Origin of the sequence: Microseira sp. BLCC-F43, from assembly GCF_041929235.1 — a bacterium.
Lineage (GTDB): Bacteria > Cyanobacteriota > Cyanobacteriia > Cyanobacteriales > Aerosakkonemataceae > Microseira.
Genome location: NZ_JBHFNP010000073.1, coordinates 1 through 57,671 on the forward strand (window position 1 = coordinate 1; position 57,671 = coordinate 57,671).

Genomic DNA, 57,671 nt, shown 5'->3' on the forward strand with positions numbered 1-57,671 from the left:
ATCGAACTCATGCCGATTTTAATGCTGCTTTAAACATTCGCGACGACTATATTCTCTCTTCTACCCAACAAGGGACTCAAGAGCAGGCATCGGTCAATGTGCCTTATGTTTGGGCCGATTCTATCGGTTAGTTACAAGCCCCATCCCCTTGTGGGTGGGGCGGTTGACCTCTCAGTTTTCTCTCAGCTACCACCATAAACACACTTTTTGGGGCTAGTCAAGAGCGTGGCAGTAACCCGTTGCGACCTCCACAACTTAACCCTTAATGGTAAAACTTTCTATTATAAACCCAGAAATTAAGTTATGGGTATAGGCTATTGCGGGACATCTGTCGTGAGGCGCTGTTGTTGTTTCCAGGGGAGACCCTGCGATCGCTACAACGAAAAAAAACCCTTGGCAGCTACTGCTCAAGGGGAAGTAAGCGGAAAGAATAGAATTAATACAATTCTTCCTAGAGGGAGGGAGAAGGTAGCTCGCAGAGGGCATCAAGAACTTGGTAGAACTTACATCGTCTTCCCGGGTTGTCAAATATAACCGTTCGACACCCTTATTCGCCTACCTTCTTGGGCATAAATCACGATAAGTTTTGCGACTAGAGGGTGAGCAAGCAATATAAATATGGCTATAAAATTCATCGGATAGAAAGACGCCCCCCCCTTATTAATGCGCTAACTATGGAGATAGATGGAATGCAGGTGCTGTGGTGGGCAAGGACAACAAAAACAAGGTAATCAAGTTTCTCGTCAGCGATGCCGAACACTATGCGTTAACAAGTAAAGCACGCATCGCAGGGCTAAGCATATCCGAGTATATGCGCCTCTGTGGGTTGGGCCAATCTCTCTCATCAGTCGGGTGCGAACAGATACGACAATTCCAACGAACATTAGGGCAATTGGCAGAAGAACTGGGTGGCTTATGCGCGATACTTGCTGACGCTAAGGCTTGTGCCAACGCCAGCGCGTCAATTCCTTTGGGCGACCTCGCTAATCAAGAAAATAATATTTTAATGGTGAGTGCGATTTATCAAGAACGAGCTTTTCCCATTTTTTGGATTTTATTTTCGAAAAAAGGATCCAGTGATTTCAGGGAGCAACTTGCCTGTCTTGCCACCAGCCATTAGACTATTTAAAACTCACCACATAGTGATTGATTGAGACAGAGAATTCCACAGTGTAGATCTGGCGCAGTGGATAGACCGTTAAGGAGTGGAGTTCGTGTTGAGGCAAAAAAAGGACACGAATTTTTGCCAAAAAAGACGAAAGTTTAATTCTTTATCAAGCGTTAAGATAGCGCCTGGTAAACGAAAATTTTACTCACAAATTAACATGACTCATAAAAAAGGATTTGGTCGGTTTAATTTAGCTGTCTCTTGGCGAATAAAATATAAAAATCAACAAGAAAAAGATCCTTGGTATCTGCTCACTAAGCAAGGGGGATTTAGCGCATCGTGAAAGTTTATAAACAGCGATGGGGAATTGAAGCCATGTTTAAGGATTGTAAAACTGGTGGTTATAATGCGAGAAGGATCTCAAGCAACACATGATAAATTAGTACGTTTAGTTTTGTTTATTGCCATCGCGATGACCAGTGCTTGGTTACAAGGCGAAAAACTTCTATTTTGGGTCAATCACCTTATATTTGTCGGTCAAGAGAAACAGGGAGAACCTCGCGTTGACATAGCAAATTTTTGGTTTGTTTGTCTGGTCAGAAGTAAGAAATTACACATCTTGAATCCAACTTACAGCCACGGGGATGGAAGATTCCGTACTTCATAGGGCAGCGTCACAAGAGGAAGGTAAGATGTAATCCAAGAATTGCACTGTTCATTAAGCAGCAATTGTCCTCCTAATCTCTGAAACAATATAACCTCACCATTGGAAAGAAACACAGCATCGCCTGTAATCTGACGCAGCAACTCCATCACTGCTTGTAGCATGGTGCGAAATCCTTTCTCACCATACTGATTCTTAGCAACCCGAAACCACACATATATCGTTGGTCTAAATCCAAACGCCTCTTCCATAATGGATGGCTCATCATCCGACAGCGATCCTATCACTATTTCTTCCCTAAACAGCCAGGGATTTGGCAACTCTGAACTCCACTCAAAGTCAAAACTTTTAGACAGAATATTTAAGGATTGAAGCGGCTCCAGAGCGGTTGATAGGTATAACTGATAGTCTATTGACATTTTGTCTCCTCTTGTTTAATGGGGTAAAGAAAACGCTGAGAGATCAATGACTCGTTAATTGCGCCATATCTTCATCCACAAGAGGGGGCTTTATTTAAACCCTAAAGCAACGGGGATGGAATATTTTTTAAATCATATGGCAGCGTCACAAGAGGAAGGAAAGATGTAATCCAAGGGTTAAACTCTTGATTAAGCAGCAGTTGTCCTCCCAGTCTCTGAAGCACTATCCTCTCACCATTGAACAGTAACACAGCCTCCCCTGAAACCTGACGCAGCAACTCCATTAGGAAGGATTTCAATCATAGCTCGATTTTTGGGGGCTTCCGTTATCGTTCTAATAACGACGCCCGCCAAGTATCTCTAGTTCACTCATACTCAACATCTTCCCACTCACCCCATTCATCCTTAAACCACCCCAGTGTACGCCAACATCCATGACCATCGGATTGTTTTTCAAAAACAAACTCAAGCATACTCTCGCCAGTTTTTAGGCACAAACGCTTTTTGCTAGTCACATCGAAGAGAAACAGCGTCAGACTAACATGAAAAACATCTTTCCCACTTTCAGTACCTACCATCTGACCACCAATCATAGCCGACCACGCTGTTTACAGCGGAGATTTTTTTCTCTCACCAGTCTACATCCATCGACTAAATGATGGGGAATGTGGGTATTTAATCTCTAAGTCAACGTTGAAAATCCTGCCCAACAAACTTATGAAAATCATCTAGGAGGGCATCAATAATTTTAGCCCAAATTTCGGTATATGCTGCTTCGCCTTGACCTGCGTTCCAAAGCTTTTGTTCAAGAGCGGGATTCATCTATATGCGTTCTTTCCCTTAACCTTGGTAATCGACAGCTTGACGCTGATATCTTAATGTCCTTACTGCGATTTATAAAAATTATGCGAAATACTTTGTAGTTCTACATGACGATAGCCACAAAATCTCATTTCTATTACTGAAGTAATCAGTAAAAATGCAAAAATGTACTTAATGATTTTGTTTGTCCGGCTTTTACGCCATCCCCAAAATGAAATCAAAGTAGATAAAGCTCCACAGATAAAACCGATTATAGATAAGAGGATTCTCCCAATTAATGCATCTTCATCTAAAATAACTCGATGCGTATAAATCCCTGCATCATCAGCAAAGCGATATAAATTACTATTATTTTGACTCAAAAATAATATGCAAAAATAGGTAATAAATTTTATAAAAATAACAAGCAAAATGCTGAGAAATAGTACATTTTATGGCTGTAAATTCGTAATTTTTTAGTCAATTTTAAACCACCTCTTGACTCAACTGCCTGTATCAGCGGCACTTGTATTAAATTGGCGCTGACTGAGTGAGCAAAATGCCCACCCGGCAAAAGCCTTACCTCATGCGAGTCTGCTACTTAGATAACTTTCATCTGACCTGTTCCAGAATTTTTCAAGTGAGAATTAAATTTTTCACGGTTTCGGTTAAAAGCATCCAGACTGATTGAGGCCGTTAAATGCACTTCGACCATACCCTCCGGCATAGTTATCTCCCTTTGTATTATATGGCGTCCAGAAGTCTTCAAGCGTCGCGTATACAGGCTCTGCGAAGAAAGCTCCAGCTAGTGCTAATAGCTCTCTTTCTGTTATTGCCCCAGCACTTTTGCCTGGAAGGTAACGAGATCTGAGATATGATAAATGTTTGGCAACGATAAATATGTTCTGTCGAGGCTCTCGGAGTGACTTGATGATTTGAAACACTTGCCCATCACTCAACTGAGTAGGGTTATATCCCAATGCCTCAGCAGCTCTCCTTACCTGTATAGTTACGTTACCAAAGGAAGTTTTCTTGGCTGCTTCCAGGTTTCCAGATAAAATACGGAAATAGAAACCCCAGTCGTCTAAGAAGTGAGGGTCTCCCCCGACTTCTCTCCAGGCCACTGCTGCCAGCAATCTTGGAGGAATATTAAATTCAGTCGCTGCTGCGTTGATAACGTTTTTGTAGCCACATACCCACTGATTTTTGAATTGATTGATATTAAGTAAACCAGCCTTCCACTGGTTAAAATCTCCCAAATCCCACTCGTTAGTACCTTGGGCAGCTTGCGTTTGTATGGCTGTTTGTATGATGCTTGCATGTAATGAGGTAAGTGGAGTTTTTGAAAGGCGTTCCTGCGTTTCTCGTATCAGCTGTCGATCATACATAGAAGGAAAACCAAGAGGAAAAAGGGGGCGATCAAAACCCGTAGGAGAATAGTCATCGAGCGACTTATCGCCAGAGCCACCCTCGTTAGAGTCATCGCCCCCACTGCCAGAGTCAAAGTAATCATCTTCGTTAAAGTAAAAAACATCATTAAACTCAACCTCGCCACTGTCAGACAAAGTTTGAGTAACGGGGTTGCTACTCCAATACTGACCGTCTCGGTAGCCGGATTGAGAAGAGGTGCTAGTAAGCTGCCAAGACCAACGGTAGCCAAGAGCCCAGTAATGTAAACTATACGAGTAGTACCAACTGGTTTGAGTCGTTGTAGACGTATAGCGGTAACCGCTGTTGTTATCCCAAGAAGAAGTCCATTGCGTCACCGAGTCAGAAGAATTAGAGCTAATACTGGTATACCCAGAGCCATCCGAGTAGCTGCTCTCGGTAGAAGTACTACTCTCATAAGAACTCCGGTAGTTGCCTTCACCGTGGGAGCGTCCCTCAGATGAAACCCGACTGTATTCGCCCTCCCACTGGGAGTCTCCCGACGAAGAGCTAGAACTAGAGCTGCTGCTGGTATACGAATACCCATTTGAGCTGCACTGAGAGTTACTTGACGAGGTATTAGAATAATCGCTGCTCGAGTTATATCGGCTCCAACTGGGGGTCCAATCAGAGTGACTCTCGGAAGTGCTTAAAGAGTTGCTGCGACTGTTGTAGGAGTATCCATCAGAGCTACTGCTGGAATTCGAGCTGCTTTCCGAGCGACTGGAATAGTCAGAGGTTCCCGCATTCCAATCCCCGGTGTAGTTGCTGGTATACGAGTAAGAAGAGGAATACCCGTCCCCGCTGTTGCTATACGAGTAAGAGTAACTATTAGCAGGACGTTCGCCAGGAAGGACACCCGGTTCATCGGACGCGGGAATTAAAGCGAGATTGGGACTTTCTGAAGCTTTTGGCAACTCTTGTGCAACCGCTTTAGCCAACTCCACCGCCGCCGCCAAGGAGAGCAACCCAAAGCCTGTCTGGTCGTCCCACCCCGGCGCGGAAAGGTCGGTCGCAGTTTGCAAGAGAATGTTTTTCACCTGCTGATAGCTCAACTGCGGGTTGGCAGCCCATACCTGGGACACCGCCCCCGTTACTTCTGCTGCTGCCCTGGAAGTACCCGTGAAGCTGCCCGTGCTGCCTGATGCCAGCAAGTCCAGACCCGCGCCAAAGCTAGAATAGGCAGCGCGGTTCGTGCCATCAGCCGCCCCAACGGCGATCATATTGTCAAACTCCTTTGATGCCTGACCCCTCGCCGACATCGTTCCCCCCTGGTTGCCAGCCCCTGCGACGACCAAGACTTGGTTGTCTTTGGCATATTGAAGCAGGTGCGACGCTGTTGCAGGTTGTGGATTTGAGTCAGCTGACGGTTTCGGTGCAGATTCGCCCGGTTGTCGCGCCTCATGTCAAGCCTGGTGTAAAAGTGACGTTCCGTCCCCAGGGGACTGGTTTGCTAGAGTTTACTGGCACGGTGCCAGCGGTTGATATTGCCCCGGTGGTGCAGTCGGATACGGCGCAGCAACCTTCTGTGACGGTAAGGGTAGCTTTGAATCAAAGGGATAATCTGCTGCGACCGGGGTTGCAAGGGTATGCCCATATTGAGGCGGAACAAATGCGGCTGTATCAGAAGTGGCAACAGGAGTTTGTCAAGCTAGTGCCGATTGGCAAGTTTTTCTAGGATTCATGGTTTAGACAAGACCCTCAAAGAATGGCACTTGAAATTAAGGAAATCATTAAATTATGGCACTGAGAGAACTAGCTGGGAATCTCAAAATTGGGGCAGCCGTCAATAACTTCGCACTGATTAAACAGAGCCAATATCAAAACGTTTTAGCTGCTCAATTTAACCTACTCGTTCCCGAAAACGGGATGAAGTGTCATGTTGTTTGCCAAAACCCTAACACTTACAGCGGTTCCCGCTGTTATGAGGTACAGTAACAACAATGAGCCAACCAATTTCTTAAATGTTGAGAATTTATTAAGTTGAGGGCAACTGCAATTATTGTATCAATCATGGACGTGGTAGTTGGAGCGAACCGACGTAAAAAAGATTTTAGCTGTGACCACCACAGTTCAATGGGGTTAAAATCTGGAAAGTATGGATAACAACAAATAACACTAGCACCTATAGCTTCAATCATTGGCACAATTGATGCTAATTTATCAGCGGGTAAATTATCCATCACTACTACCGATACCGCCCATAATTGAGGACATAAAAATTCTTCAATAAATCCGGCTGCCTGTCCATCCATTGAATCATTCATTGTCATCAATGCCAGCACTTTGTTAATACTAATTGCGCCAATTGCTGTGACTTTTGCAGAGCGATAAAATGGTTTTAGTGAGGATACTCTTGTGCCAGTTTGTACCGTGATGAGTTCTGGTTACCCCCAGTAAAATCCCAGTTTCATCCAAAAATACTAGGTTTTTTGGATCTATATGTTTGATCTTTTCCCAATACTCCACTCTTAATTTTTGGACTCTTTCTGTCGCGGCTTGGCTGCTGTACCATGTTTTTTTTTGCGATTGAGTCCTAATTTCTGCTTGCCAGGGACACATTGCCGTCCTACTCACCCAATTTCCGGTATGAAAGTGCAAATAATTCACACAACTCAACCAAAGTTGCATCTGGATTATCTGCCACCAGTAATCTAATTTCTTCTGACGCATTTTTCAGATTACCCAATTGCGGTTTAACCCTCTGTTTGGGCTGTAAACTACCCTCGATTTGTTGTTGATCGTGCCTGGTTTTGTACTAAAATTTTACTAACAGCAAACATGGTGGCTACTTTCCTAATTGACATCTTTTAACTCCTTACCAAATTGATGAAAATGAAGATATTACTGAATTTATTATAGTTATTATAACCAGGGAGCAGCATCTTCCCTTACAAGAAGAACCATGTTTAGAAAACCATTACGAATATCTATTTTATGGCTCAGTCGGCTGTGTAGGAATCCTCAAAAATTGGTTGACTCGCTCATGGGGATTTGCTTATGAGGAAGATGCAGCAACCTTAACTATTAAACATTTGCAACAGGGAGCTTTCAGCCAAGCACGAATTAACCAGATTTTTCCAGAATCTGAACAGGGGCAATTACGGCTCAAGCAAGAATCCAGTTATTCTTTTAGAGCAAATTTAACTACTTCTGTTTCCTCTTCTTTAGTAGATAGATCTTATCTTAACGGGACTTAAACAAATTTTAAGCCCAAATAAATCCTAAACTGGCTTTGTCAGCGGCAAATACGTCCCTATGAAAGCTCAAGCCACGCAACAAAACGGAAAGACATGGCTGTACTAATTATTATACCCTTATTCGCTCTTGATTATTGTTTAATTTAATTTAAAATAAAAATAAAAACCAGTAAATATAACTGGGTTTCAAACTCAGGTAAATTCAAACAGTTACGCGCCTACCAATTGTTCAATATTCTGGCTGTGAAACCTGACTTGAACCTTTAATCAAATCGGCTGCTTTTTCCCCTATCATAATTGTGGGTGCATTCGTGTTTCCCGAAGTCAGGGTTGGCATAATTGATGCATCGACGACGCGCAAACCCTCAACACCATGTACTCGCAATTCGGGGTCTACAACCGCCATTGAATCAGTTCCCATTTTGCAAGTGCCGACAGGATGATAAAGACTATCACTATTTTGTCTAATGTAAGCTTTAATGTCTTCATCGCTTGTGACGTTGGCACTAGGAGCAACTTCTTCGCCCAAGTACTCATCAAATGCTCCTGAATTAGCAAGATTTCGCGAAATTTTTATCCCTTCTACTAGAACTTGTAAATCTGCCTCACTTTGAAGATAGTTCATCCGAATTATTGGTGAGTCGTTAGGGGAAGAAGAACGCAAACTAACGCTACCGCGACTCTGGGGATGGAGTAGACATGGCACAATGGAAAATCCCGAACCAGGGCGGGCAAACTCAGGTTGCACCCACAGGAGTACACCAAAGTGAAATTGTAAATTTGGCGCAGCGTCGGACCCATTTTCAGTATGAAGGAACAACCCAGCTTCTCCGAGGTTGCTGGTTGGTGCAGGTAGCACATCAACAGTAGCAAGGTAGGCGGCACCAACAGCTAGGTGGTCTTGGAGATTTTGACCCACACCGGGCAAATCAACGACGGGAGAAATTCCTAATGCACGCAAATCTTGGGCATTGCCAATTCCCGAAAGCATGAGCAGTTTCGGTGAATCAAACGCCCCAGCAGAAAGAATTACTTCCTGGTTTACAAAAGCTTGGTGCAGCGTCCCATTGTGCAGATATTCCACCCCAATTGTGCGTGTCCCCTCAAACAATAAACGAGTGACTAATGCGCTGGTAGTAGTCGTTAAATTGCGGCGCCCTAAAATTGGATGCAGGAATGCAACCGCCGTACTTTGCCGCTTTCCATCTTTGATGGTTAGCTGAAACATTCCCGCACCTTCCTGAATCGCGCCATTAAAATCAGGATTGCGCCCATATCCCAGTGCGTCAGCTGCGTCAATAAAGCGTTGTGATACCACGTTAGGTTCAAGTGCATCAGTGACGTTAAGCAGTCCATCAACACCATGAAATTCGGATGCACCGCGCTGCTGGTTTTCAGATTTCTTGAAGTAGGGCAACACATCTTGGTAACTCCAACCCGGATTGCCTAATGCTTGCCAATGGTCGAAATCGTGACGGTTGCCTCTGATATAAATCATGGCATTAATTGAACTGCTGCCACCTAAAACTTTACCGCGCGGACAATAGATTTTGCGATTATTTAGCTGCGGTTCTGCTTCGGTAAAATATGCCCAGTCCACTTCCGTACCCCATAGTTTGGGCCAGGTTATAGGCAGGTGGATTTCTGGTTTCGTATCCGGATTACCAGCTTCGAGCAACAACACCGTCGTTTTTCCATCTTCGGTGAGGCGGTTGGCTAATACACAGCCTGCCGAACCTGCACCAATGACAACATAATCGTATTGAGTCATGACATCCTCGCTTGTGTATTCAACTACTCTAATAACTGCAAAACTTTGAAGTTGGTTTTCTGACAAAAATTACCCAATCATAAATCGTGGTTATTGTCAATAACATCAGTCAGGAATTTAACGCGCAACTTTGGGATGCTTCAGGGTGGGATATTCTGTTTTTTGCCGCACACAGCCAAACAGAATGGAAAACAGGGCGGATTTATATTAACGAGAAAATGAGTCTAATCTTTTTCAGTTTGATCTCGATTCACGCTCAGCAACCGCTCAATCAAGTCGATACCGAATCAATTTGCGAATGTCGTTTGGTGAGAGTCCGAGTTCTTGAGCGATCGCCTTTTCTACACCAGTAAACTCAGTGGTTGGAAATTTGAATTCCATTTCTTCTAACGCAGAACCCATCGTTCGCACATTTACCTCAGAAATGTTGTCCGTGCGATCGATTGCAGCATCGATCGACAAGACAGTCAGCTTCAAAGAAAGTTGGACCTGGTACTGTCCTTGGGCTTCGAGTTTATCCAGGGTGGTAGAAGGTTGACTAAGAACGCGATCGCTCACCCATCGGGTCCCTAGCCCAAATAAAACTCCGACCACTACCAGAAGTAACCCCAACTTGAAGCCAAGACGTGATAAGTAGACAGACCAACGAGAATAAAGCATAGCGAGTGTAGTAGTATTCTTAGACCTGAGTTGATTGTACGTTGGGATGAAGATTTTATTGGTTGAAGACCATCCTATCCAACTGGAACCGATGAAAACAGCGCTCGCTAAAGCAGGGCATGGAGTGGACGCCGTGCAAGACGGCGCAACAGCCCAGCGATTGATAACCGAACGAAATTATGACCTCCTGATTCTCGATTGGATGTTACCAAATGTGAGTGGTATTGAGTTATGTCAGCAATATCGACAGCTGGGCAAAATGGCTCCCGTGTTATTCTTGACGGCAAAGGATAGTATCTATGACAAAGTGACTGGGCTGGATGTGGGAGCCGATGATTACCTGGTCAAACCTGTCAATTTGATCGAACTGTTAGCGCGGGTGCGGGCATTGGGGCTGCGATCGCCTCAGTGGCAGGGAGATCTACTAACATTTCACGATCTGGAACTGGATTTGACAACACTTACAATCAAGCGCCAAGGACAACAGATTCAACTTTCAGGGCGAGAATTCCAGTTGATGGAATACTTCATGCGTCATCCTCGCCAAGTCCTAACCCGCGATCAGATTGAACATGCCTTATGGGAATGGGATATGGTGCCCGAAAGTAAGGCGATGACTATTTTGATTCATCGTCTACGCCGACGATTGCAGGTAGTTGGGGCAGATGATTGGCTACAAACTGTGTACGGTATGGGATATTGCTTGAGCGTTCCTAGCTGATTCTATGTTCAATCGCAGCCGTAGCAATTTAGCCATCTGGTTTACGCTCTCAATGGGGAGCATTCTAGTCGTTTTTGCAGGTATCCTGTACGTGCGAGAGGCACGCGATCGCCTGCAAGCCTTTGACCAGACTCTCTACGACACCAGCCGGATCTTGGCAGCGGGAGTCGAAAATTTAGTCTATGAGGGACAGAAACGAATTGATCTGGAAAATGTGCCGATTCTTGGTCGTGATTCTTTACCCCTGAGTAGCAATCTGGTTTTTGCTCGCTGGTACACTCCAGAAAAACAACTGCTTCAGTTTATTGGTCCAATTCCACCCTCCCAGTTGACAACTCCCTCGGGTTTTCAAACCCTGACTGCTGATAGTGCTGGCGAGTTTCCACCGCACCGTCTGCGACAGCTTACCTTACCTGTCTATCAAGACGAGCAACTGATTGGATACTTGCAAGTGGCTGCCCCCCTGATTTCGGTTGAAGAACCGTTACGACAACTGCGGTTGTTTTTAATCGTAGGTGTTCCTCTAGCTTTGGGGGCGATCGCATTGACGGGGTGGTTTCTCGGTGGTAAAGCAATGCAACCAATCCGCCAGTCTTATGAGCTACTTCAGCAATTTACTGCTGATGCCTCCCATGAACTGCGTACACCACTGGCGGGCATTCTCAGTCATGCTCAAGTGGCATTAATGGAACCGATCGATCCCCAGGAGCAACATACGCGATTGAAAATCATTGCAGAGGTTACAGAATCGATGAGTCTGCTGGTCAGTCAGCTGCTTTTTCTGGCGCGCCATGAAGGAAGATTAGCCCCAGAAATGTTAAAAACTGTCGATCTTGTGGCGCTGATTCAATCGTTAATAGTGGAATATTCAGCTAGAGTTCAGCAGAAGCATCAGATTTTGACGAGCGAGTTGCCCAACCAGTCGGTGACGCTACAAGCTGAACCAGATTTATTGCGACAGGCAATCGTTAACCTTTTAAGTAACGCTCATCGCTACACACCAGAAGGCGGTAAAATTCATCTTTGTTTACTGCTTTCCTCCCGATGGGCAGTAATTCAGGTGAATGACACTGGAATGGGAATTTCCTCTGAGGATTTACCGCGCATTTTCGATCGCTTTTATCGAGCAGATCGAGTCCGATCTCGCCAAACAGGGGGATTTGGGCTAGGATTGGCGATCGCGCGTCAAATTGTGGCTGCACACCAAGGGCAGATTGCCGTTCAAAGCACTCTTGGCAAAGGTTCTACGTTTGAGATCAAATTGCCCCTGTCATCTTCCTCTGATTCAGGACTTACGCAACGTCTCCATATGTAGGGTGCAATCTGACGAGTGTACGGCACCATCTCCACCATCTCCACTGCGATTGTCCTGTGATTGAAACCTTCATGTTACTTTTCTCCTTCAATATAGAAACCAAGCAGATAAAGCAGCCTAAATTGGAGGTCACGATGAAACTAAAGCTGGCAAGCACACTTGCACTCACAACTTTTCTGGCAGTTCCGGCAACTGCTTACGCCCAAACAACCATTCGTAATTTGCAGCAGGCAAATAGTGTCACCCTGGTGGGACGAGTTGTGCAGGTTTACCGCGAGGATTTTGTATTAGATGATGGTACAGGTCAAATTCTAGTTGAGGCCGAGTCCCAACCCTTACGACAAGCAAAACTTAAACCAGGCGATCGGATTACGGTTTTCGGCACATACGATGATGACAACAAGTTTGAAGCTATCCGTCTTCAATCCTCTGACGGGAAGGTCATCCCCGTTTTTGATGATTAAGTACAGTCTTGTTGGCTCTCCCGTACTTAGGGCGATCAATTTATCCAATCCTTCATAGGTTGGGTTTCGTTCCAAGGATCCAACCTACAACTACAACTAATGCCAAGCATAAGCATCTGGCTATCTATGCAATTCTGGTGCCAGAAGGCGACGTTTGTAAATCATATCGTGTCCGTTGAATTGCCCATAATAAAAAAACCTCACCTCGTCGTTGCGTAGGGACACGGCATCATAGATATCTCGGACACAGATAACGTTAATAATGCCGTGTCCCGGCTCCCGATCGCGGGTAATCGACCGGACATGATATCAGTTTCTAAACAGTGAGTGCTAAATGTTATCTGTCGGCGTATTGATCGATCTTTGGTGGCGGAAAGAATCCGGAGGACATGTAAAGTGCTGGGAACGACTTGCTGAAGCCGCAGCCACGTCAAAATGTTCGCTTGATTTGACACTGTATTTCTTAGGTGACCAATACAATCTTGTTCAACTTTGCGATCGCGTTCGGTACGTTATTTGTCCTCCAGTTTTTGGCACACAGCAGTTACCGTTTCTAGGTGACATGACCGAACATACGGATCTGGCTCCCATCAATCCCATGCTGTTTTCACATCTGAAGCAACATGATGTTTTACATGCAACTCATCCATTATTTCCCTTATTTCCCTTTGGAAAAACGGCACAGTTGTTTGCCAGATATTTCCAAAAACCATTAGTTGCTTCCTTGCATACAGATGTGCCAAAATACACCCAAATTCATACAGCAGAAGTAATCCGAAGATTATTTAAAAGTGGCTGGGGAAGCCACCTCTTACTCGAGCGATGGCAGATTCACCAGCAAGCGAGACAAGGTATTGAACGTAAACTGAAACGCTATTTGACCCACTGCGCTCATGTATTCGTTTCCCAGCCGGATGATTATCAGAAGGTTACCCAATTTCTTCCCAGCGACCGTGTTTCCTACTTGCGTCGCGGTATTGATCGGTCGCGGTTCCATCCCAGACAGCGAGATCAAGAAAAATTACATCGCTTCTACAACATTTCACCAGAAAAGTTCTTGCTTCTGTATGTCGGTCGCTTAGATGCCTGCAAGAATGTGCAAACCTTTGCTCAAACAGTACATATTTTGCTTAAGCAAGATCGCCCAGTACACGCTTTGATGGCAGGGCAAGGCAATTATGCCCAAGAAATTCAAACTTTGCTGGGAAATGCCGTTACATTAACGGGAGTAGTGCCCCAGTCAACGCTGGCATGGCTGTACACAAGCGCAGATCTGTTTGTGTTTCCCTCAACTACAGAAATCTGTAGCAATGCGGTGATTGAAGCAAAAGCATCAGGTATCCCCGTTCTGGTGTCCTCGCAAGGAGGGAGCGCTCAACTTGTTCGTCAATCAAGTTGGGATGGACTTCTAATTAATAGTAACGATCCAGAGTATTGGGCAACCGCGATCGCTACTCTCATGGACAACCCATCCACACTATCCGCCATGGGGCTCGCGACTTATCAACAAAGTCAAATAGACTATCCGACTTGGGAAACCTTCTTGACAAAGGATCTTCTTTCTATCTGGCAGTCAACTATCACTGATAAGGCTTTTTTAAGAGTATGATCTATTTGTTTTTGTCCAGATCAATTTAGTTAATCGTTGCTCAACTTTATTTTTACTCAATTTGAGCATCATTCTTTAGATCGATGTTTGTATATTACCCATAATTGCTTGCTTACTCATTCGATCTATTTCATCTACAATTGACAAAGCATCTGCGTAGCACCCTGGTAAAATGCTATTTCTTAAATCTGTTATTTGCCGAGCAATCTAATATAAAATCAAACAAATGATGAGACATTTCTAATTTAGAACAAGGTTGAATTTCTAACTGGCGTCCTTGGGTGTCTAAAAAGATAGCTTGGTTATTGTCGCTGCCAAAACCACTATCGGATTTATCAATCGGATTGGCAACTATTGCATCGACTTTTTTTCGCCGCATTTTTTCCCAGGCTGGCGTCACAATATCTCCGGTTTGGGCGGCAAATCCAATTAAGCGTTGATGGGGTTGTTTTAAATGTCCTAATTCTGCTAAAATATCCGGTACTTGTTCTAAAGGTAAGGCAGTCGGAAGGGATTTTTTTGGTAATTTTTCATGACTATAATTGGCTGGTTTAACATCAGCTACCGCCGCCGACATGATAGTTAAATCGGCTTGGGAAAAATGTTCTAGCATTGCTTGATGCATTTCGGCAGCACTGGCGATCGCGATCGCTCTAATATCCCCCACCGATTCCACTAATTTCGCGTCCATCGGGCCGTGTACCAAGGTTACATGCGCTCCTCGGTGAACGGCTGCCTGTGCTAGAGCAATTCCCATTTTACCCGTGGAGGGGTTGCCAATAAAGCGCACCGGGTCTAGATGTTCCCGCGTTCCTCCCGCACTGATTAATACTTGCTTTCCAGATAAGTCTCGCTGGCCTTTTGTGTGCAATAAAGATTGAATGTGGGTTAATATTTCTGGGGGTTCTGCCATGCGTCCTTTCCCGATGCGATCGCAAGCCAATATCCCCGCTCCTGGCCCTACACTATGATACCGGGTATCCTGTTGAATTTGCTGCCAATTCCGCTGCACCGCCGCCTGTTCCCACATATCAGTATTCATTGCCGGTGCTAGTAAAATTGGACAGGTAGAAGCGAGTACTGTATTAGTTAGTAAATTATCAGCAAAACCGTGGGCGAGTTTTGCTAAAGTATTCGCTGTTAAGGGAGCGATCGCCAAAACTTCTGCCCATTCTCCCAATTCAATATGTAATGGACGCCCGTGTTTAGGTTGCCAAAAATCTTTATCTCTGTATGCGGGATGGCGGCAAAGAGTGGTTACCGTTAAGGGCGTGATAAATTCACAAGCAGCATCGGTTAAAATGGCTCGCACTTCGATGCCAGATTTTGCCAGTGCTGAAACCACTTCACAGACTTTATAGGCGGCAATACCACCGCCTATACCAATTAAAACCCGCCTGGATTTTGGGATTGTCATCGGTAATTGGTAATTGCTAATTGCTAATTGCTAATTACTAATTGGTTTTTTCTATAAACAATTAGCCATTAGCCATTAGTCATTCTAAAATCGGTTACGCTTCATCGTAGGGTTCGAGATCGAGTAGGTGGATATATGGCTCGACTAACTCTGGACGCTGAAAAGCGATCGCTCGCAGCAAATGCCAATCTTCCAACCCTTCAAACGCACTCTTATATTCATCTCGCTCTAGCCTTGCAGCCAACTCGGCTACATCTGCTACGCTCATCGCCGCAATATCGCGGTTAGAAATGCTTGCTTTTTTCATCCCCGGCACCTCTTGCGAGCGGGATTTGTCTCCCGCATTCATTCTTACTATACTACCCACTTCATCCCGTGAATTAAAAAATACCTTCGTTCCATCATCCCCGTGGCTTTAAGCTGGCGATTCTCAAGACATCACTTGCAATACAAAACTTCGCATTAAATTTAAAACCTCTAAGGTAACTTCATGCCCCATGTCAAATTCTTGATATTCCACAGCTACCCCCAAATTGGTTAAAGTCGTTCTTGCGTTTTGAGCCGCATTCACCGGGACTACCATATCTTGTTCGCCATGCACGATTAATACAGGAGGAAACGAATCCATCTTTGTTTCACCAGCACCACTATGCAAATAACCGCTCAGACTCACCAAACCTGCTAAAGGAAATTTCAACCCCACATCAAGAGTCATTGCACCCCCCTGGGAAAATCCACTTAGAATTGTGCGCGACAAAGGCACTCCAGTATTTTTTTCTAAAGAAGAAATCCAGTCAGTCAGAATTTGCTGACTTTCGGTTAAACCATCATTATTCTCAAAGCTGTACCATGCCTTTCCCCCTGGCACTTGCGGGTGAGGAAAGGGGGCATCGGGAAAAATGAACTGGTAATCGTATAACTTTAAATAGGGTGCTAAGGAGGCCAAATCTTGGGCGTTGGCTCCATAGCCGTGCAAACAGACAATGGTTCCCGTTGGTGGTTGTCCGGTTGTGGGGGGAATGGTAATTGTGCTGAGAGACTCCAAAGTTGCTCCTTGATCGGATAAATGCATACCCATTCGATTTTAAACTTGTATGAGCGATATGCCTGCGGCTGGCATAGCGCATCCGCGCCAGCGTTGCTGCCGCGATCTGCCAAGGGCTAGCTGCGCCAACGCACACCGACGTTAAACTGGTTCAACCCCTATCTGCGGCTGATCTAGTGCTACTGAATGCTATACATCAGTCAAAGCCTCACCCTCAGTCATTCAGATCGGTTCATATTCTTTCCCTAATAGTTATTGTTTGGAACAGGAATCACAAACAGAGGTGTCAGGGGGTGAGGGGGAAGACACCCATGTCCGGTGGGCGTTTTGATGATGATTATCTCAACTGAAGCGCCATGTCCGGTGGGCGTTGGAGAGACTGGGACGACTCAAATCGTCTCTATTCTACAACTGATGGGTAACACGATGTTAGTCAAATCAATGTTTTGGGTCAAATTGGAGAGAAAAGTAATACCAGTTTCCCTTAGCGCTCCTATATATACTGGGGGAGAGGAAAACAAAAAAAGCAAAAAGAGAAATTTAGAGGTAGCGTCAACAAAGGAAAATGGTATAAGTTTCTATGGCAACAGAAACCCGGTTTCGCTTGACTTAACCTGTTCTTGACAAACCAGATCTAAACTTAAATTCTGTATTATAAGGTTCTGTTAAGGACAGGGATAGAGTTATGAAGAATCCGTGAAAACTCGCATTTCAATATATCATTAGGAGATAAATTACCCTAGTATGTAGGGAAAAAATGTAGTTCACAGCGCTGCCATGAAAGCAACAATCGCTCCTCTCAAGCGCCACCCCAAGGAGATCGTCGGGATGGAAGAGCCTAAACCCCAAATCGAATTACTACCCTTACGTGCTGCAGTCAGTTCAGACCGACCCTCCACCCTGGACGTTCTGGTGAGAATCATCCCGCCAGCAATAGAATTGAAGCTCAAAAGACCAGCGCTCAATTTAAGTTTGGTGATTGACCGCTCCGGTTCGATGAAAGGGCAGAAAATCGATTTGGTTCGCCAAGCAGCTTGCTATGCCGTGCAGCAACTTCGACCCAACGACCGGATCAGCGTAATCACGTTTGATCGCGCGATCCACACTTTGGTAAATAGTACGCAAGCAGAGGATAAAGCCAATATTATCTATCAAATCCAGCAAATTGAGCCTGGATGCGGCAGCGCTCTCCATGCAGGTTGGTTGGCAGGTGCGATGCAAGTGGTGAAGCATCTCAATCCGGAACATTTAAATCGGGTGATTCTGCTTTCGGACGGACTAGCAGGGGTGGGCGAGCGGAATAATCAAGTAATCGGCACAGATGTATACGATCTGGCACAACGAGGCGTTAGCACCACGACGATGGGCGTCGGTAACGCTTATTACGAAAATCTGCTGATGGTGATGGCTCGCCAGGGAGGTGGGCAATATTACTACATTGCATCGTCGCAAAAACTACCAACCATCTTCCGCACCGAACTGCAAGATTTGATCGCAACGATTGGACATACAGTGACGCTTGCGGTTAACCCTCAAGCGTCAGTAGAACTGGAAGACGTGCTAAGCGATTTGACTTGCGATAGTCGGGGGCAGTTCCAATTGCCGAATTTAGTCATGGGCAACGCGCTGGAAGTCGTGGTGCGACTCCACGTTCCACCGATCGAACAGGCGGCAGATCTGTGCTACTTCCGTTTGGGTTGGATGGATCCGCAACAGGATATGCAGCAAAAAATCTTCAAAGCACTACATTTACCCGTGATGTCCTCAAATCAGCTAGAGGAATTTCTGCCTCATCCACAAGTTCAGCAACGGGTGACGCTGATGATGGCAGCAAGGGCTAAAAAAGAAGCGATGCAACAAATCGCCCACGGCAATTATGAAGCTGCCAGTCAATTGTTAAAAGATGCGCGCAGACGAGTTTTGTGCGCTCCCAACTCCCCTATGATGGAAAAGGAAGCTCAAACCCTGGCTAATCTAAATTTTGACCTGCAATCGCGGCAATTGAGAAAAATATCTAAAAAGGGTAGCGACGAGCCTTTCGACCCCACGCTGATAGGTGTTTCTCAACCCGATTCTAGCGATAAAGGTTGACTCCCCGTCCCCGAGGGCGGGATTTTCACTAATTGCGACCAGAAGTTCCCTGGTTGACCGTTGGTTAGCAGCGTGATGAATTGCCGGGGAATGAGGAATTGACCTCTGACCAATATCAACCGTCAGGTTGATCGGAGATAGGGGTCGATGACGAATCCCCAATCTCTTTCGCTGGTAGTCGATCAATCCAATCTTCAACTAACTGTGTAACCGTTGCCTTTGAGATAGCCGAATTCTAATTGATTTTTCTTTCATAATGTATCACTAACATGGATACATATATGCTGATGTATATGTGGTCGCTGACTCACCCGACTGTGTAGATACAGCTTTTCCTGTAGGGTGCGTTAAAGCAGTGTAACGCACCAATAAATATAAATACAGATGCTTAATATTTACTATGATTATTTCTTGATGCACCTGCAATAGGAATGATTTCTCCATTGAATTCTTTATAGTCGGCAGCTTCCTCTAGTTCGAGGTATTTTTCTGGAGTGTATTAGCGTTGTAGGTTTGCAGTCATAGTTGTGTGAGATTGTGACATAGAAGGAGCATTTTTCCCATTATAGTAGGGTAGCATAGAGATGCTACCCTAGCGAATTATAGCGAATTTTAGCCTAATTTCTATTGCGACGACCGCGATCGCCTGCCCAAGGGGGAGGGCCTTCTGGATTGCGGATTTGAATTATTTGACCATTGGATCTAGTAATCCGATAAGCATCAAAATCATAATCATCATATTCACCCACAACCGTGACTCGTTCGCCTTCAGATAAATTAATTTGGCGATACCAACGCGGCCCAGCATCTACAATAATTTGTCCTGTACCATCATCGAGAATAAATTCATTACCAACGATTCGTCTGACAATTCCAGATACGGTTGTACCGGAATTTCTCTGCAAATCTCGAATCCGTATTTGCGCGATCGCTTCTGGAATTGCCGTTACTAGCAAAGCCATTGTTAGTATCGGTAAAATTCTTCTTTTCATTTTAGTACAGCAGTTAAATCAATGGTTAATTATAGGTTAACAATAAATTATGACTACAAAATGACAAAATTATTTCGATTTCCCATTTACAGGCACAACGGCTGTCTGATAATTGGCGATTTCTAAGGGTAGAGATAATTGGAAAATAGAGCCAACACCAAGCTTACTGCTAACAGTTATTTCTCCGTTATGGGCTTGAATAATTTGTTGAGCGATCGCCAATCCCAATCCAAATCCACCCTGGACTTTTCGTCGCGTTTGATCTACGCGGTAAAACCGTTCAAAGATATGGGCAAGAGCTTCGGGAGGGATACCAATGCCAGTATCTTCGACTTGAACAATTGCGCGATCGCTTTTTTTGAGCAGCCGCAACCAAACTTTTCCACCCGCATTCGTATATCGGCAAGCATTGCTGAGTAAATTTACCACAGCCAGCCGCAATAAATCGGCATCAGCTTTAACAATTATCGACTCGATTGGCAATTGAGTTTTAAAGGCAATATTTTGCGATTCTGCCTGATTTTGCCAGTCCGGGGTTAAATCGTTGAGCAAACTTCCCAAATCAATTAGCTTGATAGATTCGGGAGCAATTAAGCCTTCATGACGGGCTAAAAATAATAATTCATTGACTAGGTTACCGATCGATTTAGTCAGCCCTACAATTTTTTCTAATCGCTGTTTGGCTTCAGCCGGTTCCTCTTCTAGCAGCATTAATCCTAGTTGAGCATTGCTGAGAATTGCGGCTAAAGGGGCGCGTAATTCGTGGGAAGCATTGGCGGTAAATCGTTGCAACTGCTGATTAGATTGACGCAAACTAGATTCTCGTTCGTTTAATTCTATTTCTAATTGATAAAATAAGTGAAACGCCAGCAAACCACCAATTGTCCCTATAATTGCCGATAAACAAATTGAACTCCAAGTAATTTGTCGATATAATTCCTGATGCTGCTTGCGCTCATTTAAGAGCCGTTCTTCCTCCGTGGCAAACTGGTCAATTTTGGCGCGAGTAGCATCCATTGCGGCTTTTCCTTCTTCTAGCCAATCATAAAGAACAATCGTAGAAACTACTAATTCTTCTCGCCCCTTCAGTTTTTTAAGTTCTTGTTGTAACGTCAATTTATGTTGCAATATTTCTAGATTTTCGTTAACCAAACCGCGAATTTCTTCAAGCCGTTGCGTTTGCTGGAGATTGTCTTGTACTAAATTTTTGAGTTTTGTCAGGGAATCGGGAATTACGGCGCGGGCTTGATTATATGGAGTTAAAAATGCATCTCGTCGCGTCAATCCATAGCCTCGCACTCCGGTTTCTGCATCGACTAAAGCTGTAAGCAAGCGTTTGGTTTCCAAGCGAACTTTTTGCGTGTGTTGTACCCAAGCTTCATCCTCAACTAAACTGGCTTTTAACCAAGCAAAAGCAATGAGGGAGGTGAATAAATAACCAATGGGGATGGAAATAATAATTGTTCCTCGAATGCGTACAGGTATCTTTTTCCAGCTAGAGTATAGATTTCTAAGCATTGGCAACTGGATTAATAAAATTGCTCGCTGGTCATCGCTGTTAAACGGTAACCAACACCGTAGACGGTTTCGATCCAATCTTGACATTGTACCTCTTTAAGTCGCTGACGCAGACGTTTAACTAACGTTGCTACGGCATTACTTTCCGGTTCGTTTCCCCATTCCCAAAGAGCCAACTCAATTTGTTCGCGGGTGAAAACTTGGCGGGGATGGCGCAGCATGTATTCTAATAGTTGAAATTCACGACTGCTGAGTTTTGCAGTTTTCGTTCCTCGTTGAATTGTCATTGCATCTAAATGCAAACACAAGTCAGCTAGTTTTAGGGTATCACCTTGCCAAAGAGGCGATCGCCTACCCAATGCCCTCACTCTTGCCAGTAGTTCGATTGCATCCACAGGTTTGACTAAATAATCATCTGCCCCTGCATCTAATCCTAGAACTTTATCAGGTGTGGTGTCTTTAGCAGTGAGGATTAAAATCGGGGCTGTTTTCCCAACTTGACGATACTGCTTACACAACTCAATCCCGCTTTTTCCTGGTAACATCCAGTCCAAAATAATCAAATCGTAGTCTTTTTCTGCGATTAACCATTGGGCTGTGTCTCCATCTTGCACTCCATCTACGATATGTCCAGATCGAGATAAGAGGGCATGTAAGGGTTCTAATTGTTCTGGATCGTCTTCAACGAATAAAATCCTCATGCTTAAAACCCCACACCTGAATAAGTTCTGTTTAAATTGGCTACAAACCGATCAAAGCACCGCTGAGGTTTGTTGGGGCTACATTCGCCACGTAACCGAGAACTTCACCTGTAGAAGCAACTTGAATTAAAGTACCATTTTGCCCAGAATTACTAAAGGGTTGGAGATTCAAGTTTGCTAGAGAGACTCCACCTGTGAAGCCAATGCGATCGCCTGGGGTAAAATCTGCGATCGTATCTACATTAGTAAAATTACTGCCAGCGTCATCCCGCCTGAGTATAAATAAATCGTTGCCAGCACCTCCTGTTAAAGTATCTACACCCAAACCTCCACTCAAGGTATCGTTACCATCTCCACCAACTAAATTATCTTGATTTTGGCCTCCAGAAATAAAATCGTTACCGCTGGAACCAATTAAAGGATCGATCCCCGCAGCCAAACCACCGCCAAAATCAGCTTTACCACCTTTGCCACCACCAGAGAAACCGCCACCTTTGGTTCCGGCTTGAACTGAGACAATTGAACCATCAGCACGAGTAATGCTAATGGCATCAAAATCTGCGTCATCTAGATCGCCGACCACCGTGACTTGTTCGCCTACATTTAAGCCGAAAATTTGCCCTTTTCCAGGAGCAGCATCAACTAAAATTTGACCCGTGCGATCGCTTAAGATAAACTCATCTTCGCGAATGCTGGCGACTGTCCCAGAAATTGAGACGATGAAGTCATCTTTGACTTGTAGATCTCTGATGTTGACTACCATTGGCGATCGCTCCTAATTCGCTAACGGCAATCTACAATCTCACGATGACAAGAATGTGACAGGTGATTGGTGTTAGAAAAAGCTGAAGTAGCTTGGGATGTCCTGTTTAATCTGCTAGGGTAATCAATATACGAGTTAGACACAGCGTCTGGCTCGGCTCGTCTTGGGTGAAGAACACCTTTGCGGTGTTCCCAACAGAGCAACGGCGAATGAGACAGAAAGCCCTGGCTGTATGCACAGCATCAGTAGTGGGTACTTCGCTGAAGAACATAATCCGCACTACAAATTGAGAATTGAACAATGGTACGTCTGGCACTGCTGAGTACATCTGACAAAACAGGATTAATCGATTTCGCCCGCAGTTTGGTGGAAGAATTTAAGTTCGATCTGATCAGCAGTGGTGGAACTGCTTCGGCGCTGAAAACAGCTGGGTTACCTGTGACTAAGGTATCGGATTACACGGGTTTTCCTGAGATTTTGGGAGGTCGAGTCAAAACGCTGCATCCCCGCATTCACGGCGGGATTTTGGCACGGCGAGATTTACCCCAAGATATCGTAGATTTAGAAACTCATCAAATTCGCCCGATTGATTTAGTCGTGGTGAATTTGTATCCGTTTGAGCAAACGATCGCTAAAGAAAACGTTACCCTACCAGAGGCAATCGAACAAATTGACATTGGCGGTCCTGCTATGATTCGGGCATCGGCTAAAAATTTCGCCCATCTAACGGTTTTGTGCAATCCGGCGCAGTATGACGCCTATTTGCAACAATTGCGCGATTCACAGGGAGAAGTATCTTTAGAGTTTCGCCAAGCTTGCGCTTACGAAGCATTTTGTCATACTGCCGCTTATGATGCCGCGATCGCATCCTACCTGGGCAACCAATCCGGGCAACCAACCCAATTTACCCTTTCTGGCTTTCCCTTACAATCACTCCGCTACGGCGAAAATCCCCATCAAAATGCCGCCTGGTATCAAACTGGAACCACTCAAAGCGGGTGGAGTGCAGCGACTAAACTCCAAGGGAAAGAACTAAGCTACAACAACTTAGTCGATTTAGAAGCAGCGCGCCGCATTATTGCCGAATTTACCGATACACCAGCCGCTACGATTATTAAACATACCAATCCCTGCGGCACGGCAGAAGGAAATAGTTTATTGGAAGCTTACCAAAAAGCTTTTAATGCCGATTCGGTTTCCGCGTTTGGCGGTATTGTGGCGTTAAATAAACCGATCGATGCACCCACAGCAAAGGAATTAAGTAAAACATTTTTAGAGTGCATCGTCGCACCGGGATGCGAAACCCAAGCGCAAGAAATTCTGGCGAAAAAATCTAACTTGCGCGTATTAATTTTGCCAGATTTGAGCGGCGGGCCAAAAGAAACGGTGAAAGTAATTGCAGGCGGTTTCCTAGTACAAGCATCCGATGATGTGGTAGAAGATACCAGCAAGTGGCAAGTGGTGACGGAAAAACAACCGACGCCAGAACAATTAGCAGAATTGCTATTTGCTTGGAAAGTCTGCAAGCATGTAAAATCAAATGCGATTGTAGTAACGCGCGATCGCACTACCATCGGTGTGGGTGCGGGTCAAATGAATCGCGTCGGTTCGGCAAAAATTGCCCTGGAACAAGCTGGGGAAAAAGCACAAGGTGCTTTCCTCGCCAGTGATGGTTTCTTCCCCTTCGACGACTCGGTAAGAACCGCCGCCGCCGCCGGAATTATTGCGCTCGTCCAACCCGGTGGCAGTATGCGCGATCAAGATTCGATTAAAGCTGCGAATGAGCTAGGATTAGTGATGATTTTTACAGAAATTCGTCACTTTTTGCATTAGCAAAATATCCCCTCAACCTCCTTAATCGGTGAGTTGCGGGGATATATGTGAAGAAATTTCAACTCTCCTTTACGAAATATGTCGCAAGCAAGATGTTACAGTTGAGAAAGTGTCACTCACTTCAGATCTGCTGCGATTAAACAACTGATATTGTTTGAGGTGTGTGAGGAGCAAGTTTTGGTGAAAAAGCGCTTGGGGTCGAAACACGGCAAGACTCCCAGGCGCTTTTTCGTATGGAAGTAAAACTCTCAGTTACTCCTTTCCTGGGTGAAGAATTAAACCACGAAGACGCGGTAGCGTTCCCTCAGCATTGCGGATGCGCAAGAGCGATTCAAGGGTAGCGAATTAGAACAGGAAGAAAGAAGTAGGAAGAAGTAGAAAGAAGTAGGAAGAAGTAGATAATCTTCTACCGGGAAGCGAGTCAGAAAGCCCAACCCTAGTCGCTTGTGTATTACGTGTAGTATAAAAAGCTGGTTGAACTAGGATACCAACTCGCGTGCAAATTACCTCTATTTCCGACCATCCCATTCATGAAATACCCTATCTTACTGCTGCATCGGGTAATAGTGGTGTAGTCGAGCGAATTTTGCCCGTTTTATTAGCGGAAGTTGACTTTTTACCCCCTGGGTTAGATGCTATTGATGTCCGACTTTTCACCCTTAATTACAGCGGATTGCAGCCGTATGAGGTACACCTGTGTTTGTCAAGCGCGCACCCTTAAGGGGGCGCGCTTGACAAACTCGCGCGATTTCGCTTTCCCTAGACGAGCTTGCAATCCGCTATAAAAATCTCCGCGTCGCCGCGTCCCCGTATCCCCGCGTCAGTCCTAACTATAGGTAATCAAACAAACATGATATCAATGGTGTGTGTTTTGGGCAAGAAGTTGGATTTCTTGATGAGCAGACTCTAGTTCCATCTGAATGTTGTCTAGTTTAGATTCTGTTGCTTGAAGTGTTTCAGAAAGTTTGGCTAATTCGGAATTAGTTAAATCGACTTTTGCAGCTAGCCGTTTGCATGCAGTTTGATCGAGGAATGTCAATACAATGCCTAGCAATTGTTTTTTAGAGTTAAAAACAGGTGCGATCGCAATATCGAAATACCTGATGCTTTGTGAAGCGTTCCACTCGATATTCTTCAAAGTCACCAGACGATGATTGCGGTATAACTTTGTCATTGAAGTGTAGGAGCATAGTAGCTTTCCAGGTTCAAGTTCTTCAAAGGGACGGTTCCAATCGTCAAGGGTTAATCCAAATAACCGATTTGCCTGCTCGTTTGCACCAAGCAAGTAACCGTTGAGATTTACTGCTAACTGGGCAACTGGGCTAGTTTCAAATGCGGTTTGCCAGAAGTAGCTTTGGGTTGTTGCGGGAGCGATTTCCTGGTTTTTACTAGATTTGGGGTTGATGGATAGATGATCCTCGAGTTCTAGCTTGAGCGACTTGGCATAAACTCGGTGCTGGAAATTGATCGGTGTAAAAATTTGCCTGCGATTAATCAATGTTTCTGACTTACCCAGGAAGAGGAAGCCTGTGTTTTTGAGTGCAAAGTGAAAGCGCACCAGGATCGATGCTTGAGTTTCTGGGTTGAAATACATCAGCACATTGCGGCACGCTAGTAAATCAATTTTAGACATGGGAGCATCCTGGGTCAGGTCATGATGACCGAAGATGATTGTGCTATGAAGTTTTGGGTGAAAGACATAGCCTTGTTCGGTTTGTTCAAAGTATTTTTCCAATAGATTGGGAGGGATGCTTGCGATTTCTAGATCGCTGTAAGTGCCTCTTCGTGCCTGTTGCAGCGCGGCTTCATCTGCATCAGTTGCAAAGCACTGAACTCGTTTTAGGCAGGATTCGATGCCTAGTGCTTCTGCTAGTAAGATCAGAAGGCTATAGATTTCTTGTCCGGCGGCACACCCGGCACTCCAGACTCGAATCAGTTCATCGGGTTGCTTGCTGGCAAGGATTTTGGGAAGGATCTCGGCGGCTAGATAACCCCAAGCTTCGCGATCGCGGAAAAAACTGGTGACGTTGATTAGAACTTCGTTTAACAGGTCAAGATACTCTTGAGGATGATATTGCAAATACTGTAAGTAGCTCTGATAGTTATCTATTTTGATATTCTGCATCCGCTGGCGAAAACGGCGCATCAAAGTAGAGCGTTTATAGCCTGTCAAGTCGCAACCTCGACTGCGATTGAGGTAGTCTAATAGTGCTTCAAATTCTGGGTTGGCTTCAGGCTGATTCATCACAAGTTTTATTATTTAACTGTTGTATTCAAGCCTTTGCTGAGCATTGATTACTGACAGGATTTACGCAGCAACAGCATATATGGTGTTGCTGGTGCGTTACGCAACGCTTACGCACCCTACATCTACATCTAGAGTCTCTGCGTAAGTCCCGACTGAGTTTCAATCTTGTCAAGCAGCGGTAGCCTAACCATAAAGGTAGCTCCTTGCCCAACTCCAGCACTTTGGGCACCAATCGTACCGTTGTGGAGTTCAACCAGGTGACGAGCGATCGCTAACCCTAGTCCCAATCCCTTGGTTGAACCTGATTGTTCAGCTTGACGGAAGCGATCGAAGACATGGGGCAGAAACTCAGCAGAGATACCAATGCCTGTGTCCATGACACGAATTTCAGCGTCAGAATTATCAGAGGGCTTTTCACCTTTAATTATTGACAATTCAACCGTGACGCTGCCTCCTTCTGGGGTAAATTTAATTGCATTGGTCAGGAGATTGCAGAGGACTTGTTGAATGCGATCGCGATCGCCCATTACAACAATAGAATCAGTTTTAAGAGGACGCGGAGAGTCGGAGACACGGGGACGCGGGGACACTCCATGATAGGAGCTAGGGGATTCCAACAAAGAAGAATTTTCTTCTTCTTTGCGACTCAAGTCGGGGACACCAGACGATTCGCTCCTCTCGGCAGACACAGGTTCCTCTCCGCCTCGCCGCGTCTCCCCTTCACCGCGTCCTCTTCCTGTGGTTTGACGCCAGTTTAGGTTTATTCCTTTTGCTTGGGCGGTTTGAGTTACGGTTGCGATCGCCATTTCGATCGCCGATTCCAGTTCCACAGGCGCAAGACTCAAGCGCAGTTTACCTGCGGTAATGCGGGAAATATCCAGCAAGTCCTGGATCAGTTTGGCTTGCAACATGGCATTGCGCTCAATCGTCTCCAGGGATTTGATCAACATCGATTGATTCGACGGATTGGCACGCAGTAACCGCGTCCAACCGAGAATAGCGACCAAGGGTGTATTCAGTTCGTGGGAAACGGTTGACAGCAACTCGTCCTTCTGGCGATTGATCGTTCTTTCCTGATGCAGTGCTTCAGAGCGCAGTTGTGCCATCTGGAGATGACCATTGACGCGGGACACCAGTTCTTGAGCCGAAAAGGGTTTGATTAGGTAGTCGTCTGCCCCCGCCTTCAACCCTTCAATCACAGACTCTTCTCCGGCACGGGCAGAAAGCAGGATAATGGGAACCTCTCTGGTGCGTGGGTCGGCGCGCAATGCTTTTAGCAACTCAAAGCCGTCTAGTCCTGGCATCATCACATCAGTAAGTACGAGATCTGGCACGCGCTCAGTAGCCGCAGCTAGCGCCGCTGCACCATCTGCAACCGCTTCCACTTGAAAGCGATCGCTCAATATCCGCCTCAAGTAATCTCGGATGTCGGCGTTGTCATCGACTAGGAGAATGCGAGCTGGGGGAGCTGGGTGAGCTGGTGAGCTGGTGAGCTGGTGAGCTGGGGGAGTAGTTTGAGATTCTGAGCTTAATGAACGAGTCTCTGAAACAGATGAACAAGTCTCTGAGCTAGATGAACAAGTCTCTGAGCTTAACGGACGAATATTTGAGCCAGATAAACGAGTATCTAAGCCAGATAAACGAGTATCTAAGCCAGATAAACGAGTATCTAAGCCAGATAAACGAGTATCTACACTCTCCCCTGCTCCCCTGCTCCCCTGCTCCCCTGCTCCCCTGCTCCCCTGCTCCCCTGCTCCCCTGCTCCCCTGCTCCCCTGCTCCCCTGCTCCCCTGCTCCCCTGCCTCTTGGGGTATCCAGCGCTGTGCCTCTTCAACATAAGGGGCGGCGCTGAGTGCGGTTGATGCTAGGGTAGGTGTTGCTATGATACGATCGCCTACGACGAGTCGTAGGCGATCGTTCGGTAGGTGTTCTGTCCCGAAAGGAAGGGCGATCGCAAAACAACTCCCCTCTCCTACGGTGCTACTCACATCAATGGTTCCACCATGCAGTCGAATCAGTTCGTGTACCAGGGCTAGACCAATACCCGACCCTTCATGGGTTCGTGCCTGTACTCCTCGTACTTGATAGAATCGCTCAAACAGATGGGGCAGGTGTTCGGGTGCAATCCCCGTACCCGTATCTTGAATTTGGAGGATAACGCGATCGCCAAGCGTGGCGTTAGCCATATCGCCATCGGCAATATACAGCCTGACGGTAATTTCGCCCTCAAACGTGAACTTAAAGGCGTTGGAGAGCAAGTTAAGAACAATCTTTTCCCACATCTCGCGATCGACATACACCGCTTGAGGTAACGGCGGACAATCGACAATCAGCCGCAGCCCTGCCTGTTCGATCGTAGAACGGAATACACTCGCTAGCTCTGTCGTAAATTGCGCTAAATCAGTCGGTTCATAAATGGCTTCAATTCGTCCGGCTTCGATGCGCGAGAAGTCCAGAAGCGTATTGACTAATTTCAGCAGGCGTAGACTATTACGATGAGCCAGTTTTAGGCGTTCTCGATGAGCGATGGGAAGAGTGCGATCGCTCAAGGCATCTTGCAGGGGTGCAAGTAACAGCGTCAAAGGTGTGCGAAACTCGTGCGAAACGTTGCTGAAGAAAGTGGTTTTGGCGCGATCGAGTTCTGCCAGTGTTTCGGCGCGTTGGCGTTCTTCTTCGCGGGCGGATTGTTCTTGAATCCGTTGAATTTCTGATTCGCGCAATTCTGTTTCGGCACGAGCGCGGATGATGGTTGCCCAGATGCGTTCGGCAGTTTCGCGCACCAGTTCAACTTCCGCCGCTGACCACTGGCGCGGTACAGATTCAGTGACGCAGAGCGAGCCTACCAACGTGCCTGCTTTGATCAGCGGTGAGGTGATATGCGCGGCAATTTTGACAGCTACCATCATCTCACGGTCGGCTTCGGGAATGATGTCCGAGGTTTGGGCATCCGCGACGATGAGAGGTTCGCCTCTGCGAAGGAACGGCAGAGTCCAGTCGTAATCCGCTAACCGATAAACGCCAACGAGCGAGGGCGAGTCACCGCGCAAATAATTTTGATTGACGCGCGTGTAACCCTCTGCTTCATTGTTTTCGACATAGTAGGCGCGGTCAACGTTCAAATGCTCGCCCAGCAGACGGCACGCTTGGGCCTGAATTTGAACGGGGTCAGAGAGCGATCGCAGTGCATCCGATAACTTCACCCGGAAGGCATCGAGTTCGGCAGCGCGGCGCAATTGTGCTTCTGTGCGCTTGCGATCAGTGATGTCATTAAACACAACGGCAATTTGGCGACTGCCCTCACCCCCGACCCGCGAAAAGTAAACGTCCAACCAACGGTTTAAGCCTTCGGCATACTCTTCAATGCGGGTGGCAACGCCAGTCTGAGCCACTCTGTCGCTCGTTTCAATCCAGAAAGATTCAATGCCAGGAAGGAGTTCGACTACCGTTTTGCCTGCCACATTTTCCAATCCGCTCAATTGCTCGAATGCGGGATTGACTTCCAGATACCGCACATCAACGGGTCTTTCATTCTCGTCATACATCACTTCGCACAGCGCGTAGCCTTCATCGATCGAATTGAACAGCAGTCGATATTTTTCTTCTGATTCGCGCAGCCCTACTTCGGCGCGGGCGCGTTCAAGCCGCGTCCAGATGCGGTTGGCGAGTTCGCGGGTCAGTTCAATTTCGTCGTCGCGCCAGTCATGGGGTTCGCTACGATAGATGACGAGCAGGAATTGCCACTCGCCATTGCGGATAAGCGGTATGCTGAGGAAAGAGCCGATATTCAGAGTCGCAAACTGCTCGCCATCGGTCAGGGGGTCGTCGAACACGTCGCGGATGACGATATCAACTCCTGCGAGACAAAGTTTCATAACTTCGGGTGTTAAAAACTCTTGCATGCGATACGTGCCACGCAGGCTCGGCACGTCGCTGCGATGCCAGTTGTAGTCGATGACTGCAATTCCAGCCGACCCATAAAGTTCGGCAAAGGCGCATGCCGACAGGTCGAAATGTCTGCCGATTTTTTCGCCCAGCGCATTCATCGTCTCGTCGATGTTTGTCAGACGCGCAAGGTCTTGGCTGACTTCGGCTAAAAAGGCGAGATTTGCATCGTGCCGTTTGCGATCGCTTACGTCCTGATAAATAGCAGCAACTCGCGTCTCGTTTGGCTCACCCACTTTGAAAACGTAGAAGCTATACCAAATATCAAGCGGTGCGGTGTAAAACTCGTGGCGTTCACCGATGCCCGTTTTCGCCACTCTGCCAAAGGTTTCAAACCAACGCGATTCAAAGTTGGGGTCAATCTCCAGGACTCGTCGTCCGACGAGTTCGGTTCCCATCATTTTCACCGCCGCCGGATTTGCTTCTAGATAGAGGAGGTTGATTGGTTGGTCGTTCTCGTCAAAGATCGCGTCAACGAGAATATAACCCTCATCCATCGACTCAAACAGCGATCGATATTTCTCTTCTGATTCACGCAATGCGGCTTCCGTTTGCTTGCGATCGCTGATATCACTGGCTGCTCCGAACCATTCAATAATCTCACCCTGCTGATTCAGCAACGGAATAGCACGGGAGAACGTCCAGCCGATCGTGCCGTCTTCTCGAAAAACGCGGTGTTCTAATTCAAAATTGCTTTTGGTTTGGATGGCTGACTCAATGGCAGCCCACACCTGCGGCTGTTCATCTTCGGGAATATATTCATCAAGCCAGGTGCTATTCGGAGTGGTGGTGCTGGCGATAAACTGCTTGCCTTCCAGGTTGTGCATCACGCTCCAATCTGCGCTCATTTTATACACACTCTCCGAGCTGGCGTTGACGAATGTGCGGAAATGTGATTCGTTCTCGCGCAAGGCAACTTGGGCTTGCCGCTGCTCAATCAAATCGGCAGCCTGTCGTGCCAGCACATCGAGCAGATTTAGCTCCCGTTCGGAGGGCTGATGCGGTTCACGCCAGTGATTAGAAATCATGCCGACTACCCGACCCGTGCGGGAGATCAATGGGGTGGACTGCACTGCTCTGATTCCTGAACGGCGAAAAGCCTCGAGATCCTCACTGCCAGGGATAAACTCGTGGGTTTCGATATCGGCAACGATCGCCCGCTCACCCCGATTCAAAGCGATGCCGCAGGTCGTCTCCGACTCAACCTGCACCACCTGCCAAAATGCTGCCGATGCCCGGTCAAAGCCTTTCCAGGTCAGGAGATGGAGTTCGTTTCTGTTAGGATGCAGCATTTGCATACTCCCCATCTCTGAGCGCATGATGGCGATCGCCGCATCCAAAATCTGCTCATACAGGGCATCAATATTTTCCTCCTGAACCAACTGGCTGCTGATGAACTGCAACTGTTTAGCATCCGCCAGTTCTAACGCCAGTCTCGCCTCACTCTGGCGCAGGGCAGCTTCTGCTTGGGCGCGTTCGGCTTCCTCGCGCTTCGCCTCGGTGATGTCCTGGACAATCCCGTAAAACATGCCGTCGTCTTGATTGTTTCCTGGAACGAATTCGGCATAGGACGCAATCCAGTGAACGCTGCGATCGCGCCAAATGACACGGCATTCTATTTGCAGTTTAGAGCGGTTTTGGATGACTTGGGCAAAGGCTGCTTGAGCGCGATCGCGGTCTTCCGGGTGAATATGGACTCCGGCTTCTTCAAAGGTATGTACTTCGTGGGGTTCGTGTCCATGCATTTGCTTGGCGCGATCGTCTGCCCAAAACTCATCGGTGCTAACGCGATAGGTCCAGGTTCCCAAATTTGCGCCAGTTAAGGATAATTCAAGCCGTTTTTGCGTTTCGCTTAATTGTGCTTCTGTTTGCTGATGCTCTGCAATTTTTGCTTCTAGAGCCGCGTTGACAGCTAGCAGTTCTCCGGTTTGTCTCTGGTTTAACAGTAAGGCAGCAGCGGTAAAGTCTGCCAAACTGGTCATGACACGCACATCTTCTGCATCAAACTGCCGCTGCTCGTCGTGCGACATAATCCAGATTGCACCGATCGCGCGATCGTCCGCAATTAAAGGCAACAGTAATACTTCAACGATCGGAACGTTCGGATCTTGAAGATAGGTAAAATATCGTTCGGGATAGGAGAAAAGCTGCGCTGTGCCGCGCTCAACGCTGCCGGACTGTAGACCATCAACGCAAATTCCACAGGGGCTAAAGTTGCGAGGAATCAAGCCATCGTGTGTGAATCTTCCAGAACGTTCACTCCAGCGAAAAACTTCTTCTCGATCAACGGTTTCAAGCAAGCTAACCCCTGCGGTTCCTGCCCGACAAAGCTCCAGGGCAATATCAACCAAGATTTGCAGCAAACTTTGCGACTCTCGCGCCATCTGTCGTGCCAGACTTCGCATTGCCTGAGCTTCTGCCTGCCAGTTGGGAGGACGAGGCGATCGCTTAGATAGCTCCTCTGTAATCAAAATGTCCTTCAGGGTGACGCTTTGTTGTTGCATAGCACTTATGGCTGCGGCAATTCAACGCTAGGGTTGATGAACTTGGTTTAACGCGATTAACTGTTGCCAGTGACCGATCTTGCGGGAAGCATTGAGAATTTCTACACCAATGACATTGCCTTCTCGATCGTAGTCAAGAATGACTCCAGGCTGTTCTTCGTCGCTTTCTTCAATCGGGGCATCTGACCAACGAATCCGCAAAATATCTTGTTCTGTATCGTATTTGGCTTGCATTGTAATTTACCGCAAATATTTGTTAATTTTGCTATTTTTGTAGACTGTCACGACTCTAATGGGATTAACTCGATCGTTAACGTAAGCTCTAAGTAAGTAGGTTTTACCGTTAGTGGCTTCAAATCGTCCTTGATACACCTTTAAGTTATCCTCCTCTACAACTTGTTCGGGCTGATTAAGTACAAGCTCTAGAATTTGCAAAGGGATATCTCTTTCTACAAGTTCTTCTTGGGCATGGATAGAGAGTTGAAAATCCATCGTTTTCTGCCAGCTAGTCTTCTTCTCGCCAGCCACCTCGTCGTTCGGCGAGTTCTTTTTCTAGTTCTTCTTCTGTGAGAAGTTTCATCCCGTCCGCGATCGCCTGTTGACGAATTTCCCATAGCTTCTTAGCCAGAGGAGTTTGCGGCACAAACTCTGATTCAAGTTTTAAGGTTTGTGCCAGTTGCAGCACTCGATCTTGTGCTTCAGGAGAAAGTTGCCGCCAATATTCGAGTAGTTGTTCTTCTTTGCTCACGATCGATCTCCTTTATTGCTAGTTCGATCCTAGTTTTTCCGCTACAAAACCCCGACTTCGCAGAAGTTGTCGGGGATCTCAGACTCACACTCGACCCGCCAGCCGAGCTACCATTTCAACTAACTCCCTTGGCTGAGCTAGCTTGTGGAGATGGGATTCAAATCCAGCTGCGAGTGCCTTTTCTCGATCTTCTACCACATAGGCTGTCAGAGCAGCCGCCGGAATGTGCCAGCCTTTTTGGGCTTCGAGTTGGCGGATCTTGCGAATCAGACTATACCCATTGTCATCAGGCATCCGAATGTCGCTAACCAGGACATCGGGACGAAATCGCTCTAGTGCATCCATTGCCGCTGCTGCGGTGGCGACGGCAGTGACGCGAATCCCGTGAGACGAAAGAACAGCGGCGATAAATTCACGCGCATCCGCCTCATCATCTACAATTAGAACTTGCAACCCGTCTAGGGACTGGGGCAGAGCAGGCATCGGCATCGTTGCTGCTGTTGGGATCGGTTCGGGATTCTGTGGTTCGACTGGTTGAGTCAGCGTCTGCTGTTCCCGGCTGACATCGTACACCCCAATTCGCAGAGATTCAATCAAACCAGAGTTATTGCGAGCGATCGCCACAGTCAATTCGGCTGCAAATGGCTCACTGTTTCGGGGAGATAGGTTGATTTGCCAAACTTGGATGTCACTGGTTGGAGAAAGGCGATTCAGATTGGTACGAAAGGTTGAGCGATCGCCCTGTGCGACGTACACAGCGAGGGGTTTCCCTGCCAGATAGGGGTGTGGCACGTTCAGCAATTGAGCGATCGTTTGATTTGCTTCTAGAATTAAGCCATTGGCATCGGTAACCAAGTAGCCGATCGGCGCAGAGTTGAACAAGTCGTAATACTGTTGATAGAGTGTACTGATGCGCTGATGCTGCTGGAGAAGCTCCTCCTCAACAAAATCGGCTACTGCCAAACTCGTCTGCATCTCCTCATAAATTAGTTGCAGACCTTCAAGCGCAGCAGTAATTTCCTCCCAATTACCCGCAACTTGTTCCGCTTTCAGTGCTGCAATTTGCCGCTGGATCCCTTGAAAATGCTGTCTAAATAGCTCGTCATTCATAAATCGCTTCCACCCTTGAGAGCGGCACAGAGAAACTTCAGCAGATAAAGAGCCTTACCTACAGTTTAATAAACCCCAGGGCAAAAGCAACCAAAGAATTTTACAGCGGCAGGACTTACGCCAAGAAACCCGGTTTCTCAGAAAAATCGTTGTCAACGCAGAAACCGGGTTTCTGGCAACTTTCCTCGTCTTGGTATAGCCTGAAGGCTGAGTTTGTCAAGCGCGGACTTAAGGATGCCCCCTTGACAAACTCAGGTGTACCTTTTATGGCTGCAATCCGCTATCAGGGGGGATCAACTCCTGGAACGACGCCAGCGTTCAAAGATAATAATTCCAATTTCAGCCCCTGAAATAGAACCGATTAACATGCCGATATTCAAGTAAAATATAATCAAACCCAGTCCCTCGATAAAGTCTGGATTGGGATGCACGATATTGAATAAAATATATCCAATTCCCGAGCCAATATAGACCCCGATTATTGCCCCAACAATTGTCCAAATTATTACTAAAATCTTCCGCATCCTCAACGCAGTGAATCCTCCGATTGTTATTCCGGCAATCAATCCGTATAAAATAGGGACTAAGACCAAAGAGACTGTGCTTGGTAGTAAATCTAGTAAATTCATTGACTGCTAACTGTTGCGAAAATCAATCATTGCTTGCCGATAAACATCCGGCATTCCCGTATCAAAACACTTTCCTTTAACAACATAGCCTGTCATTCCCTCCTTTTGTCGCAATTTTTCCAAACAGGTTGTTAGCTGAAATTCACCTTTGAAGCGGATATTATTTTTGATGTCTTCTGACAGACAATCAAAAATTGTTGGCGTCAGTACATATAAACCAAAAATACATAAGAATTCATCCTCTGCCATTCCTTCTACCCGCAAATGCTGGCGGGCATATTCAACGGTTGGTTTTTCAGCAACTTGAGTCAATGAAATAATCGAGTTTAATTCTTGCCAAACTCCGGTAACGCAACCAGCTTTTTGGATAATTTCTGCTGGCATCGTTGTTAATCCTACAACACTTTGGTCTATTTCTTCGTAAATATTTATAACTTGTCCGGCACAAGAAATATCCGTATCGGATGAGTAAACGTGGTCACCTAACGATAGTAAAAATGGCTCATTGTTGACCCATTCTTTGGCACAAAATACAGCATGACCGTAACCTAACTGAACTTCTTGAGTTAGAATTGTGACTCGGCTGCCTAAGTCTTGGAGATATTGGCTGTATTCTTGGTTTTGGGGCGATAATTTGTTGAAGAATTCGGGGGAAGGTGGAGATTTAAAGAATTCCTCAAAAAGTGCCCGATCGCATGTTTGTACCACTATCCCAATTTCTTCTATTCCCCCACCGATCAATTCTTCCACAATTGACAGAATTACCGGCTTCGCACGCCCCTCCCGATCGATAATTGGAAACAGTTCTTTTTTGACAGCTTTTGTAGCTGGAAATAAGCGAGTTCCAAAACCAGCCGCCGGAATTACACCTTTGCGAACCTTCTTTTTTGCCGGATACTTTTGTATTTCTCTTGTGGGGTGTTCTCTTGTGGGGTGGGCATCTGGCCCGCCAACATTGATAGTTAAAGGATAATTTTGTATTTCTCTTGTGGGGTGTTCTCTTGTGGGGTGGGCATCTGGCCCGCCAACATTGATAGTTAAAGGATAATTTTGTATTTCGCTTATGGGGTGGGCATCTTGTTCTCTTGTGGGGTGGGCATCTGGCCCGCCAACATTGATAGTTAAAGGATACTTTTCTATTTCTCTTGTGGGGTGTTCTCTTGTGGGGTGGGCATCTTGCCCGCCCGCCACAACAGGTAAATTCTCAGAATTGAGACTACTTTTGATTGCCAGCTTCAAACATTGCATCTGAGGAAAATCGCGCTCAATTATTTCTATAATTTTTTGCTGAATAGACTCATCTTTTACAATAAATTGCGCCGTGCCATCGCCTTGGGACCCGACACCTTTCCCGCCTAAAATATAAGGTTGAATTGGTTGATAATTCAGGAGTTGATGCAAAACGGGAGAAGTTAATTGGGAGGGAGAAGCGGGGATTAAATATTGGTCGAATTCGGCTTGAGCTTTTTTCATCAGTGCGCCAATTTGTTCCCCATCGCCTTTTTGCAGGGCGTTAGCGGCTGCTTGGGTAATTTGATCGCTGATAGAACCTAAATATTTTTGGACATTCTGTTGGACTTCGCTGGTGGCAAAGGGATAGCATTGATTCAAATTGCTGAGGATTTCTTGGGTGTTTTTGCCCGCGCCGAGATCGACGATAACAAAGAATAAATCTTTGGGTACATTTAGTTTAATGACATCGATGCGATCGCCATCAAAAATCATCAAAATTGGGCGACTGCCATAAGCACAAGCTTGATCCATTCTGCCGCAGCGGGAAAAAGTGGTAATTTCGCCTAAATAGGCAAACTCCATTTCGCCGCGAACGGTCATTTTTAAGTCATAAACGCGATTAAAAGCGCGAGCAATTAAAACGCAAATAGCAGCACTCGAAGATAAACCTTTGCCAATTGGTAAATCGGTTAAGTAATTATCAATTTCAAGTCCGCCAACGCGATAGTGGGTGAGAAACTGATAAGCAACGCCAGCAGCATAACTGAAGAAACCACCTTTTTCGGCTTCGGCAAGCAAAACCTGCCTTGACATCGGTAAGGATATGGTTTGATGAGTTCTATCACTTAAGGAAGCGCGCAGAATCAGATGGGTTGGATGGGGTTTTACTTCGGCATAAAGTCCTTGATTCGTGCCAACTAATAGCGCGTAGCCTTTTGCTAAATTGGGATTAATGCGGCGATAGCCACCCGCCCAATCGCTATGTTCTCCAAATAAACAAAGGCGTCCCGGAACAAAAATTTTCATGAGATTCATTAGTTATTAGTTTTTGGTTGAGCTTGGGTGTAGGAAGTAGGTTATTTTTCCCCACCCCCCACATTTTGGCATTAAGTACCAGCAGCCAAAAGTAATTGCACCACATCCGGATAACCGTTTAATTGGGCAATTGTCACAGCCGTATCGCCGTTCAAGTTGGCGATGTTGACATCTGCACCAGCATCGAGCAAAAGTTTTACAGCTGGGGCATTACCGCGAGTAGCTGCACAGATTAAAGCAGTTGAACCAAAAGAGTCTGGAAAATTCACATTAGCACCGTTCGCTAATAATACCTGCATGATATTTGTGTAACCGCGATCGCTGGCTTTAATTAAAGCAGTTTGCCCATCATCCGCCGCCACATTGGGATCGCACCCCGCATTCAACAGCGCCATAACAGTATCCACAAATCCCTCAGATGCTGCCACAGTTAAAGCCGTTTCACCCATGTTTTTAGCATTGCAGTCAGCTCCTTTTTGCCGCAACGCTGCCACAATGGTACTGCGGTCTTGCAAAGCTGCGAGTAGCAAAGGGGTATCGCCCAGATTATTCCTCGCTGCGATATCAGCCCCCCGGTTGAGCAAGAGATTTACCACGCGATCGTGACCTTCGGCAATAGCAAGGTGTAAAGCTGTTTCCCCATCGTTATCTTTGGCGTTAATATCAGCATTTTTGTCCAGTAAAGCCGTCACAATCGGCACGTAACCTTCGGCCGCCGCTGCCATTAAAGCTGTCCACCCATCTTGGTTTTTAATATTGACATCAGCACCTGCTTCTAGAAGACTTCGCACTAAATCTACATGACCAAGGTCCGATGCTAGGGTTAAAGCAGTTTCGCCTTCCCCATCTTGGGCATTGACATTTGCACCCCAAGCGAGGAACATTTGAGCGATCGCTAAATCCCCAGATTCCCCTGCCTGCATCAGAGCAGTTCTGCCATCACCCGTTCTAGTATCTACGTTTGCCCCATGCTCTAACAACAGCCGCACCGCAACGACGTTACCAACTGCCACAGAGAGGGTGAGTGCCGTTTCACCGCCGCTGAGTTTGTTCGCGTCTGCACCGCCAGAGAGTAACGCTGCCAAAACGTCGATATGACCCTGTTCTGCTGCCAAGTGCAAGGCTGTATTATCGTCCTTATTCCTGCTATTCACCTCTGCACCAGCGGAAAGCAAAAGTTGCACCACATCGACATAACCCCGCAGCGATGCTGCCATCAGCGCCGTGTTGCCATCCTCATTTGTAGCATTGACATCCGCACCCCAATTCAGCAAAATTTGCCCGATTTCAACGCAATTTGCCGCTGCCGCTATCATCAAAGCCGTAGTGCCAAACCGTTTTTTGGGTTGATTAACATTTGCCCCAGCATCTAGTAACAAGCGCGCGATCGCGGTATACCCATTTTGGGCAGCAAACATCAAAGCCGTCGTGCCATCTCGCCCCGTTGCATTGACATCAGCACCCTGGGCAAGTAGCACTTGTACCTGATGCATGTCACCACTTTGAGCCGCCCTTCTCAATAAGACATCCTTATCTTTCGTGGAGGTCATGCCTGCTCCTCGTTCCATCCTCAGCATTGACAACTTAGCGCCAAATCAGCACTTTGAGAAGTTCACCGAGATGCTTTGTGATGGTTTTGTCATCGTCTCATAGATGTAGAAACGTGTTTTTATGCTAACTTTTATTAAAGTTCCTCACCTGACGACCCCAGTCCTATGAACTTGGAAATCCCCGCCTCGATTAAAACTTGGAGTCAATTCGGTCACCCGCTGTTGATGTGGGTGCTGCTAGGCTTATCGATTTATGCCCTATACTTAGGGATTCAAGTCCGACGCACCAGAACTGCCGAAGGGGACGCCCGCAAACAGCTGATCCAAGGCAAGTTCAACCTCAAGCATTACCAGATTGGATCGCTCCTGTTTGCTTTAATGGTTCTCGGCACCATAGGCGCTATGGGGGTTACCTACATCAACAACGGTAAGCTGTTTGTTGGACCTCACCTGCTGGTTGGATTAAGCATGACCGGACTGATTTCGATTTCTGCCGCGCTTTCTCCCTACATGCAAAAAGGACAAGATTGGGCGCGTTACACCCACATTGTCCTGAATATCAGCCTGTTGGGATTGTTTGGTTGGCAGGCAGTCTCCGGATTGGAAATCCTGCAAAGAATTATTAGCAAAATGTAATGCGGTAATGGGTAATGGCTAATGGCTAATTGCTAATTGCTAGTAGATATACTTAACACGGACACTTTCCTAACAGTTCGGTGGCGCGCGATCAGACTGGCAGAGCTATTAAGCTACCCATTAGCAATTAGCCATTAGCAATTAGCCATTACCTATTACCCTTTTTGCGCGGCATTGGTAAACCCAAGCTGGAATGAAAGTCTTGCTGTACCTTGTGAGTCAAGCGGTGGGAGACTTGTCGGACGATTTGGCGGAGTAAGCTAGTGCCGGTACTTTGAATCAAAGACATCGGCAAGCGATAAATAAACCGGGGAAACTGAATAGCCACCACCAGATCCAACTGCCACTCTACCCGCGTCACATCCCCCGGACAACCTACCGATGCATCAATCGTCGCTTCTGTCAACTGCATCGCGGCATTAAAATCAACATCATACCCCGGAGCGACGTAATCCGGGACGGGTATAGTCAGGATGCGATAAACCCCTCGATCGGGGGGCAGCAACTCCAAGCCAATTTTCGGTTCTACCTCATATCCGAAAGAACCGAAGGGTCCGATAGTTAAAGCGTAGCCATTGTTACCGAGTGGTTGCGCCATCATTGGGTGGGCGCAGCGTCTAAACCATTCCGGGTGAGCGTTGAGATATTCGGCAACCGTCCCAACATCAGCATACATTTCCATGCAATCTTCAAACTGCCCGTGAAAGCGTACCGGCTGCATCCCATCTGTTTCTGCTATTAAATTATCAGGATTGGCAAAAGGCGGCATCCCATCCACAAGCCTGTTAGTAACTTCAATTGTTGGATAATCGCTGTAGTTTGATTGCATAGACGCATACCTGCGCGAGTTGTCCTCATGTTATTTTAAATATTCCCTTCCCAGTTTCAATTGTTACAACCTGACTGCAAATCTTAACCATAACAACAAAACTTCCTCCTTTTAGTTCATGAAATATTTAAACTAAATTAAAGAAAACGTTAAAATTCCTAGTTTAACCAGGGTAACCGATCCCATGAAAGCATTTGTAGCAGGGGCAACAGGCGAGACGGGTCGCCGCATCGTACAAGAGTTAGTCAAGCGTCAGATTCCCGTGCGTGCTTTAGTGCGGGATGCGGACAAAGCTAGAGAAATTTTACCTGCGGAGGCCGAGTTAGTGCTAGGCGATGTCCTCAAACCAGATACCCTGAGTATTGCCATAGGCGATAGCACCGTACTGCTGTGCGCCACGGGTGCGAAACCGAGTTTTGACCCAACCGGGCCGTACCAAGTAGACTACGAAGGGACTAAAAATCTGGTAAATGCAGCCAAAGCGAAGGGAATTGAGCATTTTGTCTTGGTTACCTCCTTGTGTACCTCCCTGCTATTTCACCCGCTGAATTTGTTCTGGCTAATTTTGGTGTGGAAGAAACAAGCTGAGGAGTATCTCGCCAAAAGTGGTTTGACTTACACGATAGTGCGACCGGGCGGGCTGAAAAATGAGGATAATACCAACCCAGTTGTGATGTCTGCCGCTGACACCCTGTTTGACGGCAGTATACCCCGCACCAAAGTCGCGCAAGTCTGCGTCGAAGCATTGTTTCAGGCGGAGGCTAAAAATAAAATAGTAGAAATTGTCGCCAAGCCAGAAGCTGCGGAAAAAAGCTGGCAGGACTTGTTTGCTAATGTAGCTTGATTGCTTGTAGGTCAGTGTTTTTCCTTGAGTCGATGCAGGAGTTCTCAATTTGGTAGATACATCGCCGCCCTCTCAGGTATCAGGGGAAGAGAAATCCCCCGATTCAAGTCGTCGTAAAAAGCTCCTAGTGGCTACTATCGCCGCGTTGGGACTCACCGTTGCCATCCAGAATTGGCAAGAGGTGGAAGGATTGATAATGCGTTATATGCCAGATTGGCTCGCTCCTCCTGCCCGCATTACTGGCTTGCGCGGTACAATGCCTTTGGCGATGCAGGGCGGCGATCCTTACATTCGCGCCTTGATGCGGACGATTTCGGCAAGCGAGTCCAACTATGCTCGTCCTTACCACGTGCTTTACGGTGGTAGGTATGTCCGCCATCTCAACCGCCATCCAAATCGATGCATCACCATCCCCGTTGGGCCTAATAAAGGTAATTGTTCCACAGCGGCGGGGCGGTATCAGTTTCTGAATAAAACCTGGAGTAAAATGTCGCGCCGGTATCATCCTAGACCGACGGGGATATTGTTGTGGAGATCTTATAGCTTTGAGCCAGAATATCAGGATCGGGTGGTTCATGATTGGTTAAGCGATCGCAACTACTGGAATGCCGATATTCCCCAAATGTTACGTCAGGGAAAAGTACGTTCAGTATTGCGAATGCTTTCCGGTACTTGGACAAGTCTAGGATACGGCATCGAAACCAATTCTATGAGCAAACACTTGCCAGAAATATACGAACGAATGCTTAAAGAAGAACTGGGTCAATCTCCATCTGGTCTTATCCAGAAACCAGGTATCTCCAACGAAAATAGGACGAGAAGAAAATAGTAGCCGCGTCACAAACCCAGTTTCTTTGTTTTTTGCCTAAATGCCAGATAAAAACAGGACTTACGCCAAGAAACTAAGGGCGATCCGAGAAATCTTTGGTTTGGCAACCATAGATCAACGAAGAAACCGGGTTTCTTTTCTCGTCGTCCGTAAGTCCTGAAAAAAAACCCCAGCTATCTCTAGCCGGGGTTAATAATTGTCAGGGTGCATCTACTAAATACTTCTTCCACTGATTGCTATAACCATCCGGATACTTTGGCGAAATTTCCCTACCCAGTTTTTTGGGCGATTTGGGTAAATCCGGCAAATAAAAAACCCCAGCTATCTCTAGCTGGGGTGATGAATATTAGGGTGCATCTACTGAATAAGTCTTTCTCGACGATGCGTACGGTTTCCGGATGTTTTGCGCCAAATTTCTGAGTGAGAAACAAAAAACCCCAACTATCTCTAGCCGGGGGTGAAAAAATCAGGGTGCATCTACTGAATACTTCTTTCTCTACGATGCGATTGCTTTCCGGACATTTTGCCAAAAATTCCCTGAAATCCTTCTCCCTCTGGATAATTCAAGGCAAAAACCGATCCAAAGCCGCCTTTAACTGTTCGATCTCTGCTTCCATATTGCCTTCTTTGGCAGCGCGGGCGATGCACTCGGTTAAATGTTCGTCCAGAATCATACGCGCTACCCGATCTAACGCGCCCCGCACAGCGGCTATCTGTACTAGCACGTCGGGACAGGGTTTGCTCTCCTGTACCATTGTCTTGACTCCCCGGATGTGTCCTTCGATACGAGATAAGCGATTGACAATGCGGCGCAGGGATTCTTCGCTGTGGACGTGAGAATGGCTTTCTTGTCCCTCTGAGTGGGAGTGACTGTGATGGATATGGTCTGTGTCTTCTTCTAGGATAAATTTATCGCTCTGGGAAGCCGGTAAAATTTCTTTTTTAGATTGAACCATTTTTTAATTACAGCATACCTTTTATAGATTATACCCTATGGGTTGGGTTCAAGCATTTGATTCAGGGCTTACGCACAGAAACCGGGTTTCTATGAAACATCGTTTATGGGAACGAGCGATCGCAACAAGAAACCCGGTTTCTAGGAACGCCCTTGCCTAAAAACTTCCCTCCCCCAGAATAGTGGCAAATGAATTGCTAAAGCGATCGCTCGGCGTTCGTTCCCTCGCCACAACCATTGAATGTTAACCCTAACTATGCCACAAGCCCTTTTAATTATTAATTTTGGCAGGCAATTGTACTCAGCTTAGATTTATTTTAATCGATCATTGCTCTTTTGTAGCTTTTATGTAGTATAAATCGATTAACTCATTGAGTAAGCTCTGGCTTAGAGTTAACAAATCTTTAGAAAAAAGCATTCAGCAAACACATAAATTTCAGCTCTATTCCTGAGTTATTCCCATAGGGGATTGAAGGTGCATCGTCGTGACAAATAACAAATAAATAACGTCAAAGGAGTTAGCGATGTTAGTAGCAATAGACACCAGGGTGCAAGCATACCAAAGCTTAGCAACCGGAGTTTGCAGTGGTGCAAAAGTGATTATTATTGAGCAGGATGGGGATGCGATCGCTCAAATAACCGCCGCGTTAAGGGAATATCCCAGTGACAGCCTCCACATTGTTTGTCACGGCGAACCGGGAACTTTGTATCTGGGAAAAACCCCGATCGATTGGTCAAATTTAGAACAATATCGCCACCAGCTACAAAAGTGGCAAGTAACCGATATTCTTTTATACGCCTGCAGCGTTGCAGCCGACCTCACCCCCAACCCCCTCTCCTGCAATGAGAGGGGGCTACTAGCGACAATCGACACCTCTACACCCCCCTCCCCTCGCAGGGGAGGGGGGCAGGGGGGGAGAGGTTTCCTGCACCGCCTCCACCAACTCACAGGTGCGAACATCGCCGCAAGAGCAAACCGAGTCGGGAACGCCTTTCAAGGCGGAACCTGGCATCTAGAACACCGACTGGGAAATATTGCCAGTCCCCTTGCATTTTTACCATAAGTATGCAATGCGTACCCAGGCGTTCTTCTCGCCTCCTTCGGTAAGGCGACCAACTTTACAGTAGGAGGAACTGTTCCCCGTTCCATCGTTTTGAAGGACTTCAACCAAGATGGTTTCCTCGACTTAGCAACGGGAAACAACGAGGGCAACGTCTCCATCCTACTGGGGACGGGAGATGGCAAATTTGGCACAGCTACCAAATTTCCGGCATTTGATGGTGTCCAATCCATTGCGGCGGCAGACTTCAACGGCGATGGAAAAATCGACTTAGCTACCGCTGGATCTCCCTCAGTGTTATTAGGTAATGGAAATGGTACTTTTAATACTGCAACCAAACTTCCAGGGGTTGGTTCTTCTAGTTTTGTTGCCACCGGGGATTTTAACGGGGATGGCTTTCCTGACATAGCATTAACAGCAGGCAATACTATCTCGGTGCTATTAAACAAAGGAAATGCCACTTTTGACACTCCCACTAACTTTGTAGTCGGGGGCGGGGTAGGAACCCTCGCTGTAGGGGATTTAAACGGGGATGGGAAACTCGACTTAGCCACGGTATCTGGCAACATCTCCGTTTTACTCAACAATGGAGATGGCAGTTTTGGCAGTCCCGCCAACTTTTCAGTAGGGGGCGATCCCTTTTCTGTTGCCATTGGGGATTTCAACGGTGACGGCAAAGCTGACCTAGCAACATTACAGCGTTCCAATTTTTTACCAGGCGACTTCGTTTCTGTCCTCTTGGGTACGGGAGGTGGCAGTTTTGGCAGTCCCACCAGCTTTCCGGTAGGAATTCTAGCCAGATCCATAGCTGTGGAGGACTTTGACCGGGATGGGGTTCTCGACCTAGTGGTACTAAACCTGTTTCCCGGCAACGTCTCCGTCTTGTTGGGTACGGGGACGGGCAGTTTTGGCTTTGCTACTCAATTTTCTGTTGGAAACCCTGCCTTTTTTGTCGCGTCTTTTGATGTCAACAATGACGGAAAACCAGACATTGCGACGGCGAATTTGACCGGCAATGTTTCGGTGTTGTTGAATACCACCCCTAGCAATTACACCGTCACAATTGCTAGGGGTGCGAATGCCAGCGAGTTGAATTCCAGCGATGGGACATTTTTAATTACCCTAGATAATCCCGTGGTAAAGGTTTAACCGTCAATTACAACCTTGCGACAGGGGGAAATTCCGCTACACCCACAACGGATTACCAACTTGTTGGTGGTGCAAATATCAGTGCGGTTACTTCCACCAGCTTTACTATTGCTGCGGGAGTTACTAACGCTATCTTGAAAGTTGCTCCCGTCAACGATGCAGTTGTTGACCCGAATGAAACAGTGGGAATTACTTTAGCAGCGGGTACGGGTTACACCGTTGGGGCGGCAAATAATGCCAGTTTGACGATTACCGATAACGACCCGATGATTAATATTTCTGCTGGCACTAACCCCAGGGAATTTGGGTCAACAAACGGCACGTTTAATATTACGATCAACGCGCCTACTAATGCTCCAGTTCCGGTTAATTTCAATACCACTGGCAGTACGGCGAATATCCCCGCAGATTATACGTTTGACCTGGTTGCCAGCACCAATATTACTGCAATTGGAAATAACACATTCACCATTGCAGCAGGAGTCACTAGCGCCACCTTAGCTGTAAAACCAGTGGATGATGGGGTAATTGAATTAAGTGAGGAAAAGGTACGAGTTAACCTTGTACCCGGAACTGGTTACAGTCTGGGCGCTAGTGACGGTGCTTGGGCTGAATTTACCCCTGCCAGTAACTTTTCTGCTGGGTCTAATCCTCTTTCTGTTGCCGTTGGGGATTTGAACAATGACGGACAATTCGACTTAGTGACAGCAAATGCTTCTGGTGTTGCGGTGTTGTTGGGCAATGGAGATGGCAGCTTTGGCAAAGAGAAGATATTTCCTGTTAAGGACGGTGCGTTTACTGTCGCTGTGGAAGACTTCAACGGCGACGGAAACCTGGACTTATTAACGCAAAACTCTCAAGGGATCTCGCTGCTGTTGGGTAACGGAGATGGCAGTTTTGGCGAGGCGACCAATGTTTCAGTACGTAGTATTGCCCGTTTTCTGGTGGTGGGGGATTTCAATAATGATGGAAAGTCTGACTTTGTAGCGCCGGATTTCCAAAATAACTTGGTGCAATTGGGCAGGGGAGATGGTAGTTTTGTCCTGGCTCCCTTGAAAGAGTTGATTGCTCTCCATCCTGACGCTGCGATCGCTTCAGGTGACTTTAACGAGGATGGCTTTCTTGACTTAGTAACGGTAGAACGTAGTTCAGCCCGACTGCTATTAGGTAACGGAGATGGCAGTTTTGTCAATGGTGGCGAATTTGTTGCTGGGTCTTATTCCAAATCCGTCGCGGTGGGTGACTTCAACGGCGACGGACATCTGGACTTAGCGACAGTCACGAGTTTTGGTGGTGGTGGATTTCCTGGCTTCGGCACCGTTTTCGTCGTATTAGGTACGGGGAAGGGTAGTTTTGGCAAGGCGACCGAGTTTACGATCGAGAATCCTGCCAACTTGATTACCGTCGGGGACTTTAACGGGGATGGATTCCTCGACTTAGCGGCATCGAATGGGGGGTTCTTTTCCTCGTCTGGCAAAGTCTCCGTCCTATTGGGCGAGGGAGATGGCAGTTTTAACCCGTCCACTAACTTTTCCGTTGGGAATCGTCCTTCTTCGATGGCTGTGGGGGACTTTAACCGAGATGGGAAAGAAGACTTAGCAACGGCGAACAGAGACTCGAATAACGTTTCCGTCTTGGTGAATAACAATCAAACCACTGCCAGTCTGAAAATTGAAGATAACCTGCCAACGGCGGTCAATATAGCTGCTGGTGCTAATCCTAGCGAGTCGGGTCCAGCTAACGGCACTTTTACGATTACTTTGACTCAACCTGCACCAATTGGGGGTTTAACGGTAAATTACAGCGTTGCTACTGGGGAAAAAGCCGCCACCCCTACCACCGATTACCAAATTGTCGCGGGTTCTAATATTAGTGCGGTTACCAATACTAGCTTTACGATTTCTGCCGGAGCCACTACCGCTACTTTAAATGTCGCACCTGTTGATGACAATGCGATCGATCCAAATGAAACGGTTGGAATAACTTTAGAAGCAGGTACGGGGTATCGTTTGGCATCTGGTAACGCTGTGCCTCAGTTTACCGCCGCCCCCAGTTTTCCCCTCGACACTCCTGCCAAACAAACCGCTGTCGCGGACTTCAACAATGATGGGTTCCTCGACATAGCAGGAAGAGGAAGTAACTCTAGCTGGATACTGTTGGGGCAGGGAGATGGCAGTTTTGTCAAGGGTCAAGGATTTGAGCCTAATTCCTCAGCCTTCACTGTGGGGGATTTCAACGAAGATGGGTTCGCCGACATAGGGACGGTAAATTCCACCTTTCCCGACAAAGGTTTCTCACTGCTATTGGGTAACGGAGATGGTAGTTTTGACCAGCCTACCTACTTTTCACAGCCAACTTCTGCCGGTGCCATTACCAAGGGGGATTTTAACGGTGACGGACACCTGGACATAGCAACAGGAGGGCCATCAGCGCCTTACCTTTACGTCCAGCTGGGTACGGGGACGGGCAACTTTAGCCCGCCGATTAAATCTGACTTCGGGTCTAGTTTCTTTTCCGGCGTCGCGGCGGACTTAAACAAAGATGGAAAATTCGACTTAGTGACGCAGAAGTTTAATTCCAATAATATCTCCATCCTATTGAGCAACGGAGATGGCACTTTTGAAAAAGGTAGCAACTTTTCAGTCGGATCTTCCTCTGAGGTTGGTTTATCCGTTGGTGCAGGAGATTTCAACAATGATGGATTCCTCGACTTAGCAACGGCGAATTTTACCTCCGACACCGTCTCCGTCCTATTAAACAAGGGAGATGCTACTTTTAATCCTGCTACCGACTATAAAGCCGAGTTTAATCCCGTTTCCATAGTCGTGGAAGACTTCAACGGCGATGGGAAATTAGACATAGGGACAGCGACAGATGCCCCCGATCCTGGTGGGAATGTATCAATACTATTAGGCCGGGGAGATGGCACTTTTGACAAAGCGACTAGCTTTAAAGCGTGGTCTGTTGCCTCTTATATGGCTTCAGGAGACTTTAACCAGGATGGGCAACCCGATGTAGTGACAATTCCGGCACTTTTTCCTGGCAACATCTCCGCCTTCTTGAATCAGAGTCAACCAACTGCAACTCTAACCATCGCAGATAACGACCCAGTTGGCGTCCAATTCTCTCAACCCACCTATCAAGTTAACGAAAACGGTACGGTTGTTGGTGCAGCGATTACTATCAACCGCACAGGAGATACTGCAAGTTCTGGTAGCGTGCAAGTTCAGTTAACTAACGGTACTGCAACGGGTGGAACTCAACCGTTTGCAACTGGAACAGATTTCGACAATACGATTCAAACGATTAACTTTGCCAGCGGCGAAACGAGTAAAATTGTCACGATTCCCATCAATGACGATAATTTGCTTGAAGAAGATGAAACCCTCACCCTGACTTTAGTTAATCCCAGTGGGAATCTCACAATTGGTGGTCAGAATACTGCAACTCTAACAATTCTCGCCAACGACACCAATATTCTGCCCACTGTCGGCAATCTGAATATATCAGGCGATGAAGATACCAATCTTATTTTCAAAGCCGCTGATTTTACCAGCAAATTCAGCGATACCAACGGGGATAATCTCACCAAAATCCAAGTTACTTCTCTCCCCAACAACGGGTTACTGAAACTGATCGACGCCAATGTCACTGTCAATCAAGAAATTCCCGTTGCTGAATTAAGCAATCTCCGCTTTACTCCAAATCCTAACTGGAATGGCAATACCAGTTTTAATTGGAATGGATTTGATGGCACAACTTATGCCTTATCACCTGCGACGGTTAACCTTACCGTTAACTCAGTCAATGACGCGCCTTTTGTCAATGCTTCCATCCCAATTAACCAAACTGCTGCTATCAATAGTCTGTATAACTTTACCTTCGCTGCGGATACTTTCAGCGATATCGATAGCGGCGATTCTCTCACTTATACCGCCACAAACGGGAATAGCAATTCTTTGCCCAATTGGTTAAGTTTTAACCCAATTACTCGCACTTTTGTCGGCATTCCAACCAATAGCGATGTTGGTAAGATGACTGTGCTGATAAAAGCTACCGATTCGGCAAATGAGAGTACCTTTGCTTCGTTCAATTTAAACGTCACTAACCCCGTCCCGGATTGCTTCTGCAAAACCATTATCCGTCCCGATTCTGATAATATCCCCGGTGTCGATACTACTCCCAATCCCGTTGATGCAACGCAAGATGGTAGCGATTTGGACGATATCCTTATTGGTACGGATGCGGGCGATGCGTTGAATGGATTTGGCGGTAACGATTGGATCTTTGGCAAACCAGGTAAGGATAACCTGATTGGCGGTGCTGATGATGACATAGTTTTTGGAGGTAGCGATCGCGATTACATTCTCGGCGATTCCGGCAACGACCTCCTCAGCGGTAACAAAGGCGACGACTATATCCACGGTAATACGGGCAACGATATCATCTGGGCTGGTCAAGGCAACGATTTCGCCCGTGGCGGTAAAGATGATGACATACTCTTTGGCGACAAGGGCGACGATATCTTAAGCGGCGACCAAGGCAACGATATCGTCTATGGCCTCACTGGTAAAGATTTACAGTTCGGAGGCAGCGGCGATGATGCTCTATCTGGCAACATCGGCGACGATACTTTGTTCGGTGATGAAGGTAATGATACGGTGCGCGGCGGTCAAAACGATGACATTGTTTTTGGGGATGAGCGAGATGATTGGTTAGCGGGCGATCGCGGCAACGATAGTCTCTGCGGTGGTGATGGAAATGATACCGCTTACGGAGGCAGTGAAGATGACGAAATCTGCGGCGGGATTGGCAATGACTTGCTATTTGGCAATCAAGGCAAGGATACTCTCAATGGCGAACTAGGGGATGATACGCTCTATGGCGGTAAAGATAATGACACCATTATCGGCGGAGTGGGAAATGATTGGTTGCATGGTGGGAAAGGAGAGGATGTATTTACAATCACAGCTGGTTGGGGAGTGGATGCGATCGCTGATTTTAGCGATGGTGAGGATTTGCTAGGGTTAGCTGGAGGTCTAATTTTCTCAGAATTAGCCATTAGCCAAAACAACAACGACACCACGATTAGCGTGAAAAGTAGCGGGGAAGTTTTGGCGATTTTAACTGGAATTGGATCTAATCAAATCGGACAGGAGGATTTTGTTTAGGATTGCAGATTTGAGGTTTAAGATTGCAGATTTTAGATTTAAATCTGCAATCTGAAGTCTGCAATTATAAAACCTGAAATAAAAGGAACGTCTAACAGCGATCGCGCTCTTTCATCCAAAAATGACAAGCGATCGCTCCGTTCTTCGTTGATTGCAGAAAGTTAATAATAATTTTTTTATCAATTTGGTTGTAATTCACTGATTTTATTGTAAAATAATAAGCATTAGTTAGGCAATATCTGCCTATTGTTAATTGTTAGTGTTTATAAAAAGGAGAAAAATAAAGTGAAGTTCTGTCAAAAACTAAAGTTGGCAATTGCAGGAGTGACATTGGGTTTTTCGGCAATGCAAGCTAATCCTATTCAAGCTGCCACTTTTTCATTCTTTTTCCCTGACGGTGATGTGGCGGGAGCGGGCAGCGGTAATGTGAGCGGTTCATTTACGGCATTAGACAATGATTTCAGTGGTTTGATAACCTTAGATGAAGTAACAGAATTTCAAGCAATTTTTACTGGAACTAATTTTGGCGCAAATGTTGTGTTTTCAATCCCTGCTTTTACTCATAATTTAAGCAATTTAGTTTCGTTTAGTTTTGATTTGAGTGATTTTGCGAATTTTAATTTTCGCTCAACTTCAACACTAGATGGAAACACGATTTTACAAACAACTTCAGATGCAGGAAATGATTTCATTAGTGGTAGAGGAGTCGCAGTCGGCATTAAGGATAAAGGTGGGGTGGGAACCAGTGGATTATTTACAGTTGAACAATTACCGGAACCTGTATCATCGGTTGCTGAGCCTAGCACCGTTGTGGCACTGAGTTTTTTAGGTTTAGCGGGGCTAATGAAGAGAAAGCGGATGCATATGGAAAGAAACGATTGAGCTTTACTAGACTGCTCTAAAACAGAAATTATTGCTGAGGATGTGCTTCATTGTTCAGGGGGCGACAAGCGCCCCCAAAGCCTTATGAAGAACGGCATTTGCCCTTCCGATCTCCCCCTGAAATACTGAGCGATTTTGAGGCAAGTTTAGCGTAAATTTTTATACTTATTAAGCGTAAAATATTCTGACTGTTGCCTATCGACTTATTACTTTGGTAGATTACAAATATCAAAAAGTTTTTATCCGTCATGTCCTCACCCATGCAGAATATGACAAAGAGGACTGGAAAAATGACCAGTGGTACAGGTAGCACGAGCGCTTATATAGAATTACTCAAAACCTTTCCGCCTCGTCCGATCAATTCTGAGGAGGAATTACTAGCAACTCAAAAAGTAATAGACGCGCTGATCGATCGAGAAGAATTAACACCAGACGAACAAGATTATCTCAATGTTTTGGGTACTCTAGTCTACGAATACGAACAAAAACACGAAACCATACCCGATATTTTTGGAGTCGAGTTACTCAAAGCTTTAATAGATGAATTCGATCTGCGACAAAAAGATTTAGTTCCTATCTTTAAAACTGAATCTATTGTATCCGCAGTGCTAAACGGTCAGCGCCAGCTTACAGTCGAGCATATTCGCAATCTCGCCGATTTTTTTCATATCTCTCCTGCTGCTTTCTTTGAGATGCGATCGCCTACTGTTGAGCGTTAGGTGTATTTTGCCGATTTATCAAAATCCGTTCTCCATAATAAAGCAGTCTTTCCATACTCAATAACCGATTTTCCCAGGTTTGAACTTGATACCAATTTTGCGTTGTATGCAAGCTCATCCACATGGGAAACTGGGTGCGAAAGGTTGTTAAAGATTGCCTTGCTGCTGCAAAATTACTGGCGTTTGGTTCTTGCGCTAACTTATTCAAAGCTGTTGCAAGTTCTTCCGTTTTGCTAGTCCAATTTGAACGAGCTATTTCCAATCGCAGTTGATTGGTATCTAGCAGAAAATTCCATTCTTGGGATAAGCTACCAAAACGCGCAGCAGCGGCGGCGAAAGGTTCGCGGAAAGGAATCGGTTCTTTTGTATTTCCTGGTCTGATTCCTTGGGTGCGACTGAGGATTGCTTGCAAGTTGTTGCCGAAATGTTCTAAGGCAAATAAAGAGTAACCGCCGCTTGGCAGATCTCTTACTAACTGAATTTGATCGAGGGTTCCCAGTTCGGGTAATCTCAATAAATAGATTCCCGGCGATATCAAACTAGAGCCTAAATTGGTATTGGTGAGCCAAGGTTGTGCTAATTGTTGGAAGCGATTGGTATCGGGAGCATAGGTCATGGGGACGATTAAATCTACATCGCCTTGTCGCGCCCAAACTTCCCAATTTTGCTGTAATTTTTGAATGCGTTCTTGTTCTGGATAGCCGAAAACTGCGACGGATAAAATGAGATTAGATCGACGCTGGCGCAGCATTTGGGAAACTTCGGCGACAAAGGAATTGATTTGGGTGGTGCGGAATTCTGTCCATTGTTGCCAGCGGGTGCGATCGCGCGGCGAAATCCGTATCGGATCGACGCCATATTGCTGTTGAAATTGCTGGCGCGCCGCCCTACCATAACCGTATATCCTACCCGCCCCAGGGTCTTGAAACGGATAGCGAATGTAATCGAGTTGCAGTCCATCCACGTTATAGCGAGTGACTATTTCTTCAAACAATCGCATTAAATATTGCCGCACTTCTGGATTCGCCGGATCTAAAAACGGCTTCGTTTGTCCAATCGGAATAATATTCCCCCGATTATCATAATTCGCCCAACTGGGATTAGCTGTAAGAACCGGACCAAGATAATTCGCAGGTTGTCCCACAATAGTATTGTGAATTTGGTTGCCTGTGGCAAATGTCCACACCCAAGCGTGCAATTCCATTCCCCGCGCATGGGCTAATTTAACCGCAGATGCTAACGGGTCCCAACCTTTAACGAGCGGGTTTTGTTCAGGTGCAACTTGTGAGGGATAAATGGGATATCCGGCGTTAACGGTTTCAAAGAAAACTGTATTAATTCCCGCCGCCGCCAGTTGGTCAAAAATTCTCGCTAATCCCTGTTCTGAACCTGCTTCAATAATAGAACCACGGTCGAGCCAAATCGCCCGAATTTCCGCTTGAGCGTTAGGACGATCGATGGGATAAAGATTCCATAAATTTTGACGCGCTTGCAGCCATTGTTGGCGAGCATTAGCGTAGTCTCGATTAGCAATTAATCGGGGTAAATTTTGCAGTAATTCTCGTGCGGATTGAATCGCAGCGGGTGGGGAAGGTTGCGTGCTAAGTGAAACAGTAGAAGCAACCGTTGCAACAGACGTCGTAGGGGGTATAAAAAATGAATTATCATCACTTTTCCCAGTACTTCCCTGCGCCTCAGCTACCCTAGCTGCACCACGGTTAGCGGTATTGGCGGCTAAAAGGGCGCTTTCCACCCGACCAATTAGATTTTCTAACTCTTGGCGCATGGCGATCGCTTCGGGCGGACTAATTCTTTGCCCCCCCGGTCTAAACGGAATTCCCGCCGCCGCCACCTCTTGCGTCGGATCGTTCCTTCTCCCAGCAGTGGGTGCAGGCGTTTGTCGAGTCACCCTTTCCCGAGTTGGCGTCCCCTGTTGCACATTAGAAACGGGCGACTGAGGACTAGCAACTCTCCCCTGCCCCCCTGCTCCCCTGCTCACCTGCTCCCCTGCCCCCCTGCTCCCCTGCACCTCTGCCCCCCTGCTCCCCTGCCCCCCTGCCTCAATAAAAGACCCCGTTCCGAGTATTCTGGTTGGGGTTTGAGGGGATTGTCTGGGGGTGGCAGCAGCTCTGGCGATCGCTCCCGGAGGCACGCAGTTGCCGCTAGAAGCGCCCTGACTGGCAACGGTCGTCCCCCCCCCTGGACGATTGCCGTAACGGCTCATAGCTGCTTTTAGCCAGCTTAGATCGAGTGTTGGGGAGGCCACTGTATCCACGCCCCAGCGCCAACCAAAAAAGGTCGTGCGGTTGGTGGTGACAACGGCGGGTGGGGTATCGGGACCGCTCCAAGTGGCTGCGGTTTGGCTGTTTAACCCGGTGGGAACCACAACGCCGCCGTAGATTGTCCCAGCGAGGTCGCGAGTCACCCATTCTTGGGTGCGGGTACGCAAAGGCTGTACCATAGTAGGTTCGGAGAGGGGAAACGCCCAGTAAGCGCCCAGCATACTTCGCAATAGTTGGCGCACGCCGGGAGCGGAAAGGTTTCCTACTGGACCTGAGACGATAACGCGACCGCCTTTGCTCATCCACGCTTCTAGAGCGATCGCTTGTTCCTGGGTTAAAGTTTCCACGTTGGGCAAAAATAGCACCGCTGGTCCTGCTAAATCTGTCTCGGATCTGATATTTTGCAAGTCAACTACGCAATAGGGAACGCCGCTGGCGTTGAGGCGGTTGGTAATTCCTCCCCATTGGGTCGAATTTTCTTGACTTCTGACTACCCCTAGTCTTGCTTGTTGAGCGATCGCGCTTCCGGGTATCAGTAAAACAGCAATCGGCAAAAGAAACGAAAAACAAACTTTGATTTGTTTGGCTTTTGCAATTGCTTTATTTTTATCGCTCCTCACGCCTCACTCCTCATCCAGCACCAAGTACATATTTTTACATTGCGCGAGTTGATCTGCTCTAACAGGACTTACGCATCGATCCCCCCCAACCCCCTAATGCCTTGGGGGGCTTAAGGCGGGATCTTGGCAAGCTAGGGTTGATGGCTGATTTGCACAAAACAAACTCTAGCAACTCACTGGATATCACTGGACAATTTCACCGTGGCACACATCTACTCTAGGTGCTTGTCGATTAGGGCGATGAGTTGAGCGATCGCTTTGTGTTCTTCTAAGAGCAGTTCTTTAAGTTGGCGCATCTGTTCTTGATTGGGCGGTCGATGTACCAAATCGTCAACAAATTCCCACAGTGGTGACCTCCGGTGGCGCGAGAGAGCGCTTTCGGTGTTGAGTTTGTCCCAGCGCTCCTTGGTGGCCTCGAACTTTTCTTCCATGAGCTTGGTTTTCTCTTGCAGGAGCCTGGTTTTCTCTTGCACTTGAAAAGTTCTTGCTAGACGCCTTTCGGTGCGCTCTTTAAGTGTTAGACATTCGCTCCCAGTCATCTTCATCACCGTAGATATTTTTTACCTGCTCCTCTAATTCTGTGACTCGCTCGGTAAGTCTTGCTAGCCGATCTTCGGTGATGTTAGTTTTGCCCTCCAAAACCTCGGTTCTGTCCTCCAGAGCATCGGTTCTGCCCTCAAGGTTTTCAATAGACAAGTCCAAAGCCTCGACGAATCCCTCTAGCTCTCCTATCCGGTCGGGTTGGGGCGTGTTGCCGTTAGGGCCGTTGCTGTTTGTCATTGTTATTCCTCTATTTATCCTAACAAACTGGCGTCCCTTGCGCGTGCGGTCGGCATATCGCTAGCCGATACACGCTTAGACTATCGCCAGCACTGCTGCTACTTTCGTTGTTACCAAGTTTGATCCAATTGAGATCTGGCACCATTCTCAATAAGTCTCAAAACCCGCCCGGAACTCAAGTTCCGGGCTAATAGCTCAAGTCGATTTTAATCGACTGAAATCCATCCCATGTCAGGGTTTAGTCCTCTTAAGAGGACTTAAGCTGCTCGCTGTGGGAATTTATTCCCACAGCGGGTTATTGCGACTGGTGCGAGTTCTCAGATCCAAGACAGATCAGCTAGTGCGACCGAGCGGGATTCGCTTAGTCACAATGCTCATGACTTCGCCCCGATTGGGCGCAGGCATAAGAAAACTCCACTCGCTCACCTGAGCAAACTGGAGTCTGTAAAGCCAACGAATTGTGTAATTGACTCCATAATGTGAGCCAAAAACCATTACCCTCACAACTTCATAGCCATCAGAGGGAACTGGCAGATTGCCCACACCAGGAATAACCGACGGCAAAGTGTCGCCAACTCCTGGCACGAAGCCTAGAGTTTGAGAATAAACCAATGGCGGCAGGGAAATTAGTACTGTTCCCCATCCTGTGTCAAAATTTGTCATGATGATTTAGCCTCCTACGGTGTTTAGGGGGTAGTCGTCGTGTAGGGGATGGACCAGATCCTCTATACGGCGCGATTCCTTGTACGCTTCATAATAGCAGGACGAACCAAAATTGTCTAGTAAATTACTGGAAGCTTCTAAATTCACGCTTAACCGGAAATGGCAGAAAAAGACAAAGACAAAGACCTTTATCTTATCAGCGGCCTGCGAGAACGCTACGGACTAAGCAGCAGGCAATCAGTATATGACCGGCTGAAGGCTTTGAATATTAAACCCGTGGGGTGGGGAAGAATATCAGCTGAGCAACTGAACCAGATGGATAAGCTAGACGAACACCTAAAAAAAGGCGGGACTTTATCTAATTTTGGAATCGAGACCTCCAAGAATCAAAGCGACACATCGCTGATTGTTGCGGAATTGACTAAATTGGTGGAAGCGATCGCACCCACCCCCAACCCCCCAGAACCGCTGCAAGCACTGGAGGAACTGGAGAAAGCTGCTGAGAAAGGGTGGTTGTTGACAACAGAGCAGGTGAAGCAACTCATTGGAGTAAAGCCGACGGTTAGGGGGAGCGATCGCACATTTACCCGTGGCAGCTTTGCATTCGTAAAAAGCGGCAAAATTGGATCGCAAACTGCTTGGAAGGTAGTGAAAGTTAGTTTTGAGGGCAAGTAGCGATCAAACCAGAACTTTGGAGCGATCGCCCACCAGCTCAATCAAAAAAGACCGCCG

At 46.7% G+C, this 57,671-nt stretch carries 54 protein-coding genes; 21 read left to right on the top strand and 33 right to left on the bottom strand.

The features are described 5' to 3' along the window. The first annotated feature begins 703 nt into the window (after nucleotides 1-703). Complete coding sequence (locus tag ACE1CM_RS11630) at nucleotides 704-1,120, top strand: hypothetical protein (RefSeq protein WP_374877633.1); 417 nt, start codon at nucleotides 704-706, stop codon at nucleotides 1,118-1,120. Between the two features lie 618 nt (nucleotides 1,121-1,738). Here the strand turns inward: ACE1CM_RS11630 and ACE1CM_RS11635 are convergent. The 6 genes from ACE1CM_RS11635 to ACE1CM_RS11660 all read right to left on the bottom strand — a co-directional run bounded on the left by ACE1CM_RS11635 (nucleotide 1,739) and on the right by ACE1CM_RS11660 (nucleotide 5,718). Continuing rightward, entirely contained in the window at nucleotides 1,739-2,191 is a 453-nt protein-coding gene (locus tag ACE1CM_RS11635) for a SitI3 family protein (RefSeq protein ID WP_374877634.1), read from the bottom strand. Between the two features lie 101 nt (nucleotides 2,192-2,292). Next, nucleotides 2,293-2,475: a SitI3 family protein gene (locus ACE1CM_RS11640; RefSeq protein WP_374877635.1), complete on the bottom strand. Its 183-nt coding sequence runs from the start codon at nucleotides 2,473-2,475 to the stop codon at nucleotides 2,293-2,295. Between the two features lie 81 nt (nucleotides 2,476-2,556). Continuing rightward, entirely contained in the window at nucleotides 2,557-2,784 is a 228-nt protein-coding gene (locus ACE1CM_RS11645; RefSeq protein WP_374877636.1) for a hypothetical protein, read from the bottom strand. Nucleotides 2,785-2,878: 94 nt separating this feature from the next. Then, a complete protein-coding gene (locus ACE1CM_RS11650) occupies nucleotides 2,879-3,013 on the bottom strand; it encodes a hypothetical protein (protein WP_374877637.1) in 135 nt (44 codons plus the stop codon). Nucleotides 3,014-3,075: 62 nt separating this feature from the next. Beyond that, on the bottom strand, nucleotides 3,076-3,375 hold the full coding sequence (locus ACE1CM_RS11655; protein ID WP_374877638.1) for a hypothetical protein: 300 nt from the start codon (nucleotides 3,373-3,375) through the stop codon (nucleotides 3,076-3,078). A gap of 285 nt (nucleotides 3,376-3,660) precedes the next feature. Further along, nucleotides 3,661-5,718 (bottom strand): S8 family serine peptidase, encoded by a 2,058-nt coding sequence (locus ACE1CM_RS11660; RefSeq protein ID WP_374877639.1) that lies wholly within the window; start codon nucleotides 5,716-5,718, stop codon nucleotides 3,661-3,663. Between ACE1CM_RS11660 and ACE1CM_RS11665 the strand changes: the two genes are divergently transcribed. Next, nucleotides 5,661-6,098, top strand: coding sequence for an efflux RND transporter periplasmic adaptor subunit (locus tag ACE1CM_RS11665; RefSeq protein ID WP_374877640.1), 438 nt, complete (start codon nucleotides 5,661-5,663; stop codon nucleotides 6,096-6,098). The genes ACE1CM_RS11660 and ACE1CM_RS11665 overlap by 58 nt on opposite strands. A 62-nt stretch (nucleotides 6,099-6,160) precedes the next feature. After that, nucleotides 6,161-6,358, top strand: a complete 198-nt coding sequence (locus ACE1CM_RS11670) for an endo-1,4-beta-xylanase (protein WP_374877641.1) — start codon at nucleotides 6,161-6,163, stop codon at nucleotides 6,356-6,358. Here ACE1CM_RS11670 and ACE1CM_RS11675 read toward each other — a convergent pair. Together ACE1CM_RS11675 and ACE1CM_RS11680 are read right to left on the bottom strand one after the other, a co-directional pair. After that, nucleotides 6,343-6,798, bottom strand: a complete 456-nt coding sequence (locus ACE1CM_RS11675; protein WP_374877684.1) for a transposase — start codon at nucleotides 6,796-6,798, stop codon at nucleotides 6,343-6,345. The genes ACE1CM_RS11670 and ACE1CM_RS11675 overlap by 16 nt on opposite strands. Further along, the gene (locus ACE1CM_RS11680) at nucleotides 6,716-7,093 is read right to left on the bottom strand and encodes a hypothetical protein (protein ID WP_374877642.1); all 378 of its coding nucleotides are present in this window, start codon (nucleotides 7,091-7,093) and stop codon (nucleotides 6,716-6,718) included. Before ACE1CM_RS11680 ends, ACE1CM_RS11675 begins: the two co-directional genes overlap by 83 nt. 302 nt (nucleotides 7,094-7,395) lie before the next feature. On the opposite strand from ACE1CM_RS11680, the gene ACE1CM_RS11685 reads away from it, so the two are divergent. Continuing rightward, nucleotides 7,396-7,620: a hypothetical protein gene (locus tag ACE1CM_RS11685; RefSeq protein ID WP_374877643.1), complete on the top strand. Its 225-nt coding sequence runs from the start codon at nucleotides 7,396-7,398 to the stop codon at nucleotides 7,618-7,620. 229 nt (nucleotides 7,621-7,849) lie between these two features. Here ACE1CM_RS11685 and ACE1CM_RS11690 read toward each other — a convergent pair whose 3' ends face one another. Both ACE1CM_RS11690 and ACE1CM_RS11695 read right to left on the bottom strand, forming a co-directional pair. Further along, nucleotides 7,850-9,391: a GMC family oxidoreductase gene (locus ACE1CM_RS11690; RefSeq protein WP_374877644.1), complete on the bottom strand. Its 1,542-nt coding sequence runs from the start codon at nucleotides 9,389-9,391 to the stop codon at nucleotides 7,850-7,852. A 267-nt stretch (nucleotides 9,392-9,658) separates the two neighbouring features. Continuing rightward, nucleotides 9,659-9,949 carry a hypothetical protein gene (locus ACE1CM_RS11695; RefSeq protein ID WP_374877645.1) on the bottom strand — a complete coding sequence of 97 codons (291 nt, stop codon included), beginning with the start codon at nucleotides 9,947-9,949 and terminating at the stop codon, nucleotides 9,659-9,661. 148 nt (nucleotides 9,950-10,097) lie between these two features. On the opposite strand from ACE1CM_RS11695, the gene ACE1CM_RS11700 reads away from it, so the two are divergent. From ACE1CM_RS11700 to ACE1CM_RS11715, 4 genes are all read left to right on the top strand, one after another. Then, a complete protein-coding gene (locus tag ACE1CM_RS11700) occupies nucleotides 10,098-10,772 on the top strand; it encodes a response regulator transcription factor (protein WP_374877646.1) in 675 nt (224 codons plus the stop codon). A gap of 4 nt (nucleotides 10,773-10,776) precedes the next feature. Then, nucleotides 10,777-12,087, top strand: a complete 1,311-nt coding sequence (locus ACE1CM_RS11705; RefSeq protein WP_374877647.1) for a sensor histidine kinase — start codon at nucleotides 10,777-10,779, stop codon at nucleotides 12,085-12,087. A 134-nt stretch (nucleotides 12,088-12,221) separates the two neighbouring features. After that, a complete protein-coding gene (locus tag ACE1CM_RS11710) occupies nucleotides 12,222-12,551 on the top strand; it encodes a NirD/YgiW/YdeI family stress tolerance protein (RefSeq protein WP_374877648.1) in 330 nt (109 codons plus the stop codon). Nucleotides 12,552-12,885: 334 nt separating this feature from the next. After that, nucleotides 12,886-14,160 (top strand): glycosyltransferase, encoded by a 1,275-nt coding sequence (locus ACE1CM_RS11715; RefSeq protein ID WP_374877649.1) that lies wholly within the window; start codon nucleotides 12,886-12,888, stop codon nucleotides 14,158-14,160. A gap of 175 nt (nucleotides 14,161-14,335) precedes the next feature. Here ACE1CM_RS11715 and coaBC read toward each other — a convergent pair whose 3' ends face one another. From coaBC to ACE1CM_RS11730, 3 genes are all read right to left on the bottom strand, one after another. Further along, nucleotides 14,336-15,577, bottom strand: coding sequence for a bifunctional phosphopantothenoylcysteine decarboxylase/phosphopantothenate--cysteine ligase CoaBC (gene coaBC, locus ACE1CM_RS11720; RefSeq protein ID WP_374877650.1), 1,242 nt, complete (start codon nucleotides 15,575-15,577; stop codon nucleotides 14,336-14,338). Nucleotides 15,578-15,671: 94 nt separating this feature from the next. Continuing rightward, nucleotides 15,672-15,884: a DUF2555 domain-containing protein gene (locus ACE1CM_RS11725; protein WP_226576707.1), complete on the bottom strand. Its 213-nt coding sequence runs from the start codon at nucleotides 15,882-15,884 to the stop codon at nucleotides 15,672-15,674. Nucleotides 15,885-16,007: 123 nt separating this feature from the next. After that, a complete protein-coding gene (locus ACE1CM_RS11730) occupies nucleotides 16,008-16,655 on the bottom strand; it encodes an alpha/beta hydrolase (RefSeq protein WP_374877651.1) in 648 nt (215 codons plus the stop codon). 744 nt (nucleotides 16,656-17,399) lie between these two features. Here ACE1CM_RS11730 and ACE1CM_RS11735 point away from each other — a divergent pair. Beyond that, nucleotides 17,400-18,713: a VWA domain-containing protein gene (locus ACE1CM_RS11735; protein WP_374877652.1), complete on the top strand. Its 1,314-nt coding sequence runs from the start codon at nucleotides 17,400-17,402 to the stop codon at nucleotides 18,711-18,713. A 617-nt stretch (nucleotides 18,714-19,330) separates the two neighbouring features. Here ACE1CM_RS11735 and ACE1CM_RS11740 read toward each other — a convergent pair. The 4 genes from ACE1CM_RS11740 to ACE1CM_RS11755 form a co-directional block, all read right to left on the bottom strand. Continuing rightward, nucleotides 19,331-19,705 (bottom strand): DNA-binding protein, encoded by a 375-nt coding sequence (locus tag ACE1CM_RS11740; RefSeq protein ID WP_374877653.1) that lies wholly within the window; start codon nucleotides 19,703-19,705, stop codon nucleotides 19,331-19,333. A 69-nt stretch (nucleotides 19,706-19,774) separates the two neighbouring features. Beyond that, nucleotides 19,775-21,223, bottom strand: coding sequence for a sensor histidine kinase (locus ACE1CM_RS11745; RefSeq protein WP_374877654.1), 1,449 nt, complete (start codon nucleotides 21,221-21,223; stop codon nucleotides 19,775-19,777). 11 nt (nucleotides 21,224-21,234) lie between these two features. Then, entirely contained in the window at nucleotides 21,235-21,924 is a 690-nt protein-coding gene (gene rppA, locus ACE1CM_RS11750; RefSeq protein WP_374877655.1) for a two-component system response regulator RppA, read from the bottom strand. A gap of 40 nt (nucleotides 21,925-21,964) precedes the next feature. Further along, nucleotides 21,965-22,687, bottom strand: a complete 723-nt coding sequence (locus ACE1CM_RS11755; protein WP_374877656.1) for a calcium-binding protein — start codon at nucleotides 22,685-22,687, stop codon at nucleotides 21,965-21,967. A 300-nt stretch (nucleotides 22,688-22,987) separates the two neighbouring features. On the opposite strand from ACE1CM_RS11755, the gene purH reads away from it, so the two are divergent. Both purH and ACE1CM_RS11765 read left to right on the top strand, forming a co-directional pair. Then, a complete protein-coding gene (gene purH / locus ACE1CM_RS11760) occupies nucleotides 22,988-24,520 on the top strand; it encodes a bifunctional phosphoribosylaminoimidazolecarboxamide formyltransferase/IMP cyclohydrolase (protein WP_374877657.1) in 1,533 nt (510 codons plus the stop codon). A 496-nt stretch (nucleotides 24,521-25,016) separates the two neighbouring features. Continuing rightward, complete coding sequence (locus ACE1CM_RS11765; RefSeq protein ID WP_374877658.1) at nucleotides 25,017-25,241, top strand: hypothetical protein; 225 nt, start codon at nucleotides 25,017-25,019, stop codon at nucleotides 25,239-25,241. A 135-nt stretch (nucleotides 25,242-25,376) separates the two neighbouring features. Here ACE1CM_RS11765 and ACE1CM_RS11770 read toward each other — a convergent pair whose 3' ends face one another. From ACE1CM_RS11770 to ACE1CM_RS11810, 9 genes are all read right to left on the bottom strand, one after another. Beyond that, nucleotides 25,377-26,765 carry a CheR family methyltransferase gene (locus ACE1CM_RS11770; protein ID WP_374877659.1) on the bottom strand — a complete coding sequence of 463 codons (1,389 nt, stop codon included), beginning with the start codon at nucleotides 26,763-26,765 and terminating at the stop codon, nucleotides 25,377-25,379. 131 nt (nucleotides 26,766-26,896) lie between these two features. Further along, nucleotides 26,897-33,214 carry an ATP-binding protein gene (locus ACE1CM_RS11775; protein ID WP_374877660.1) on the bottom strand — a complete coding sequence of 2,106 codons (6,318 nt, stop codon included), beginning with the start codon at nucleotides 33,212-33,214 and terminating at the stop codon, nucleotides 26,897-26,899. 27 nt (nucleotides 33,215-33,241) lie between these two features. After that, a complete protein-coding gene (locus ACE1CM_RS11780) occupies nucleotides 33,242-33,448 on the bottom strand; it encodes a DUF2283 domain-containing protein (protein ID WP_374877661.1) in 207 nt (68 codons plus the stop codon). Nucleotides 33,449-33,454: 6 nt separating this feature from the next. Beyond that, nucleotides 33,455-33,706, bottom strand: coding sequence for a DUF4258 domain-containing protein (locus tag ACE1CM_RS11785; RefSeq protein ID WP_374877662.1), 252 nt, complete (start codon nucleotides 33,704-33,706; stop codon nucleotides 33,455-33,457). A 13-nt stretch (nucleotides 33,707-33,719) separates the two neighbouring features. Further along, entirely contained in the window at nucleotides 33,720-33,962 is a 243-nt protein-coding gene (locus tag ACE1CM_RS11790; RefSeq protein ID WP_374877663.1) for a hypothetical protein, read from the bottom strand. An 84-nt stretch (nucleotides 33,963-34,046) separates the two neighbouring features. Then, nucleotides 34,047-35,072: a response regulator gene (locus ACE1CM_RS11795; protein WP_374877664.1), complete on the bottom strand. Its 1,026-nt coding sequence runs from the start codon at nucleotides 35,070-35,072 to the stop codon at nucleotides 34,047-34,049. A gap of 293 nt (nucleotides 35,073-35,365) precedes the next feature. After that, nucleotides 35,366-35,701: a hypothetical protein gene (locus ACE1CM_RS11800; protein ID WP_374877665.1), complete on the bottom strand. Its 336-nt coding sequence runs from the start codon at nucleotides 35,699-35,701 to the stop codon at nucleotides 35,366-35,368. Between the two features lie 6 nt (nucleotides 35,702-35,707). Further along, complete coding sequence (locus tag ACE1CM_RS11805; RefSeq protein WP_374877666.1) at nucleotides 35,708-37,969, bottom strand: sugar phosphate nucleotidyltransferase; 2,262 nt, start codon at nucleotides 37,967-37,969, stop codon at nucleotides 35,708-35,710. Between the two features lie 71 nt (nucleotides 37,970-38,040). Next, nucleotides 38,041-39,519, bottom strand: a complete 1,479-nt coding sequence (locus ACE1CM_RS11810; protein ID WP_374877667.1) for an ankyrin repeat domain-containing protein — start codon at nucleotides 39,517-39,519, stop codon at nucleotides 38,041-38,043. Between the two features lie 165 nt (nucleotides 39,520-39,684). On the opposite strand from ACE1CM_RS11810, the gene ACE1CM_RS11815 reads away from it, so the two are divergent. Beyond that, nucleotides 39,685-40,155 carry a DUF4079 domain-containing protein gene (locus ACE1CM_RS11815; protein ID WP_374877668.1) on the top strand — a complete coding sequence of 157 codons (471 nt, stop codon included), beginning with the start codon at nucleotides 39,685-39,687 and terminating at the stop codon, nucleotides 40,153-40,155. 148 nt (nucleotides 40,156-40,303) lie between these two features. Here the strand turns inward: ACE1CM_RS11815 and ACE1CM_RS11820 are convergent, their stop codons facing one another. Then, a complete protein-coding gene (locus ACE1CM_RS11820) occupies nucleotides 40,304-40,984 on the bottom strand; it encodes a DUF1997 domain-containing protein (protein WP_374877669.1) in 681 nt (226 codons plus the stop codon). A gap of 184 nt (nucleotides 40,985-41,168) precedes the next feature. Here ACE1CM_RS11820 and ACE1CM_RS11825 point away from each other — a divergent pair, with 184 nt between their 5' ends. Both ACE1CM_RS11825 and ACE1CM_RS11830 read left to right on the top strand, forming a co-directional pair. After that, on the top strand, nucleotides 41,169-41,828 hold the full coding sequence (locus ACE1CM_RS11825) for an NAD(P)H-binding protein (RefSeq protein ID WP_374877670.1): 660 nt from the start codon (nucleotides 41,169-41,171) through the stop codon (nucleotides 41,826-41,828). A 49-nt stretch (nucleotides 41,829-41,877) separates the two neighbouring features. Beyond that, a complete protein-coding gene (locus ACE1CM_RS11830) occupies nucleotides 41,878-42,657 on the top strand; it encodes a hypothetical protein (RefSeq protein ID WP_374877671.1) in 780 nt (259 codons plus the stop codon). A gap of 269 nt (nucleotides 42,658-42,926) precedes the next feature. On the opposite strand, the gene ACE1CM_RS11835 is transcribed toward ACE1CM_RS11830, so the two are convergent. Both ACE1CM_RS11835 and ACE1CM_RS11840 read right to left on the bottom strand, forming a co-directional pair. Then, nucleotides 42,927-43,187, bottom strand: coding sequence for a hypothetical protein (locus tag ACE1CM_RS11835; protein ID WP_374877672.1), 261 nt, complete (start codon nucleotides 43,185-43,187; stop codon nucleotides 42,927-42,929). A 33-nt stretch (nucleotides 43,188-43,220) separates the two neighbouring features. After that, the gene (locus tag ACE1CM_RS11840; protein WP_374877673.1) at nucleotides 43,221-43,613 is read right to left on the bottom strand and encodes a metal-sensing transcriptional repressor; all 393 of its coding nucleotides are present in this window, start codon (nucleotides 43,611-43,613) and stop codon (nucleotides 43,221-43,223) included. A gap of 523 nt (nucleotides 43,614-44,136) precedes the next feature. Between ACE1CM_RS11840 and ACE1CM_RS11845 the strand changes: the two genes are divergently transcribed. The 6 genes from ACE1CM_RS11845 to ACE1CM_RS11870 all read left to right on the top strand — a co-directional run bounded on the left by ACE1CM_RS11845 (nucleotide 44,137) and on the right by ACE1CM_RS11870 (nucleotide 52,594). After that, entirely contained in the window at nucleotides 44,137-44,676 is a 540-nt protein-coding gene (locus ACE1CM_RS11845; RefSeq protein WP_374877674.1) for a DUF4347 domain-containing protein, read from the top strand. 90 nt (nucleotides 44,677-44,766) lie between these two features. After that, the gene (locus ACE1CM_RS11850) at nucleotides 44,767-45,822 is read left to right on the top strand and encodes an FG-GAP repeat domain-containing protein (RefSeq protein ID WP_374877675.1); all 1,056 of its coding nucleotides are present in this window, start codon (nucleotides 44,767-44,769) and stop codon (nucleotides 45,820-45,822) included. A gap of 134 nt (nucleotides 45,823-45,956) precedes the next feature. Continuing rightward, nucleotides 45,957-50,993: an FG-GAP-like repeat-containing protein gene (locus ACE1CM_RS11855; RefSeq protein ID WP_374877676.1), complete on the top strand. Its 5,037-nt coding sequence runs from the start codon at nucleotides 45,957-45,959 to the stop codon at nucleotides 50,991-50,993. 285 nt (nucleotides 50,994-51,278) lie between these two features. Next, nucleotides 51,279-51,875, top strand: a complete 597-nt coding sequence (locus ACE1CM_RS11860; RefSeq protein ID WP_374877677.1) for a hypothetical protein — start codon at nucleotides 51,279-51,281, stop codon at nucleotides 51,873-51,875. Between the two features lie 184 nt (nucleotides 51,876-52,059). Beyond that, nucleotides 52,060-52,185 (top strand): type II toxin-antitoxin system HigB family toxin, encoded by a 126-nt coding sequence (locus ACE1CM_RS11865; protein ID WP_374877685.1) that lies wholly within the window; start codon nucleotides 52,060-52,062, stop codon nucleotides 52,183-52,185. Beyond that, entirely contained in the window at nucleotides 52,166-52,594 is a 429-nt protein-coding gene (locus ACE1CM_RS11870) for a type II toxin-antitoxin system HigA family antitoxin (RefSeq protein WP_374877678.1), read from the top strand. The genes ACE1CM_RS11865 and ACE1CM_RS11870 overlap by 20 nt, the downstream gene beginning before the upstream one ends. Here the strand turns inward: ACE1CM_RS11870 and ACE1CM_RS11875 are convergent. From ACE1CM_RS11875 to ACE1CM_RS11890, 4 genes are all read right to left on the bottom strand, one after another. Then, nucleotides 52,578-55,496 (bottom strand): family 10 glycosylhydrolase, encoded by a 2,919-nt coding sequence (locus tag ACE1CM_RS11875; RefSeq protein ID WP_374877679.1) that lies wholly within the window; start codon nucleotides 55,494-55,496, stop codon nucleotides 52,578-52,580. The two genes, ACE1CM_RS11870 and ACE1CM_RS11875, sit on opposite strands and share 17 nt — an antisense overlap. A 212-nt stretch (nucleotides 55,497-55,708) precedes the next feature. After that, nucleotides 55,709-55,927, bottom strand: coding sequence for a hypothetical protein (locus ACE1CM_RS11880; protein WP_374877680.1), 219 nt, complete (start codon nucleotides 55,925-55,927; stop codon nucleotides 55,709-55,711). A gap of 79 nt (nucleotides 55,928-56,006) precedes the next feature. Next, the gene (locus ACE1CM_RS11885; RefSeq protein ID WP_374877681.1) at nucleotides 56,007-56,276 is read right to left on the bottom strand and encodes a hypothetical protein; all 270 of its coding nucleotides are present in this window, start codon (nucleotides 56,274-56,276) and stop codon (nucleotides 56,007-56,009) included. A 333-nt stretch (nucleotides 56,277-56,609) separates the two neighbouring features. Continuing rightward, on the bottom strand, nucleotides 56,610-56,939 hold the full coding sequence (locus tag ACE1CM_RS11890) for a hypothetical protein (protein ID WP_374877682.1): 330 nt from the start codon (nucleotides 56,937-56,939) through the stop codon (nucleotides 56,610-56,612). A 159-nt stretch (nucleotides 56,940-57,098) separates the two neighbouring features. Here ACE1CM_RS11890 and ACE1CM_RS11895 point away from each other — a divergent pair, with 159 nt between their 5' ends. Then, on the top strand, nucleotides 57,099-57,614 hold the full coding sequence (locus tag ACE1CM_RS11895; RefSeq protein ID WP_374877683.1) for a hypothetical protein: 516 nt from the start codon (nucleotides 57,099-57,101) through the stop codon (nucleotides 57,612-57,614). Nucleotides 57,615-57,671: the final 57 nt, after the last annotated feature.

Bases quoted from the DNA above. Each gene is read 5' to 3' on its own strand.
- ACE1CM_RS11650 (WP_374877637.1), bottom strand. From the start codon at position 3,013: ATGAATCCCGCTCTTGAACAAAAGCTTTGGAACGCAGGTCAAGGCGAA.
- ACE1CM_RS11885 (WP_374877681.1), bottom strand. From the start codon at position 56,276: ATGACAAACAGCAACGGCCCTAACGGCAACACGCCCCAACCCGACCGG.
- ACE1CM_RS11755 (WP_374877656.1), bottom strand. From the start codon at position 22,687: ATGGTAGTCAACATCAGAGATCTACAAGTCAAAGATGACTTCATCGTC.
- ACE1CM_RS11895 (WP_374877683.1), top strand. From the start codon at position 57,099: ATGGCAGAAAAAGACAAAGACAAAGACCTTTATCTTATCAGCGGCCTG.
- ACE1CM_RS11880 (WP_374877680.1), bottom strand. From the start codon at position 55,927: ATGGAAGAAAAGTTCGAGGCCACCAAGGAGCGCTGGGACAAACTCAAC.
- ACE1CM_RS11840 (WP_374877673.1), bottom strand. From the start codon at position 43,613: ATGGTTCAATCTAAAAAAGAAATTTTACCGGCTTCCCAGAGCGATAAA.
- ACE1CM_RS11780 (WP_374877661.1), bottom strand. From the start codon at position 33,448: ATGCAAGCCAAATACGATACAGAACAAGATATTTTGCGGATTCGTTGG.
- ACE1CM_RS11725 (WP_226576707.1), bottom strand. From the start codon at position 15,884: ATGAAAAAAGCAAGCATTTCTAACCGCGATATTGCGGCGATGAGCGTA.
- purH (WP_374877657.1), top strand. From the start codon at position 22,988: ATGGTACGTCTGGCACTGCTGAGTACATCTGACAAAACAGGATTAATC.
- ACE1CM_RS11715 (WP_374877649.1), top strand. From the start codon at position 12,886: ATGTTATCTGTCGGCGTATTGATCGATCTTTGGTGGCGGAAAGAATCC.
- rppA (WP_374877655.1), bottom strand. From the start codon at position 21,924: ATGAGGATTTTATTCGTTGAAGACGATCCAGAACAATTAGAACCCTTA.
- ACE1CM_RS11775 (WP_374877660.1), bottom strand. From the start codon at position 33,214: ATGCAACAACAAAGCGTCACCCTGAAGGACATTTTGATTACAGAGGAG.
- ACE1CM_RS11745 (WP_374877654.1), bottom strand. From the start codon at position 21,223: ATGCTTAGAAATCTATACTCTAGCTGGAAAAAGATACCTGTACGCATT.
- ACE1CM_RS11710 (WP_374877648.1), top strand. From the start codon at position 12,222: ATGAAACTAAAGCTGGCAAGCACACTTGCACTCACAACTTTTCTGGCA.
- coaBC (WP_374877650.1), bottom strand. From the start codon at position 15,577: ATGACAATCCCAAAATCCAGGCGGGTTTTAATTGGTATAGGCGGTGGT.
- ACE1CM_RS11810 (WP_374877667.1), bottom strand. From the start codon at position 39,519: ATGACCTCCACGAAAGATAAGGATGTCTTATTGAGAAGGGCGGCTCAA.
- ACE1CM_RS11805 (WP_374877666.1), bottom strand. From the start codon at position 37,969: ATGAATCTCATGAAAATTTTTGTTCCGGGACGCCTTTGTTTATTTGGA.
- ACE1CM_RS11645 (WP_374877636.1), bottom strand. From the start codon at position 2,784: ATGATTGGTGGTCAGATGGTAGGTACTGAAAGTGGGAAAGATGTTTTT.
- ACE1CM_RS11820 (WP_374877669.1), bottom strand. From the start codon at position 40,984: ATGCAATCAAACTACAGCGATTATCCAACAATTGAAGTTACTAACAGG.
- ACE1CM_RS11785 (WP_374877662.1), bottom strand. From the start codon at position 33,706: ATGGATTTTCAACTCTCTATCCATGCCCAAGAAGAACTTGTAGAAAGA.
- ACE1CM_RS11740 (WP_374877653.1), bottom strand. From the start codon at position 19,705: ATGAAAAGAAGAATTTTACCGATACTAACAATGGCTTTGCTAGTAACG.
- ACE1CM_RS11690 (WP_374877644.1), bottom strand. From the start codon at position 9,391: ATGACTCAATACGATTATGTTGTCATTGGTGCAGGTTCGGCAGGCTGT.
- ACE1CM_RS11665 (WP_374877640.1), top strand. From the start codon at position 5,661: ATGCCTGACCCCTCGCCGACATCGTTCCCCCCTGGTTGCCAGCCCCTG.
- ACE1CM_RS11635 (WP_374877634.1), bottom strand. From the start codon at position 2,191: ATGTCAATAGACTATCAGTTATACCTATCAACCGCTCTGGAGCCGCTT.
- ACE1CM_RS11770 (WP_374877659.1), bottom strand. From the start codon at position 26,765: ATGAATCAGCCTGAAGCCAACCCAGAATTTGAAGCACTATTAGACTAC.
- ACE1CM_RS11640 (WP_374877635.1), bottom strand. From the start codon at position 2,475: ATGGAGTTGCTGCGTCAGGTTTCAGGGGAGGCTGTGTTACTGTTCAAT.
- ACE1CM_RS11700 (WP_374877646.1), top strand. From the start codon at position 10,098: ATGAAGATTTTATTGGTTGAAGACCATCCTATCCAACTGGAACCGATG.
- ACE1CM_RS11680 (WP_374877642.1), bottom strand. From the start codon at position 7,093: ATGCGTCAGAAGAAATTAGATTACTGGTGGCAGATAATCCAGATGCAA.
- ACE1CM_RS11670 (WP_374877641.1), top strand. From the start codon at position 6,161: ATGGCACTGAGAGAACTAGCTGGGAATCTCAAAATTGGGGCAGCCGTC.
- ACE1CM_RS11815 (WP_374877668.1), top strand. From the start codon at position 39,685: ATGAACTTGGAAATCCCCGCCTCGATTAAAACTTGGAGTCAATTCGGT.
- ACE1CM_RS11705 (WP_374877647.1), top strand. From the start codon at position 10,777: ATGTTCAATCGCAGCCGTAGCAATTTAGCCATCTGGTTTACGCTCTCA.
- ACE1CM_RS11825 (WP_374877670.1), top strand. From the start codon at position 41,169: ATGAAAGCATTTGTAGCAGGGGCAACAGGCGAGACGGGTCGCCGCATC.
- ACE1CM_RS11800 (WP_374877665.1), bottom strand. From the start codon at position 35,701: ATGAATTTACTAGATTTACTACCAAGCACAGTCTCTTTGGTCTTAGTC.
- ACE1CM_RS11795 (WP_374877664.1), bottom strand. From the start codon at position 35,072: ATGAATGACGAGCTATTTAGACAGCATTTTCAAGGGATCCAGCGGCAA.
- ACE1CM_RS11735 (WP_374877652.1), top strand. From the start codon at position 17,400: ATGAAAGCAACAATCGCTCCTCTCAAGCGCCACCCCAAGGAGATCGTC.
- ACE1CM_RS11870 (WP_374877678.1), top strand. From the start codon at position 52,166: ATGACCAGTGGTACAGGTAGCACGAGCGCTTATATAGAATTACTCAAA.
- ACE1CM_RS11730 (WP_374877651.1), bottom strand. From the start codon at position 16,655: ATGGGTATGCATTTATCCGATCAAGGAGCAACTTTGGAGTCTCTCAGC.
- ACE1CM_RS11845 (WP_374877674.1), top strand. From the start codon at position 44,137: ATGTTAGTAGCAATAGACACCAGGGTGCAAGCATACCAAAGCTTAGCA.
- ACE1CM_RS11890 (WP_374877682.1), bottom strand. From the start codon at position 56,939: ATGACAAATTTTGACACAGGATGGGGAACAGTACTAATTTCCCTGCCG.